Below are 57,541 nucleotides of genomic sequence, written 5' to 3' on the forward strand. Positions count from 1 at the left end.
ACGCAGATGCCGTGAGCCGGGCGGGGTCCAAGAGCCGATAGGATGAGCCTTTCCACCCAAGCATGCATTTGGAGGGCCTTGCCGATGTCCCGTGGCATGTCCGGCCTCGAAGACAGTTCCGACCTGGTCGGAAGCCCCTACGTGCGGGTTGGCGGTCTGGCCGGGGACTCGGTGCCGACCGGTGGTGACGACCCGCACAAGATCGCGATGCTCGGGCTGACCTTCGACGACGTCCTGCTGCTGCCGGCGGCCTCCGACGTGGTGCCCGGCACCGCCGACACCGCCAGCCAGCTCACCAAGAAGATCCGGCTCAAGGTGCCGCTGGTCAGTTCCGCGATGGACACCGTCACCGAGTCGCGTATGGCCATTGCGATGGCCCGCGCCGGTGGCATGGGCGTGCTGCACCGCAACCTGCCGGTCGCTGAACAGGCCGGTCAGGTCGAGATGGTCAAGCGGTCCGAGGCCGGCATGGTCACCGACCCCGTCACGTGCCGGCCCGACAACACGTTGGCGCAGGTCGACGCGCTGTGTGCCCGGTTCCGGATATCCGGCCTGCCCGTCGTCAACGACGACGGCGCCCTGGTCGGGATCATCACCAACCGGGACATGCGGTTCGAGGTGGATCAGAACAAACAGGTCGCTGAGGTGATGACCAAGTCCCCGCTGATCACCGCCCAGGAGGGCGTCAGCGCGTCCGCGGCGCTTGGCCTGTTGCGCCGCAACAAGATCGAGAAGCTGCCCATCGTCGACGGCCACGGCCGGCTGACCGGGCTGATCACCGTCAAGGACTTCGTCAAGACCGAACAACACCCGTTGGCCACCAAGGACAGCGACGGCCGACTGCTGGTGGGCGCGGCGGTGGGCGTCGGCGGGGACGCCTGGGTGCGGGCGATGATGCTGGTGGACGCCGGGGTCGACGTGCTGGTGGTCGACACCGCGCACGCGCACAACCGGCTGGTGCTGGACATGGTCAACAAGCTCAAGCTCGAGGTGGGCGACCGGGTGGAAGTGGTAGGCGGCAACGTCGCCACCCGATCGGCGGCCGCAGCGCTGGTCGATGCCGGTGCCGACGCGGTGAAGGTGGGCGTGGGGCCGGGCTCGATCTGCACCACCCGGGTGGTGGCCGGCGTCGGCGCGCCACAAATCACGGCGATTCTGGAGGCGGTCGCGGTGTGCTCACCCGCCGGCGTCCCGGTGATCGCCGACGGCGGGCTGCAGTACTCCGGCGATATCGCCAAGGCGCTGGCCGCCGGCGCGTCGACGGCGATGCTGGGCTCGCTGCTGGCCGGAACCGCCGAGGCTCCCGGTGACCTGATTTTCGTCAACGGCAAGCAGTACAAGAGTTACCGGGGCATGGGGTCGCTGGGCGCCATGCAGGGACGCGGGGGCGGCAAGTCCTACTCCAAGGACCGCTATTTCGCCGACGACGCACTGTCCGAGGACAAGTTGGTACCCGAAGGCATCGAGGGCCGGGTGCCGTTCCGCGGCCCGCTGGGCTCGGTCATCCATCAGCTCACCGGTGGCCTGCGGGCGGCGATGGGCTACACCGGCTCGCCCAGCATCGAGGTGCTGCAGCAGGCGCAGTTCGTCCGGATCACGCCGGCGGGACTGAAGGAAAGCCATCCGCACGACGTCGCCATGACGGTCGAAGCCCCCAACTACTACGCGCGGTGAGCAGCGAACAGGCCATGGTCGAGATCGGCATGGGCCGCAACGCCCGTCGTACCTATGAACTCAGTGAGATCAACATCGTGCCGTCGCGGCGCACGCGTTCGTCGCAGGACGTGTCCACGGCGTGGCAGCTGGACGCGTACCGGTTCGAGATCCCGGTCCTGGCGCACCCGACCGACGCGCTGGTGTCCCCGGAGTTCGCCATCGAGCTGGGCCGGCTCGGCGGTCTGGGAGTGCTCAACGGGGAAGGGCTGATCGGGCGGCACGCCGACGTGCCGGCCAAGATCGCGCAGCTGGTGGAGGCTGCCAGCAAGGAGCCCGAACCGGCCGCGGCGATCCGGCTGCTGCAGGAACTGCACGCCGCGCCGCTGGATCCGGACCTGCTCGGCGCGGCGGTGGCCCGCATCCGCGAAGCCGGAGTGACGACGGCGGTACGGGTCAGCCCGCAGAACGCCCAGGCGCTGACTCCGGTGCTGGTGCAGGCCGGCATCGACCTGCTGGTCATCCAGGGCACCATCGTCTCGGCCGAGCGCGTGGCCCGCGACGGCGAACCGTTGAACCTCAAGAGCTTCATCTCCGAACTCGACATCCCGGTGGTCGCCGGGGGCGTGCAGGACCACCGCACCGCATTGCACCTGATGCGTACCGGTGCGGCCGGCGTGATCGTCGGCTACGGCGCGACCAGGGGAGTGACCACCACCGATGAGGTGCTGGGCATCAGCGTGTCGATGGCAACCGCGATCGCCGATGCGGCTGCCGCGCGGCGCGAATATCTCGACGAGACCGGCGGGCGCTACGTGCACGTGCTGGCCGACGGCGACATCCACAATTCCGGTGAGCTGGCCAAGGCGATCGCGTGCGGCGCTGACGCCGTGGTGCTGGGCACTCCGCTGTCCGAGGCCGCCGAGGCGCTGGGTGAGGGCTGGTTCTGGCCGTCGGCCGCCGCGCATCCGTCGCTGCCGCGTGGGGCGTTGCTGCAGATCGCCCTGGGCGAACGCCCGCCGCTGGAACGGGTCCTCAACGGACCGTCGGACGACCCGTTCGGCACCCTGAATCTGGTTGGTGGGTTGCGCCGCGCGATGGCCAAAGCCGGCTACTGCGACCTCAAGGAGTTCCAGAAGGTCGGTCTGACGGTCGCCGGCTGACCGCCCCCACTTAGGGGTGGCTTACTGGCTACGTCTGTGTAAAGCCGGTCATACTGCAGCAATGAAGCCGGATTACGACGTCCTCATCATCGGTTCGGGTTTCGGCGGCAGCGTCAGCGCGTTACGCCTCACCGAGAAGGGGTACCGGGTGGGCGTGCTGGAGGCCGGCCGCCGCTACGAAGACGACCAGTTCGCCAAAACCTCCTGGGACCTGCGCAAGTTCCTGTGGGCGCCCCGGTTGGGGTGCTACGGCATTCAGCGCATCCACCCTCTGAAAAACGTGCTGATCCTGGCCGGCGCCGGGGTGGGCGGGGGTTCGCTGAACTACGCCAACACCCTGTACATCCCGCCGGACCCGTTCTTCAACGACCAGCAGTGGAAACACATCACCGACTGGCGCGACGAACTGATGCCGCACTACCAGCAGGCCCAACGGATGCTGGGCGTGGTCTACAACCCGACCTTCACCGACGCCGACCGGATTGTCAAAGAAGTCGCCGACGAGATGGGGTGCGGCGACACCTGGGTGCCCACCCCGGTCGGGGTGTTCTTCGGTCCGGACGGGGAGAAGGCGCCGGGCGTGACGGTGCCCGACCCGTTCTTCGGGGGTGCCGGGCCGGCCCGCACCGGATGCCTGGAGTGCGGATGCTGTATGACCGGTTGCCGGCACGGGGCCAAGAACACGTTGCTGAAGAACTATCTCGCGTTGGCCGAATCGGCTGGCACCGAAGTGATTCCGATGACGACGGTGAAAGGTTTCGAGCAACGCCCCGACGGGTTGTGGGAAGTCAAGACCGTCCGCACCGGAAGCTGGCTGCGCCGGGACCGCCGCACCTACACCGCGGAGCACCTGATCTTGGCGGCCGGCACCTGGGGCACCCAGCATCTGCTGTTCAACATGCGCGACAAGGGCAAACTGCCCAAGCTGTCCGACCGGCTGGGGGTGCTCACCCGGACCAACTCCGAGTCGATCGTCGGCGCGGCGACCTTGACGGTGAACCCGGACCTGGATCTGACGCACGGCGTGGCGATCACGTCGTCGATCCACCCGACGGCGGACACCCACGTCGAGCCGGTCCGCTACGGCAAGGGATCCAACGCGATGGGGTTGCTGCAGACGTTGATGACCGACGGCAGCGGACCCGAGGGCACCGATGTACCGCGCTGGCGCCAGCTGCTGGACCAGGCCCGCGAGGATCCGCGCAGGATGTTGCGGCTGCTCTATCCCAAGGAGTGGAGTGAGCGCACCATGATCGCCTTGGTGATGCAGCACTTGGACAACTCGATCACCACGTTCACCAAGCGCGGCAAGCTCGGTATTCGCTGGTTCTCCAGCAAGCAGGGCCACGGCGAGCCGAACCCCAGCTGGATTCCGGTGGGCAACGAGGTGACCCGGCGCATCGCCGAGAAGATCGACGGAGTGGCGGGCGGCACCTGGGGCGAGCTGTTCAACATCCCGCTCACCGCCCACTTCCTGGGCGGTGCGGCGATCGGCGACAGCCCCGCCAACGGTGTCATCGACCCCTATCACCGCGTCTACGGTTACCCGACGATGTACGTCGTCGACGGGGCGGCGATCTCGGCGAACCTGGGCGTCAACCCGTCGTTGTCGATCACCGCTCAGGCTGAGCGGGCGGCGTCGCTGTGGCCGAACAAGGGCCAGCAGGACCTGCGGCCACTGCAGGGCGACGACTACCGGCGCTTGGACCCGATCGAGCCGGAGCACCCGGTGGTGCCCGCCGATGCGCCCGGCGCGCTGCGCTGGTTGCCGATCGAGCCGGTCGGCAAGACGGGCTGACTAACCAGCCAAAGCCAACGGTGCACCGTTGAGCACCCGACTGCGTTGCCCGTGCACGTCGACGGGCACGTCGCCCATCAGGGTGACCCGGTGCATCAGCCGGTACTGGTCGTCGTAGTCGTCGACGGCTCGGTGCTGGGTGGCCCGGTTGTCCCAGATGGCTACGTCGCCGGGGGCCCAGTTCCACCGAATGGTGTTCTCGGGCATGGTGATTCGCCGCTGCAGCAGCTCGAACAGCGCGCTCGACTCCTGGCTGTCCAGGTCGACGAAGCGGCGCACGAAGTCGCCCGCGACCAGGGTGCGTTCACCGGTCTCGGGATGTACCCGCACCACCGGGTGCTCGGTCTGGAAATCGGGTGCTTCGAACACCTGCCGGAACGCTCGTTGGGCGTCGCTCAGTGCAGTCTGCACGTAGTCGTAGCGGTTGGTGTGCAGCGCCCACAGGTTGTCGACCAGACACTTCAGCGGTTGCGGCAACTCGGAGTACGCGGTGGCGGTATTGGCCCACAGTGTCGACCCGCCGTAGTCGGGCAGCGTGACCGCGCGCAGGATCGAGGCCGCCGGGTAGTTGGCCGCGAAGGTGACGTCGGTGTGCCAGCGGTTTGCCTTGCCGAACTCGGAGTTGATCGGCGTGATCACCGGCGCTTCGGCTGCGAAGGCGGCGGCCGCAGGGTGGCCGATCGGGGTGCCCAGCAGTGCCGCGAACTCCAGCTGCCCCTGATCGTCGAGGTGGTGCTGGTCGCGGAAGAAGATCACTTTGTGGGTCAGCAGCGCGGCGCGGATCTGTGCCACGGCGCCGGGGGTGAGGTCGCCGTCGAGGCGCACGTCGCTGATCTCGGCGCCGATGCGGCTGCCCAGCTTCTGCACGGTCATTTGGTTCGTCATGGTCGTCCTTTGATGGAAATGTTGTAGTCAACTGACTACGTAATGCTGAGTGTAGTCAAGTGACTACGGCCCTGCAAGGTTTAATGTAGACGGGTGACTACGCGGGCGGCCGGGCCGGAGCGCGGCGGCATTCCCACGGGCCGGGAAGAGGTCGCGGCGGCGGTGCTGCAAGCGGCGGCCGATCTGTTCGCCGAGCGCGGTCCGGCCGCGACCTCGATCCGTGACATCGCTGCCCGGTCAAAGGTCAACCACGGGTTGGTTTTTCGCCACTTCGGGGCCAAAGACCAATTGGTCAGTGCCGTGCTGGACTACCTGGGCGCAGACCTGACCAGGCTGCTGCAGGCTCAGGCGCCCCCGGCGGACATCGAACGCGCTCTCGACCGTCAGACCCGGGTGTGGGCGCGCACCCTGCTCGACGGGTATCAGGCCGAGCAGTTGCAGATGCGATTTCCCAACGTCGCACCACTGCTCGACCACGCGCTGAGTCGGCACGACGAGGAATCGGACGCACGGTTGGGTGTCGCCAATGCCCTTGCCCTGCAATTAGGTTGGCGGCTTTTCGAACCGATGCTGCGCTCGGCCACCGGACTCGAGGACCTCCCCGACGCCGATCTGCGGCAATCGGTGACCGCCGAGTCCGCGCGGTTGATCGAACCGCACTGACGTAGGGTAGGCGGGTGGCGATGGCTTCGGGGGGTGCCAGGCTGAGCGGCGACGTCCGGACGCTGATTCTGACCGACAACGTCCACGCCCACGCGGTGGCGGTGGAATTACAACGACGCCACCCCGGTATCGACGTGTTCCAGTCGCAGCATGGCCGGTTGCCCGGCGTTGAGCGACTGAATGTGGTGGACCGGGCCAACGACGTCGTCGACCGGTACGACCTGTTGCTTTCCCTGCACTGCAAACAGAAGTTCCCTGCCGACCTGATCGACCGGATCAGGTGTGTGAACGTGCACCCGGGTCTCAATCCCTACAACCGCGGTTGGTACCCGCAGGTGTTCTCGCTGATCAATGGGTTGCCAGTCGGCGTCACCATGCACGAGATCGACGAGGAATTGGACCACGGCCCGATCATTGCCCAACAGGAATGCAAGATCGAACCGTGGGATACCTCGGGCACGGTCTACGCCCGACTGATGGACATCGAGCGAGAGTTGGTGCTCGAGCACTTCGGCGCTGTCCGCGACGGTAGCTATCAGACCACGCCGCCGCCGGTCGAAGGCAACCTCAATTACAAGAAGGACTTCGAAAGCCTCCGGCAGTTGGACCTGGCCGAGGAGGGCACCTTCGGCGATCTTCTGAACCGCCTGCGTGCGTTGACCCACGATGAGTTCCGCAATGCGTGGTTTCTCGACGGGTCGGGTCGCAAGGTGTACGTTCGCGTCGTTCTCGAACCCGAGCATCTCTGACGCAGCGCTGCAGACCCGGCCGGCGCGGCAGCATTATGTTAGCCTTCCCTAATTTGCCGTGGCCGGTCGCTGTCAGGGATAGGGGTGGATTGCATGCCGCACACCGTCGACATGGTGTTCGTCGGCAGTGGGATCGCCTGCTCCATGACCCTGCTGGAAATGGCACAGGGCCTGCTGGACGGTCCGCCACCCCCCGCCAGGCTGCGCATAGCAGTGATCGAACGTGACCAACAGCTGTGGTGCGGAATCCCGTACGGGCGGCGCACCAGCGTTCGCTCGCTCGCCATCCAGAAGCTGGATGAGTTCATCGCCGAGCCGGAGCGTTCGGCGTACATCGCGTGGCTGCAATCCAACAAGTCGCGCTGGCTGAGCGCGTTTTGCGCCGACGGGGGCGATGCGGCGAAACGCTGGTTGCGCGACAACGGCGAAGCTGTGGAAGCCAACCGATGGGGCGAGCTCTATCTGCCCCGGCATGTCTTCGGCGTGTACATCGCCGAGCAGGTCGAACGTGCCATCGCCGCGCTGGATGAGCGCGGACTGGCCGTGGTGGAAACCGTCCGCGCCGAAGCGGTCGGTATCCGGTCGGTGGACGGCCGCTACCGGGTCGAGCTGAACCCCCTCGGGCACGGTCCGGCCCGGCTCGAGGCCGACCGAGTGGTGTTCGCGACCGGCAGCCCGTTGACCAGGACGATCGTTGGTTGCGACGCCAACCAGCCGTTCACTTACATCAACGACCTCTACCTTCCCGATGAGGACGCCACGCTGCTGCGGGTGCGAGAAGCTCTCGATGGCGTCGAAGCGCCCGCGCAGCGCAACGTGTTGATCGTGGGGTCGAATGCCACGTCGCTCGAGGCCCTCTACCTGATGCGCCACGATGCGTCCATCCGCGAACGGGTCAGCTCCATCACCGTGATCTCCCGCTCCGGCGTGCTGCCCTACCAAATCTGCGATGGGTCAACAGACTTCGACTTTGCGCAACTGAACGCACTGTTGTCGGAACAAGTCGTTACCGCGGCGGAGTTGATGGGTGCCATCAGCGCGGATCTGGCGACGGCGGCGGCAAGTTCAATGAACCTGGCCGATCTCTACCACGGCGTGGACGCCTTGCTGGTGCAGGCTTTGACGAAGATGGACGCGATGCAGCAGGAAGAATTCTTCTGCGTGCACGGGATGAACTACACCAAGCTGGTGCGACGGGCGGGGCGCGATTGTCGAATGGCCGCAACGGAATTGGCCGCTGCCGGACAGCTGGCCATGCTCGCCGGGGAAGTGTTGCGGGTCGAGGCGCGCGCCGCCGGCCGGGCCGTCGTGCGTTATCGGGACGCCGACGGCGAGCACACCCACCCTGTGGAGTTCGCCGTGGTGGTCAATTGCGGTGGCTTCGAGGAACTCGACAGCTGTTCCTCACCCTTGCTTGTCAGCGCGATGCAGAACGGGATCTGCCGGCCCAACCGCACCAACCGCGGCGTGCTCGTCAACGACGATTTCGAGGCCGCACAGAACTTCTACGTCATCGGCCCGTTGATCGGCGGCAACTTCAACCCCAGGCTCCGCTTCTGGCATGTGGAAAGTGCACCCCGGATCCGTTCGTTGGCGAAGTCGTTGGCCGCTGTGCTGCTCGCGTCGCTGCGCGCGGCTGCCGATCTGGCGGACTCACTGGTGTGAGCAGAGCACACGACGTTGGACGGGTCATCCGCGGACTGCTGTACCGGGGACCCGGCGAATGCAACCTGTGTGGGGCGCGGGTCCGGTTCACGAGCATCAGCCGCCAACTCGGCCGAACGCTGGCCGAATACGAATTCGGTTATGCCTTAGACGATTTCGAGACCCTTAATCACCGCGACTACCTCTGCCCGCTGTGTGGTGCGTCTGATCGCGACCGGCTCTACAAACTGTACGTCGACCGCTTCCTGCAGCCTGATGGACTGAGGCGGATCGTCGACTTCGCCCCTGCGCCTTCGTTGTCGGCCTACTTGCGCGGTCGCTCCGACCTGCAGTATCGCACCGCAGACCTGATGATGTCGGACGTGGATGATGTCGTTGACATCATGGACATGACGGCCTATGTGGAGGGCGAATTCGATTTTTTCATCTGTTCGCATGTCCTCGAACATGTTCCGGACGATGGCCGCGCCCTGGCTGAGCTCTACCGGATCCTTGCGCCCGGTGGCCGGGGCATCGTGATGACGCCGGTGCTGCCCGACGGCAGCTTTGACGAGGATCCCACGGTAAGCGACGAACGGGAGCGATGGCGCCGCTTCGCCCAGGGCGACCACCTGCGTCTCTACGACCGATCAACGCTGTGCGCCCGAATTCGCCGCTGCGGCTTCGAGCTATCGGAGCTCGACCGCAACACCTTCGGCGATGAGACCTTCGCTCGACACGGTTTGGCGCTCAGCTCCGTGCTCTACGTGGTGCGAAAGCCGGCGATCGCCACCCGCTGACGGCGGTGCGGGTCAGCGAACAGTACGCCGCCGCGGGTTGATGCGGGCAGAGTAGGTGCGCGCATTCTTCTGCAACAGGGCCAAATTGTTCTGCAGTCTGTGCTCGATTCGCCTCAACGGCGTGTGATTCCAACGGTGTTGAAAAGACAGCATGGCTAACCGCGGGTGGTTGGCGATGGATTCCAGGAGAACGGCGCGCCCCGCGTCGCCCGGCACTCTTGCCATTTCGGCAAAAATGATGTCGGCGACTCGGCCAATGATCTGTTCGTACTCGCGGTTGTCGGGAAACAGATCGAGCATTGCCTCCACCGTCGCCGCCATGCCCCGGCCACGCGTCTCCCAGAATTGCTGACGGTTGCGGTCGGCGTCGTACCAAATACCTTGGGAATGGCGCCGATACACCGCCATAGTCTCGGGCAGCATCGCGATCTCGCCGTCGAGCGCGTGCAGTACGTGCAGATACCAGTCGATCGGCATGATGTCACGCGGCAGGTGGTAGTCATCTCGGCGGCGGTACATCACCGAGTTGGTCTGGATGAAATTTCCCGCCAGCAGCGCGCCCATGCTCAGGTTGCGACGTCGAAGCAGTGGCGGAAAGACTGAATCCGGCGTTTCGTCGTCGTGGATGACCAGCACCGGATGGAAGCAGACAGATACTTCTGGATGCAGGTCGAGGAAGGAGGCCTGTTTGGTGACTTTCTGCGGGTCAGTCCAGAAGTCGTCACCCTCGCACAGTGCGAGGTATTCACCCCGCGCGGCTGACAGAGTTTGCGCGAAGTTCGCGTGGATCCCGATGTTCTCCGGTCGAAGGATCGGCCGAATAAGGTCAGGGTAGCGGTCGGCGTATTCCTGAATGATTGCCGGAGTCGCGTCCGTAGAGGCGTCGTCGGCAACAATGACTTCGATGGGGAAATCGGCCTTTTGAGCGACGAAGCCGTCGAGCGCCTCGCGAATGTACGCTTCGTGATTGTAGGTGACCGACACCACGCTGACTTTGGGGATCACCTCAGCCACCGTGCGTCAGTCCTTGCTGGGCGGCTGCGATCACCCGCGCAACATCGTTGTCGGCCATGTAGTCGTGGACCGGCAACGACACGATTCGCGAACAGACGTCCGCGGTGACCGGTAGCTCTGTCGAGGCGACCAGTTCGGCGTTCTGCACGAAATACGGATGCAGGTGTTGCGGCGGGTTGTAGTAGTCGCGCGCCCGAATCGCATACCTGCGCATGCTCGCCATGACGGCATGTTTCTGATCGGCGGACTCGCAGCAGGCGCTGGCGAAACAAAGGGCGGACGCCTCGGCGTTCTGCTGGAACTGCATGCCGAGGTCATCGAGTTCGGAGCGATAACTCTGCAGGACCTCGCGCCGACTCTGCAGCCGGTGGTCGAGCCCGACGAGTTGGCGCAATCCGATCGCAGCGCTGATCTCCTGCAGCTTGGCGTTGATCCCGAGCTGGCCGGACTTTCGCGCCTTGCCGAAACCGAAGTTCTGAAAGTTGTACGCCTGCTCGACGATTCGCGGGTCGCGGGATACCAGTGCACCGCCTTCACCGACCGCGAACGGTTTGGTGGCGTGCAGCGAAAAGATTTCGCAGGAGCCGCGTCCGCCGACAGACGTGCCGTCCGGGTAGGCGGATCCGAGTCCGGCGGCCGAGTCGATGACCATCGGGAGGTCCCACTCCCCGGCGAGCGCTTCCCACGCGCCGACGTGTGGGTTTCCGACGCCGAACACGTTGGCCAGCACGATTCCCGCGATTTTGTCGCGGTGGCGTTCGAGCACCGCGTGTGCCGAGCGCGTGCACGGTTGCCAGGTCTGGGGGTCGATGTCGATAAACCAGGGACGGTAGCCGGTCCACAGTGCGGACTGGGCCACCCCCACAAAAGTGAATGACGGCATCAGCACATAACGCTCTTGGGTGCCCGGCCCGAAAGTCAGGTGCATTGCGGCGATCAGTGCCATGGTGCCGTTCGCCAGCGTTGCGACGTGCAGGTCGGGGCCGAGGTAGTCGCCCAGGGCGCGGGCAAACTGCTGCTCCTTGGGGCCGAAATTGGTGTACCAGTTGGCGTGGGCGATCTGTTCGAAATCCTCGGCAAGTTCGGCCGGTCCCGGAAAGCTGGGACGGATGAAGGGGATTTCGGGCAACCCGGAGTCCGCCCGCGGAGTCGATCCGGAGCGGGGGCCCGCGGCGCGGGCAGCAGACAACCGGGTCAGCACCAAGCCGTGAAACGTGCGTATTCGTGAGTATGCAGATGTCAAGTCGTCTACCAGACAGGTTCGGGTCAGGCGCAAGAAATCGGTCGATTTGAGGCTAGCCTAACCTATTGCTGGCTGTCACATCGCAGTATCAAACAGAGGCCAAACGCATACGTTTGGAATGGAATATGGCTGGTTGAGACTACCGGCATGAGGTTACGTCGTTGCGGTCCTGGTCAGCGACCGCCGGTGCAGCGGCTCCCGGCCCGGCGGCTGCGGCGGCGGGGGCAGCAGCGCTTCACGTTCGCGCACCGGGAAGGTTTTGGTCTCTTCGGTACTCAGGGTGACGTCCTCGCCGGCGTGTTGGATCTTCAGCTCGGAGTGCGGCCCGTCGCGCAACGTGTAGGTGACATTCTCGTGGTCGGCATCCACGGTCACCCGAAAACCTTTCCAGCGCAACCGGAATCGCAGTCGGGAGATGCCGTCGGGTAGCTGGGGGTCCAGCGACATCACGCCCTCGTCGTCGCGCAACCCGCCGAAACCGATGACCAGCGCCATCCACGCGCCGGCCAACGACGCCATGTGCAGGCCGTCACGGGTGTTCTGGTGCAGGTCGCGCAGGTCGATCAGAGCGGCCTCGTAGGCATAGTCGTGCGCCAGTTCCAGGTGCCCGACCTCTGCGCACATCACCGCCTGCGTGCAGGCCGACAACGACGAATCGCGCACGGTGCGGCGCTCGTAGTAGTCGACGTTGCGGGCTTTCTGCTCTGCGGTGAAAGCGTGGCTCTGCCACTGCATGGCCAGCACCAGGTCGGCCTGTTTGATCACCTGAGCGGGGTAGATCTTGACGTAGGCCTCGTGCAGCAGCAACGGGTAGGTGGCGTTTTCCTCGAAGTCCCATTCGGCGAAAGTGGTGAAACCTTCGCACTGCTGGTGCACGCCCAGTTCCTCGTCGTACGGGATGTGCACGGAATCTGCGGCATCGCGCCAGGTCGCCATTTCTTCGGTGGTGACCCCCATTCCGGCCGACTTGTCCGGGTGGCGCTTGGCGGCGTCGGCGGCGATGCGCAGGTTGTTGGCCGCCATCAGGTTGGTGAACACGTTGTCGCGCACAATCGCGGTGTACTCATCGGGACCCGTGACCCCGTCCAGGTGCCAGACGCCGTTGCGATCGTGGTGTCCCAACGACATCCACAGCCGGGCGGTCTCGATCAGCACCGCCAGCCCGCATTCCTCTTCGAGCGCGTCATCGCCGGTGACCACGCGGTAGCGCTCGAACGCCATCGCGATGTCGGCGTTGATGTGCCAGGCGGCCGTGCCGGCCGGCCAATACGCCGAACACTCCTGACCGCGGATGGTCCGCCACGGGAAGGCGGCGCCGTTCAGGCCGAGTTCGGCCGCGCGCTCCTTGGCCAGGTCCAATGTGGAGGCCCGCCACCGCAGTGCGTCGGCGACGGCGTGCGGGACGGTATAGGTGAGCACCGGCAACACGAAAGCCTCTGTGTCCCAGAAGGCGTGGCCGTCGTAACCCGTGCCGGTGAGCCCCTTGCTGGGGATGGCGCGTCGCTCGGCGCGAGCAGCGGACTGCAGGATGTGGAACATCCCGAACCGCACCGCCTGCTGACTTTCCGGGTCGCCCTCGACCTCCACGTCGGCGGCGTCCCAGAACAGGTCCAGGTAGGCGCGCTGGCCGTCGGCCAGGCCCTCCCAGCCGCTGTAGCGGGCGCTGGTCAACGCCGCGGCGGCCTGATCGCGCAGCGCCGGCCGGGAGCGCAGGCTGGACCAGCCGTAGGCGAGGTACTTGATGATGCGCAGCTTCTGCCCGGGCCGCAGACCGCAGATGATGGTGACCCGGGCCAGGTCGGCGCGGGCGTCGGTGGTGATCTCGTACCGTCCCTCGACCTCGACTTCGTGGTCCATCGCCGCGGCCATCATTAGCGCGCTGCTGCGCGTCCGGTGCATGAGAATTGCTCTGCAGTCTTTACTTTCGTGATCGACCGCCTCCAACGGGTTTTCCAGGATGGCCGCCACCCGCGGGTCGTCGGAAGTCTGCGGCTGGTCCTCGTTGGTGACCAGTTCGGACTGCACCGTCACCCGGGAGAAGTCGTCGATCGCCTCGACCACGTATTCGATGGCGGCGACGCTGCGGTGCACCAGCGACACCAGCCGGGTGGAGGTCACCTTGACCTGTTTCCCGGTGGGGGAGCGCCAGTGCGCGTAGCGGACCATCGTGCCGGCGCGTAGGTCGAGAACCCTTTCGTGGTCCAGTAATTCGCCGTAGCGGACGTCGAAGGGCTCGTCGTCGACCATCAGCCGGATGATCTTGCCGTTGGTGACGTCGACGACGGTCTGGCCGCCCTCGGGGTATCCGTATCCCGCCTCGGCGTAGGGCAGCGGACGGATTTCGTAGAACGAGTTCAGGTACGTGCCCGGCAAACCGTAGGGCTCGCCTTCGTCGAGGTTGCCGCGTAATCCGATGTGCCCGTTGGACAATGCGAACACCGACTCCGACTGGGCAAGCAGGTTCAGATTGAGCTGGGTCTCGCGAATCTGCCACGGCTCGACGGGAAATGCTTCCTCGGAGATCATGACTGCGCCCCCTCGTCGTCGAGAAGTTCCGCGAGATCGGACACCACCACGTCCGCGCCGTTCTGGCGCAACTCCTCGGCCTGGCCCACCCGGTCCACGCCCACCACGATGCCGAAGTTACCGGCCCGGCCGGCCTGTACCCCGGAGATCGCATCCTCGAACACCGCCGCAGCCTCCGGCTCGACGTCGAGCAACTCGGCTCCGCGCAGATAGGGATCCGGGGCCGGCTTGCCGGTGATGTTCTCCTCACGCAGGGTCACGCCGTCCACCCGTTGCTGCACGAACTGATCCAGCCCGGTGATCTCCAGCACGTCGCGGGTGTTGGCGCTCGATGACACCACCGCGATGGCCAGCCCCGCCTCGCAGACAGCCTCCAGATAACGACGCGAGCCCTCGAACACCTTCACCCCGTCGTCGTGCAGCACCTTCTGGAACATGTCGTTCTTTCTGGTGCCCAGGCCGTACACCGTGTCGGCCTCGCCGGAATCGTCGGGATCACCGTCGGGCAGTTCGATGTCGCGACTCTCGAGAAATGACCGCACTCCGTCTTCGCGCTTCTTACCGTCCACGTACTCGCGGTAATCGGACTCCGGATCGAACGGCACGAACTCGCCCCCGTCGCGTTCGGCCCGTTCGGACAGGAAAGCGTCGAACATTTCCTTCCAGGCCTTGGTGTGCACGCCGGCGGTGTCGGTGAGCACCCCGTCGAGGTCGAACAGACACGCGCGCACCTTATCGGGCAGACCCAGCACGGGGGATCCTCACTTTCGCAGGAGTTCGGCGCTACCAGTTCACAGGTTGTCGCGCAATTCCGGTAGGTCTTTGCCGTTTTCGTTGCCTTTCGGTGCCTACCCAAGCGCCACCGAATTCATGCCTGCGGGTGCCGGCTATGGGCAGACACTAAACTCGGTGCCCGTGGAATCAGCCTCGCCGCGGCCCGTACTGGTAGTCGACTTCGGCGCACAATATGCCCAGTTGATCGCGCGCCGGATCCGGGAAGCGCGGGTGTTCTCCGAGGTGGTTCCGCACACCGCCGCGATCGAGGAGATCCGGGCGCGCGATCCGCTGGCGCTGGTGCTCTCCGGCGGGCCGTCCAGTGTCTACGTCGAGGGGGCTCCGCAACTGGATCCCGCGCTGTTCGACCTGGGCCTGCCGGTGTTCGGCATCTGTTACGGGTTCCAGGCGATGGCGGCCGCCCTGGGTGGCACGGTCGCTCAGACCGGCACCAGCGAGTTCGGCCGCACCGAGTTGAAAGTTCTTGGCGGCCAGCTACATTCGGATCTTCCTCCGGTACAGCCGGTCTGGATGAGCCATGGTGACGCAGTGACGGAGGCGCCGGCCGGATTCGACGTGGTGGCCAGCAGCGCGGGAGCGGCGGTGGCCGCGTTCGAGTCACCCGAACGGCGCCTGGCCGGGGTGCAGTACCACCCGGAAGTGATGCACACCCCGCACGGACAACAGGTGCTCAACCGGTTCCTGCACGAATTCGCCGGGATCGGCTCGGAGTGGACCCCGGCCAACATCGCCAACGCGTTGGTCCAACAGGTGCAAGCGCAGATCGGCGACGGCCATGCGATCTGCGGGTTGTCCGGCGGAGTGGATTCCGCGGTGGCCGCCGCACTGGTGCAACGCGCCATCGGCGACCGACTGACATGTGTGTTCGTCGACCACGGATTGCTGCGGTCCGGTGAGCGCGCGCAGGTGGAACGCGATTTCGTCGCCGCCACCGGGGCCAATCTGGTCACCGTCGACGCGGCGCAGACCTTCCTGGAGGCGTTATCGGGCGTGCACAACCCCGAAGGCAAACGCAAGATCATCGGTCGCCAGTTCATCCGGGCCTTCGAAGGCGCGGTACTCGACGTCGTCAAGGAAGAGGACGCCGAGGTCGAGTTCCTGGTGCAGGGGACGCTGTATCCCGACGTGGTGGAATCCGGCGGCGGCAGCGGCACCGCGAACATCAAAAGTCACCACAACGTCGGTGGGCTGCCCGACGATCTGAAGTTCACGCTCGTCGAACCGTTGCGACTGCTGTTCAAGGACGAAGTGCGCGCGGTCGGGCGGGAATTGGGGCTGCCGGAGGAAATCGTTGCACGCCAACCCTTTCCGGGTCCGGGGCTGGGGATCCGGATCGTCGGGGAGGTCACCGCCGGGCGATTGGAGACGCTGCGGCGGGCCGACCTCATCGTGCGCGAGGAGCTGACCGCGGCGGGCCTGGACAACCAGATCTGGCAGTGCCCGGTGGTGTTGCTGGCCGACGTCCGGTCGGTGGGCGTGCAGGGCGACGGACGCACCTATGGTCACCCGATCGTGCTGCGGCCGGTGTCCAGCGAGGACGCCATGACCGCCGACTGGACCCGGGTGCCCTACGAGGTGCTCGAGCGTATCTCGACCCGGATCACCAACGAGGTCCGCGAGGTCAATCGGGTGGTGCTGGACGTCACCAGCAAGCCGCCGGGCACCATCGAGTGGGAATAGTCAGCCTCATAACGCGCCAGCAGCCACACCAGCAACGCGCGCATAAAGCAGCCTCTTGCGTTGCTTGACGCTTGTCGGAGGGCCGGTGTTTACTCAGCATCATCGAACATATTTTCGAATGATCGAATGTCTGGAGGCTGGTCATGTCCGCGGCTTTGGCCTCTGCCCATCCTCCGGAAAACCGGGCTGAACAGCTACAACAGCTGCGTCAGAAGATAGCCGCGCTGTCCGGTAAGCACACCGCCCCGGCGGACGAAGTGGTGCCCACCGGGCCGGCGCTGGTACCGCGGGGAACGGTGGCGGTGTTGTCCGGAGCGCGATCTTTGTTGCTGCGCATGGTGGCCGCGGTGACGGCGGACGGGGGCAACGCGGTGATCGTCGGCCAGCCCGATATCGGGTTGCTGGCCGCGGTGGAGATGGGGGCGGACCTGAGCCGGCTGGCGGTGATACCGGATCCCGGCAGCGATCCGGTGGAGGTGGCCGCGGTGCTGATCGACGGCATGGATCTGGTGGTGCTGGGGCTGGGCGGGCGCCGGGTGACCCGGACCCGGGCCCGGGCGGTGGTGGCCCGCGCCCGGCACAAAGGATGCACGGTGCTGGTCACCGATGGCGACTGGGAAGGCGCGTCGACGCGGCTGGAGGCCCGGGTCTGCGGGTACGACATCACTACGCCTTCCGGGACGGGCAAGCCCACCCCCGGCTTCGGGCGCATCAGCGGTGTGCGGCTGCAGGTGTGCACCGGGGGGCGCACGATCGGCCGATCGCGAACCGGGTGAGTTCGTGGTTGCCTCTCGGGTGTTGGCGATCTGGTGCATGGACTGGCCCGCCGTCGCAGCGGCGGCCGCCGCGGGTCAGCCGGTGACGGCTCCGGTCGCGGTCACCTTGGCCAACCGGGTGATCGCCTGTTCGGCGACGGCCCGGGCCGTAGGTGTGCGGCGCGGGCTGCGGCGCCGGGAAGCGGCGGCCAGGTGTCCACAACTCCACCTCGCGGCCGCCGACGCCGATCGCGACGCCCGGTTCTTCGAAGGAGTGATCGCCGCGGTGGACGATCTGGTGCCGCGGGCCGAGGTGCTGCGGCCCGGGCTCCTGGTGTTGCCGGTGCGCGGGGCGGCCAGGTTCTTCGGGTCCGAGCAGCTGGCGGCCGAGAAGTTGGTCGACGCGGTGGCCGCGGCCGGGGCGGAGTGTCAGGTCGGGATCGCCGACGGGTTGTCCACCGCGGTCTTCGCCGCGCGGGCGGGCCGGGTGGTGCCGCCGGGAGACGATGCTCGGTTCTTGTCGGTGTTGTCGATCCGCCAGCTGGCCACTGAGCCCAGCTTGTCCGGTCCGGGCCGGGACGAACTCGCGGATCTGTTATGGCGGATGGGAATTCACACCATCGGTCAGTTCGCCGCGCTGTCCCGCACCGACGTGGCGTCCCGGTTCGGAGCCGACGCGGTGAGCGCGCACCGGTTCGCCCGTGGTGAACCGGAACGCGGCCCTTCCGGTCGCGAGCCGGCGGCAGAACTCGACGCCGAGCTGGACTGCGACCCGCCGATCGACCGCGTCGACGCCGCGGCCTTCGCCGGACGCTCGCTGGCCGCCACCCTGCATCAGGCACTGCTGGCCGCCGGAGTGGGGTGCACCCGGCTGGCCATTCACGCCGTCACCGCCTCCGGTGAGGAACTGACCCGGGTGTGGCGGTGCGCCGAGCCGTTGACCGAGGAGGCCACCGCCGACCGGGTGCGCTGGCAACTGGACGGGTGGTTGAGCCATCGGCGCGGTCGGCCGTTGGACGCGCCGGTGACAATGCTCCGACTGCAGGCGGTCGAGGTGGTCTCGGCCGAGGCGCTGCAACTGCCGCTGTGGGGTGGCCTGGGGGAGGAAGACCGGCTGCGGGCCCGCCGGGCGCTGGTGCGGGTTCAGGGTCTGCTCGGCCCGGAAGCGGTGCAGGTGCCGGTGTTGTCCGGTGGGCGGGGGCCGGCCGAACGGGTCACGCTGACCCCCTTGGGTGACGAGCCGGTGCCGCAGGCGGACCCCGACCGGCCCTGGCCCGGTCAACTGCCTGATCCGGCCCCGGCGGTACTGCTCGACGACCCGGTGGAACTACTCGACGAACACGGCACTCCGATCCGGGTGACCAGCCGGGGAATGTTCTCCGCCGATCCTTCGCAACTGAGCATCAAAGGCCGCGAGGACCGGCTGCGCTGGTGGGCCGGCCCCTGGTCGGTCGACGAGCGGTGGTGGGACGACCGGCCCGGGCAGGGGGGAGGCCGCATCGCACGCGCCCAGGTGCTGTTGGAGGGCGAACGTGCGCTGTTGCTGTGCTATCGGCAGCGCAAGTGGTACCTGGAGGGAATCTACGAGTGAACAATTTGACGGCGGTCCAATGAGAATCGGTTATCAACCCGATAGACCAGCGGAAATACCCTCGCTGTAACAAAAAAGTAATGATGGACCCGCGGAGCGAAGCCCGGGTGCTCAGCCGACCGAGCGCGTCCTGCGCTTGTTCAGGAAGGCCGACCACGACACCACGTCGGGGTTCTCCTTGAGCAGTGCCCGCCGCTGGCGCTCGGTCATGCCACCCCACACGCCGAACTCGACTTTGTTGTCCAGCGCGTCCGCCCCGCACTGCTGCAGCACCGGGCAGTGCCGGCAGATAGCCGCGGCCTGGCGTTGCGCCGCTCCGGTCACGAAGAGTTCGTCCGGATCCTTTGTCCTGCACAGACCCTTCGATACCCAGGCCCGGTCCCCGGCGTCCTCGGCACTGCTCACCGCGACAAGGTTCAGCCGCCGAGCGGCCGGACGTGTTCCTGACACGAATGGTCCCCTTAAACTCCCGGCCGCGATTCGCGACCGCCTCCCTTGGGTGCAGATCGGCACTGTGACCTGTGCGTCGATGCAAAATCCTGTCACGCGTGATCTGAATCTCACCGTGCTTATAAGGTAAGGGGCGCGTACCAATTGCGCAACAATTCAACAAGACTTTTTGGGACGCAGGTACCATACTGTTAGTATGAAACGTCCGCTGCCACTTGAACTATTGGTCTGTTTGAGCCGGAAGCTGCGCGAGCTCACGGACACCAGGGCGGGATCGGACAGAAGTTCAGGCCCGGCGGCCACGGCGGCGGCGCCGGCGGGTTCTCGCCGTCCCAAATGTTCTGCGCCACGTTCCCCTGACCGGAGTAGACGTAGTAGTAGGTGTGGCAGATGCTCTCGTCCCATATCACCGGGTTCACCCGGCGATTGCCGGTCTGGACCGGGGGGTCGCCGGGGCACCAGCGGCACGGACCCTCAGGATGGTCTTCCGGACAACCCGGCCAGGAATTCAGTGGCACCGGGACGGCGGGCGTGGCCCCGGCGCTGACGGGGTCTGCCACTGCCGAGACGTTGCCGGCCAGCAGCACTGTGGTGGCCAGTCCCACGATCAGTTTCTTCATGGTGCATCGCCGCCCTCTCGGTACGTCCCCGTGGCCGCGACGTTACGGAGCCGTCCTTGGAACATTCTTGAGACGGACCCGCCGCCTCAGGTCCCGGGCCGAAACGGTGCCACCCGCGCGATGAGCCGCTCGAAGAACACCGCCGGATTGACCCGAATGCCGATCCGCGCGTTGGGTTTACGAGCACCGGTCCAGTCTGCGGTGGGCACGTCCGCGAAGTCCACCGTGGCGGTCCGGGTTTCGATCAATGCCGGGTCCAGCGCCACCGCCGCAGCCAGCGGATCATGCATGTAGGCCAGGTAGCCCACCCCGCGGTCGCGGTGGACCTCGAAGTAGAACCGCATCGCATCCTGGAGGAAGCGATGGACCGCAGCAGGTCCCGATAAGGCGGCCAGGAGCTGCGGGGTCATTGCGACCTGGCGGGTCACGTTCAGGCCGCACACGATGGGCAGCCGCTGGTGGGCCCCGAAGGCCGCGAACACCTCGGCCGCCGCCGTCGGGTCCACCCGGGAGTTCCATTCCGGCTCCGGTTCCCGGCTGTCCGGCGGGTACGAGCCGCCCATGATCACCAGGCGCCGCAGCAGTGTCGGCAGCTCCGGTTCGGCGCGCAGCGCCAGCGCCAGGTTGGTCAACGGTGCGGTGGCCAGTCCGATCAGCTCCCCGCGGTGGGCGCGGGCAGCGCGCACCCACGCGGTGGCCGCGTCGTAATCGGTGACCCGGCCACCGGCGGGCGGCAGCTCGGCATGCCCTAAACCCTTGGGCCCGTGTCCCTCCCGGCGAACAGGCAACGGACCGCTCAGTGGCTGATCGGCACCCCGCGACACCGGTACCTCGGCGGCGCCGCACATTTCGAGTAGGCCGAGGTTGTTCGCGCACACCTGGTCCACCGCGACATTGCCTGCCGTCGAGGCGACGCCGACCAGCGTGGCGTCCGGACTGGCCAACAGATAGATCAGGGCGAGGGCGTCGTCGATACCGGTGTCCACGTCGGCGAACACGGTGTGCACCGGCGTCACGATACGCTGACCTGATGCCTGACGAATTAGCGCCGCACTTCGACGATGTGCAGGCCCACTACGACCTGTCCGACGACTTCTTCCGGTTGTTTTTAGACCCCACCCAGACCTACAGCTGCGCGTACTTCGAGCGCGCGGACATGACGCTGGAAGAGGCGCAGCTGGCCAAGATCGACCTCGCGTTGGGCAAACTGGGGTTGCAGCCCGGCATGACACTGCTCGACGTCGGCTGCGGGTGGGGAGCCACCATGATGCGTGCGGTGCAGCAGTACGACGTCAATGTCGTCGGCCTCACTCTGAGCAGGAACCAGGCCAATCACGTCGAGAACCTGTTCGCGGCATCGGACAGCCCGCGTTCCAAACGTGTTCTGTTGCAAGGCTGGGAGCAGTTCGACGAACCCGTCGACCGCATCGTCAGCATCGGTGCGTTCGAGCACTTCGGCCACGAACGCTACGACGCGTTCTTCACCCTGGCGCACCGCATTCTGCCCGACGACGGAATCATGTTGCTGCACACCATCACCGGGCTGCACCCGTTGGAGATGAAGGAACGCGGCATGCCGTTGACCTTCGAATTCGCCCGCTTCGTCAAATTCATCGTCACCGAGATCTTTCCGGGTGGGCGGCTGCCGTCGATACCGATGGTGCAGGAGCGGGCCACCGCCAACGGCTTCACCGTGACCCGCGTGCAATCGCTGCAACCGCACTACGCGAAAACTCTCGACATCTGGTCGGCCGCACTCGAAGCCCACAAGGATGAAGCCATCGCGCTGCAGTCCGAGGAAGTCTACGAGCGTTACATCAAATATCTGACCGGGTGTGCGGAGATGTTCCGCATCGGCTACATCGACGTCAATCAGTTCACGTGTCAGAAGTGACTACCAGTGCACTCCCGGCACTAGTCGCACCGCCCGCCTGACCGGCTTGGGCACGCCCACGGTCTTGAGGGCCCGCACCGGGCGAGTCGGCCGCCGGCGGGTCGAAGACCGTTGCGGCACCGGCTTTTCCGGAGGGTCGATGCCGCGGGCCGCGGCGGAATCCGGGTAGCCCAGGTACAGCTGGTGCAGGATGCGCCGTGCGGTGCGCGGGGCGAAGTAGTTGCCGGCTTCGGCCAGGGTGCCAATCGGGGTGTCGATCCGGCTCGGCTTCTCGACGAGACCGCGAACCACCATCGCCGCCGCGCGCTCGGGGCTGATCGCGCGCGTCGGGTTCAGCCGCTGCGACGGCGCGATCATCGGGGTCCTGACCAGCGGCATGTGGATGTTGGTGAACGTGATGTGGTCCGAGAGTGTCTCCGTCGCAACGACTTCGGAGAACGCGTCGAGCGCGGCCTTGCTGGGCAGGTAGGAGCTGTACTTGGGGCTGCGGGCCTGCACTCCGGCGCTGGACACGTTGACCACGTGACCGAATCGGCGTTCGCGCCAGTGCGGGAGCAGCGCCAGCACCATCCGGACCGCGCCGAAGTAGTTGACCGCCATCACCCGTTCGTAGTCGTGCAGCCGGTCGGTGGAATTGACCACCGAACGCCGGATCGACCGGCCGGCATTGTTGACCAGGTAGTCGACGTGGTCGAAGCGGCCCAGGATGTCCTTGACGGTGGCGTCGACCGACGCCGAATCGGTGACGTCGCAGGCGAAGGCGTACGCCTGGCCACCCTGGGCGCGGATTTCGGCGATCAGTTCATCGAGGGCTTCGCCGTTGCGGGCCAAGGCGAACACGGTCGCGCCCCGCTCGGCGACGGCGATGGCCGAGGCCCGGCCGATGCCGCTGGACGCTCCGGTGATGATGACGTGCCGGCCGGACAGCGGCGCGTGCGGATCGGTGCGACGCGCCCGGTCCGGATCGAGATTCGCTGCCCAGTACCGCCACAGGGCGGGGGCGTAGGCGGAAAACTCGGGCACTTGAATTCCGCTGCCCTGCAACGCCTTCTGGGTTTCGTCGCTGACGAAGGTGGGGGCCAGGTCGACCACGTCGAGGACTTCGCCGGGAATCCCCAGCTGGGTGGCGGCCATGTTGCGTAGCACCCTGGCACGCCCGGTCGCCCGGAGTACCGAGGTGCCCACCGAGCGGGGCAGTGATCCACGCAGCGGTGGCAGCCCGGCCGCGCGTGCGATCCCGCGATAGATGCCCCGCAGACCGATGGTGGTGGGTGCGGTCAGGTGGAAGGTCTGCTGATCCCGGTCGTCGGCGTGCAGGAGCGCGACGAGTGCGTCGACCACGTAATCGACGGGAACGATGTTGGTGCGGCCGGTGTCGGGCAGCATCAGCGGAGTGAACGACGGCAGCACGGCCAGCTTCGCCAGGACGCCGAAGAAGTAGTACGGCCCGTCGACCTTGTCCATCTCGCCGGTGCGGGAATCGCCGACCACCACCGCCGGTCGGTAGATCCGGTACCGCAGCCCGGGGGTCGCCCGTACCAGCGCCTCAGCCTCGAACTTGGTCTGGTGATATGGGGTCGGCAGCTGCTGGCCGACGTCGAAGTCGTCCTCGGTGTACTCGCCGCGGAACTCACCGGCCACCGCGATCGACGACACGTGGTGCAGGGTGGCGTCGAGTCGCTGAGCCAGCGCGATCACGGCGCGGGTGCCCTCGACGTTGGCGGCGCGCTGCGCGGCCTCGCCCGCGGTGATGTCGTAGACGGCCGCGCAGTGCACCAAGTGCTCGACCCGGCCCAGTTCGGCGACGACCTGATCGGCGAGATTTAGTTCAGGCAGCTCGCCCACCAGCGGTTTCACCCGTTCACCCCACTCCTGGGTGAGCCGCTCGAAGCGGCCGAGCGACTGACGCCGCACCAATACCCACACCTGCGCATCGGGGTGCTGGTCCAACAATCGGGAAACGACGCGGCGCCCGATAAACCCGGTACCGCCGGTAACGACATACCGCATGCAGCCCATCGTGGCGGCACCGGCCGCCCGCGTCAACCGTGCGGGTCAGGTGAAACTGCGCACACCGTCCCAGTCCACCAGCTTCCAGCCGGTGACCGGGTTACCGGTGATGACGACCCGCCCGAGGTTGGGCAGCGGATGGTTGTTGAACAGCGTGGTCTTGGGGTTCTTGACGTTCATCAACGTCCAGGCCATGATCGCGGTCCCCTGCGAGAACACGACGGGCTTGCTGTGACCGCTGTCGTAGATCTTGCGCACCGCGCCGGTGAACTCCGAATTGAACTTGGTGCCGCTGATCGAGCCGGGGATGCTGTTCTCCGCGTCGCCTTCGACCCAGCGCACCGGCGCCAACAGGTAGGTGGACGCGGCCATCGACTCGGGCTTGCCGTTGAACCAACCGGCGCTGATGGACTGCAGGCCGCGCAGGATCTCGGCCTGCTTGTTCAGCTCACTGGCCAGCGGCGCCGCGGTCTGCTGGTCCGCGGCCATCGGGGAGGTGTAGATCCAGTCGAAGTCGGTGCGCCCGACCTGATGGGCGAGCTGCTGGGCCTGCGCCTTGCCCTCGGCGGTGAGACTGGGACCGGGCTCTGTGGTGTCGATGATCCCGTCGGCGTTGGCCTGCGACTGGGCGTTGCGAATGAAAGTCACGGTGATGTTGCGGGCCTGCGGGCCGCCGCCACCGCATGCTCCGAGGAGTACCGCCGCCACGAGCACGGCTACGACTTTGGGGGCCTGCCCGATCAGGGTGCGCTTCGCCATGGCGATAGCCTGCCCTGCCGACACCGTCGGTGGGAAGGGTTTGCAAGGCTTAGGTCACAGAAATGACGTGATTTAGTGATTTCGGGATGGACAGGAGTCTGCATGGCGATCGACCCCAGCGCGGTCGGAGCGACGACCGAGCCCCAATTGTTCGAGTGGACCGACCGGGACACGCTGCTCTACGCACTCGGTGTCGGCGCCGGAATCGACGAACTGCCCTTCACGACCGAGAACAGCCACGACATTCCGCAGCAGGTGCTGCCGACCTATGCGGTGATCTGCTGCCCGGCCTTCGGGGCGGCCGGTAAAGTCGGCAGCTTCAACTGGGCGATGTTGCTGCACGGTTCCCAGTCGGTGCGGTTGCATGCGCAGCTGCCGCCGGCCGGGAAGCTGTCGGTGACCAGCGAGGTCGTCGACATTCAGGACAAAGGTGAAGGCAAGAACGCCGTTCTGATGTTGCGCGGCGTGGGCAAGGATCCCGACAGCGGGACGCTGGTCGCCGAGACGCTGACCAACCTGGTCATCCGCGGCGAAGGCGGCTTCGGCGGCGAGAAAGGGGAGCGACCGGCCGCCCCGCAGTTCCCCGACCGCGAGCCCGACGCTCGGGTCGACCTGCCCACCCGCGAGGACCAGGCGCTGATCTACCGGCTCTCCGGGGACCGTAACCCGCTGCACAGCGACCCGTGGTTCGCCACCAACCTGGCCGGCTTCCCCCGGCCGATCCTGCACGGGCTGTGCACCTACGGGGTGTCGGGCCGCGCGCTGGTCGCCGAACTGGGCGGCGGCGTCGCCGCCAACATCACCTCGATCGCCGCGCGGTTCACCAAGCCGGTGTTTCCCGGCGAGACGCTGTCCACCCTGATCTGGAAGACCGAACCGGGCAAGGCGTTGTTCCGCACCGAGGCTCTTGGGGCGGATTGGACCGATGGACCCGCCGCCCGGCTGGTGCTCGATGACGGTGAGGTCGAATACGCGTCTAACGCCTGACGCCGCGGTAGTAGTGGACATAGGCGGCGGCCGGCACCACCACGAACGTGAGCACGATCAACGCGATCGAGAAATAGTTGGCGCCGCCCTGCGCGGTGAGGAACAGGGTGCGGTAGTCGAAGGACACCGCCAACGCGACCGAGATCACCACCGCCGCCACCGGTAACACCCTGTCGGTGAACCGGTTTCGTTTCACCTTCGAGTGTCGTACGGTGTCTCGCGCCAGCGCGATCAGCGCGATCGGAACGACGATGAACTGGACGAAGCGGGCGATCACTGCCAGGCCGGTCAGGTTCTCGATGTCAAATCGCAGCGCGAGGGGAAACGCCAGCGCCAGGGCCGCGGTGATCCCGAACGCAAGCATCGGGACGCCGAAGCGGTTCTTTCTCGACAGGCGCGCCGGGAGCGTCCGGGTGGCCGACAGCGCGGTCCACAGCCGCGGCGCGCCGAACGAGGCGGCGACATTGATGCCGAACATCGACACCAGGGCGCCGAGGGTGACCACCGTCCGGAAGGCGTCGTTGCCGATGGCCGCGGCCAGTTTCACCGTGTCGGTGGAATGCACGACCCGGTCCGATCCCAACAGCATCGCCACCGTCACCGCCAGCACATAGACGGTGCCGACCGTGAGGATCGAAATCGGGATGGCGCGGGGGAGGTTGCGGTCCGGTTCGTGCATCTCCTCGGCGGCGTTGGCGATCGATTCGAAACCGGTGAATGCATACAGGGCGGCCATCACCGCCAGGATCAATCCTGACACCGTGCTCTGGCCGATCTCGATGAACCCGAACAACGCGTAGGGTGCTGGCGCGAAGACCTCCGGCTGGCCCGCGGTGGCGTAGTTGTTGACGCCACCCGCAACGACGATCCAGAGCCCGCCGAGGATGAAGATCGTCAGCGCAAACACCTTGCCGACCGTGGAGATCCCGTTGGCCCATTCGATGGCCCGGTTGCCGAACAGGTTGATGAGCAGCAACACCAGCATGAAAATGAGGAACGTCAACGTCTTGACGCTGAACAGTTGACTGTCGTTAGCCCAATTTTCATGGGGGAAAACCACTTTCAGCAGTGTCGCGACGAACAACGACGCCAGGACGCCCCAGGCTATGGATGCCACCACGGCATGGGTGACGCCGACGTAGATGCCGATCCGCTGCCCGAAGGCGGCTGTGGTGTAGGCGTAGGACGCGCCGTTGGTTTTGACGTAACGGGCAGCCGTGGCGAAGACGACCGCCATTACCCCGACGAACAGACCGGCCAGCAGGTAGGCCAGCGGCGCCAACGGTCCCGCGAGCCGGATCACCGCGCCCGGAGTCAGGAAGATGCCGGCTCCGATGATCGCGTTGATCCCGAGCATGACAATGCTCCAGAAGCCGAGCTTGCTGATGCCCACCCTCCCTGTTCCTACGACACTGACCCGTCAACAGCCGAGTCGGCGAGCCAGTTCGTCGGTGAACTCGGCAACCTGTGCGGGACTGTCCAGGGCATACCGGGCGGCGGTGGCGCGATCCCCGTCGTCGTTGTGCCGCACCACAATCGGGATGCCGTCATCGCGCACCGCGTCGAAGGCGTCCTCGTCGGTGATGTCGTCGCCGAGGTAGATCGGCACCAACGGTCCGGATCCTGCCTCGTGCAGATGATCGATCACCCACCGCAATGTCCGGCCCTTGTCCCAGTCCAGGTCCGGGCGCAACTCGATGACTTCACGTCCCGTTGTCACGCGCAGCGCGTCGCGTTGACCGGCGGTGCGGACCGCGGCCGCCACGTCGCCGATCCGGTCGCGTGCGGCGTTGCGGTAGTGCACGGCGACCCCGAAGCGCTTGTGCTCCACCGTGACTCCGGGGATGTCGCCGAGTTTGTCCCGCAGCTGGGCGGCGGCTTGCTCGAGCACCGGGATGGCCGCTGCCGCTTCCTCGTTCTGGTGGTGGGTGCCGTCGGGCGCCGTCAGTTCGAATCCGTGGCTGCCCGCGTACCAGATGCCGGGCAGGCCCACGCGCCGGGCGACATCGGCGAGGTCGCGGCCACTGAGCACCGCGACCGGACAACGGGCGGCCAGTTGTTGCAGTGCTTCGGATGCACCGGGGGCCGGCTCGGCCGTATCCGGGTCGTTCACGATCTCTGACAGCGTGCCGTCGAAGTCGAAGAACACCGCGGGTCGGCTGACGGTGATCTCGCCGATGGCCCGCAGTGCGTCCGCCAACTCGGACATGCGCCGGTCCCCCTTGCGCACGGCTATCTCGGCGAGGTCGGCGACAACGGCGTCGGCTCCGGGTATCGCGTCGCGGCCAAATCCGATCACGAGCGCGAACCCCGCGTCCCGCGCGACATTGACCCGGGAGGCGTCGGATGCGACAACAGCACATCTACCCCGCGGCACGGCCAGTCGCTCGGCCGACTCGATCACGGGGTTCGGCGTGTAGGTAGCGGTGCGAACGCCCGCCTCACGCATGTCGTTCAGTACCGATTCAGCGAACGGCAGGTCCGTGTCGAAGAGGACCGCGTCGATGCGTCGCGGGTCGATGGTGACCGGCATGTACCCACCCTCTCACGAGGGGGTTGCCGGTCGGGTCAGTGGCGGCGCACTCGCGCCGGTGGCGCGGACGGCCGCCACCGGACCGCGGCGCTGGGAACCGAAGGCCTTTTGCGTGGGCGTTCGAACGGCAGCACCGAGCTCCGGCCGAGCGCCAGCAGACGCGTCGTACCCTGTTCGATGCCGGCGGCAAGCTGCTCCAGCTGGGCGGCCGCCTGGTATTCGGCGGTGACACCGAAGATCAGATCGTCGGCGTAGGTCAGCACTGCGACCCCGGTGCTGAGTTGCGGCCCGGTCGGTGGGACCGGCAGCAGGCGCTGCAGTGGTTGACCCAGCAACTGCAACCGGTGCCGTGGTCCGGGCGCCCCAGTGCTCAACGTCACCGCATCGTGTTTGCGGAACCGAGACACCGATTGAATGATGTTGGTGTACAGCGCCCGTGGTGAACGTGCTGGGTGGGGTTGGACCTGCTGCCTCGACCCGGCGTGCACCGCCTGCAGCTGCCGGACGGGATCCTCGAGATCGACGGGGAGGTAGGTCAGCGTCGGGCCGACGGCCCGCAGCGAGTCCGCCCGGGGTTGCTCACCGCGGCTCACCAGCACGGTGCGGAAGCTTTCGGTGATCGCGGCGACGGCGACGTCGTTGGTGCTCACCCCGAACTTGCGGGCCAACCTGTCGACGGCGGCGCGGGGGACGCGCACCGTGCGATAGTGCCGCAGTGTGTTCGCCGGTCCGGCCGGCGCGGGCCAGGTGCTCGCGGCGGCGGCGACGTCGGCGGCAACCCGTGCCGCGATCTTGACCGCGCCGAACGGCAACTGCCACCAGGTGTCGCCGTCGGGTGGTGAAACCGGAGGCCGGGCAACGGCATCGGTGAAGGCAACGGGATCGCCGTCGTCGCAGAGCCGGGTGAGCAGATGCGCCGGCGGGAGGTCGCGCGCAAGGCCGTGGTGGATCTTCAGCAGGATCGCCCACTGGTTGCCCTCGAGGCGCTCGATGATCCAGCACTCCCACGGCGGGCGGCCGGGCTCCAGCGGCCGCTCCAGGGCGTGGGCGATGGCCCGGAACAGCTCGGCGTCGTCACCGGGGGGAGGCAGGGCGACCCGCTGCAGGTGCGGGGTGACGTCCGAACCCGGCTGAATGCGTTCGCTCAGCAAATTCTCGATGACGGTGTGATCGGGCTTGGTCCCGCGGATGACGGCCACCGCTCCCGTCGCCAGATCTGTGTGCCGGTCGTGTTCTGGGATCCGCAGCGGTCCCACGTTCACCATTGTCGTCGTCGTCATGCCAAGCCCCCACCGATGTCTGCAACAGTTGTACCAGTATCCGAGGGGGATGTGCACGCCGGTAGGTCAGCCAGGTTAAGAATGCGTTTATCAGATAAAGAGGGATTTAACTGGGGCGATATCACCGTAGCGCGTCATGTTCGCAAATTGTTTCGGCGGCGTTCCAAAGGTGTTCCGGTGCGGGTTTCGAACTGTTGGCGACGACGTGACACTCGAACAGATGTTCGATATACTGGTTCGATGGGATGGCACAACGGGCCGCCGAGTTGGTCGGAGATGGAGCGGGTTCTCGACGGCAAACCGCGCCATGCGGGCCGGCCGGCCGCGGCTGTGCCGGCTGGTGATGCTCCGTTGTCGCAGAAGCGCGGATCGTATTCAGCAAAATCGGACGGGCGCCGGCGCCGGTCGTCGGTCGCATATGCCGAATTGCATGCGCATTCGGCGTACAGCTTCCTCGACGGGGCCAGCACGCCGGAGGAGTTGGTGGAGGAGGCAGCCCGGCTGGACCTGTGGGCGCTGGCGCTGACCGACCACAACGGCCTGTACGGCGCGGTGCGATTCGCTGAAGCGGCCGTCGAACTCGACATGCGCACGGTGTTCGGCGCGGAATTGTCGCTGAGCTGCCAGGCGCGCACCGAGCAACCGGATCCGCCCGGGCCGCATCTGCTGGTGCTGGCCCGAGGTCCCGAAGGGTACCGGCGGCTGTCGCGGCAACTGGCCACCGCACACCTGGCCGGCGGGGAGAAGGGCAAGCTGCGTTACGACCTCGACGCATTGACCGAAGCCGCCGGCGGCCACTGGCACATTCTCACCGGATGCCGGAAAGGTTCTGTGCGACAAGCACTCTCCGACTCCGGACCCGATGCGGCGCGGCTGGCGTTGGCCGACCTGGTGGATCGGTTCGGGGCACATCGGGTGAGCATCGAACTGACCCATCATGGTCAACCCCTCGACGACGAACGCAATGCGCTGCTGGCCGGGCTGGCGCCGCACTTCGGGGTCGGTGTCGTCGCCACCACCGGAGCGCACTTCGCCGATCCGTCCCGGCGCCGGCTGGCCATGGCGATGGGTGCGATCCGGGCCCGGCAGTCCCTGGACGACGCCGAGGGATGGCTGGCACCACTGGGCGGCTCACACCTGCGCTCCGGTGAGGAAATGGCTCAGCTGTTCGCCGAACGGCCCGAGGTGGTGACCGCGGCCGCCGAACTCGGCGAGCAGTGCGCGTTCGGGCTGGCATTGATCGCGCCGCAGCTGCCACCCTTCGACGTACCCGAAGGGCACACCGAGGACAGTTGGCTGCGCGCCCTGACCATGGCGGGTGCGGCCGATCGCTACGGACCGGCCGATCGGGCGAAAAGAGCATACGACCAGATCGAGCACGAACTGAAAATCATTGCCCGACTGAGTTTTCCGGGTTACTTCCTGGTGGTGGACGACATCACCCGGTTCTGTCGAGAAAACGACATCCTGTGTCAGGGCAGGGGATCGGCGGCCAATTCCGCGGTCTGTTACGCCCTCGGGGTGACCGCTGTCGACCCGATAGCCAACGATTTGCTGTTCGAGCGCTTCCTCTCGCCCGCCCGCGACGGCCCGCCCGACATCGACATCGACATCGAGTCCGACCAGCGCGAAAAAGTCATCCAGTACGTCTACGACAAGTACGGCCGGGATTATGCCGCCCAGGTAGCCAACGTCATCACCTACCGGCCGCGCAGTGCGGTGCGCGACATGGCGCGCGCGCTGGGTTTCTCGCAGGGACAGCAGGACGCGTGGAGCAAGCAGATCAGTCACTGGTCGGGGCAGCCCGCCGATATCGAGGGCATTCCCGAGCAGGTGGTGGACCTGGCCAACCAGATCCGGAACCTGCCGCGGCACATGGGTATCCATTCCGGCGGCATGGTGATCTGCGACCGCCCGATCGCCGACGTGTGCCCGGTGGAATGGGCGCGCATGGCGAACCGCAGTGTGTTGCAGTGGGACAAAGACGACTGTGCGGCAATCGGTTTGGTGAAATTCGATCTGCTGGGTCTGGGCATGCTCTCGGCGCTGCACTACGCGCGGGATCTGGTGGCCGAGCACAAAGGCATCAATGTGGACTTCGCCCGGCTCGATCTCTCCGAACCGGCGGTGTACGAGATGCTGTCGCGGGCCGATTCGGTGGGCGTGTTCCAGGTAGAGTCGCGCGCGCAGATGGCTACGCTGCCGCGGCTGCGGCCGCGGGTCTTCTACGACCTGGTGGTAGAAGTCGCGCTGATCCGGCCCGGGCCCATCCAGGGCGGGTCGGTGCATCCCTACATCAAACGTCGCAACGGTATCGACCCGGTCGTCTACGATCACCCGTCGATGGAACCGGCATTGCGTAAAACGTTGGGAGTACCGCTTTTCCAGGAACAGCTGATGCAGCTGGCGGTCGATTGCGCCGGCTTCTCGGCTGCCGAAGCCGACCAGTTGCGGCGCGCCATGGGCTCCAAGCGCTCCACCGAACGCATGCGACGGCTGCGCGACCGGTTTTACGACGGCATGCGCACCTTGCACGGGGCGCCGGACGAGGTGATCGAGCGGACCTACGAAAAGCTGGAGGCGTTCGCCAACTTCGGTTTCCCGGAAAGTCACGCGCTGTCCTTCGCGTCGCTGGTGTTCTACTCGTCGTGGTTCAAGCTGCACCACCCGGCGGCGTTCTGTGCGGCGTTGCTGCGCGCCCAGCCGATGGGTTTCTATTCGTCGCAGTCGCTGGTGGCTGACGCGCGCCGGCACGGCGTGCTGGTGCACGGTCCAGACGTGAATGCCAGCCTGGCTTTCGCGACGCTGGAGAACGCCGGGCTGGAGGTCCGGTTGGGGCTGGGGGCGGTCCGCCACATCGGCGACGACCTGGCTGAGAAACTGGTCGACGAGCGAAAAACCAACGGCCCGTTCATCTCCCTGCTGGACCTGACCACTCGACTGCAATTGAGCGTCCCGCAGACCGAAGCGCTGGCGACGGCCGGCGCGCTGGGCTGTTTCGGGATGTCCCGGCGTGAAGGGTTGTGGGCGGCCGGGGCCGCGGCCACCCAACGGCCGGACCGGTTGCCCGGCGTCGGCTCGTCCTCACACATCCCCGCGCTGCCCGGAATGAGCGAACTGGAGCTGGCGGCTGCCGACGTGTGGGCCACCGGCGTCTCTCCCGACAGCTATCCGACGCAGTTCCTACGGGCCGACCTCGACGCACTGGGGGTGGTGCCCGCCGCCGCATTGGGGGAGGTGCCCGACGGGGACCGGGTGCTGGTCGCCGGCGCGGTGACCCATCGGCAGCGGCCCGGCACCGCCCGGGGGGTGACGTTCGTCAACCTCGAGGACGAGACGGGCATGATCAACGTGCTGTGCACACCGGGGGTGTGGGAACGCCACCGCAAGCTGGCCCACACCGCGCCGGCGCTGCTGATCCGCGGTCAGGTCCAAAATGCCAGCGGCGCAATCACTGTCGTGGCCGATCGGATCGGCCGCATCACTTTGGCGGTGGGCTCGAAGTCCCGGGATTTCCGGTGAGTTTGTGCTGGTGCGCGAGCACCACCGCGTGGATACGGTCGCGCACACCGAGTTTGGCCAGGATGCGCGACACATGCGTCTTGACCGTCTCCTCGCTGACCACCAACTCCGCGGCGATCTCGGCGTTGCTGTGGGCCTCGGCGACCAGCAACAGCACCTCGTACTCCCGGGCGGTGAGGGAGGCCACTGCGGCGGGAGTGGGCACCGGTGCCAGCGAGTCCGCGACCCGGGCAGCCAGTCGGCGGGTCATCGCGGGATCGATGACGGAGTCGCCGCGCGCCACGATCCGGATGGCGCCCACAAGTTCCTCCGGCGGAAGGGATTTCAGCAGGAAGCCACTGGCCCCGGCCTGCAGTGCCTGCGCCAGCACCGTCTCGCTGTCGTAGGTGGTCAACATCAGCACCCGGGTGTCGCCGGCCGAGACGATCGGGGCGATGGCCGCGATCCCGTCGAGTTTGGGCATCCGCACATCGAGCACGCACACGTCGGGACGAAGTCGCAACGTCTGCTCGATCGCGGTGCGCCCGTCGCCGACATCGGCGACGCACGAGGTGTCGGGATGCGCGTCGATGATGGCGCGTAGTCCGGCGCGGAACACCGCATGATCGTCGGCGATCAGCACGCGGATGGTCATGGCGTCGCGATCGGCAGCGACACCATGACGCGCCATTCGTTCTGGCCACCGCATTCCAGCCTGCCGCCGAACAACTCGGCGCGGCGCCGGATCCCGTCCAGGCCATGATGCAGCGAATCACCGGAATAAGGTTGCACAGCAATGGGATTGGTTTGCGCAATCTCGAGCCGTGCACCGGCCCGGCGCACCTCCAGACGGGCGGTGCCGTCGCCGTGGCGCAGCGCGTTGGTGAGGAGTTCCTGCACGATCCGATACACCGTCACGTCCAGTGACGGCGGCAAGACCAGCGGGTCGGTGGGCAGCACGAGTTCGACCGAAAGGCCCGCCCTGCCCACCGACTCGACGAGTTCGTCGATACCGCCCAGGCCGGGCTGGCGGTCGCCGGCGTCGTGTCGGCCGTGCAGCAGGTCGAGCTGGCGGCGCAGATCCACCATCGCGGCCCGGCTGGAGGATTCCACCGCCGACAGGGATTCGGTGACCGCGGGCTGGCCGCCCGCCAAGGCGATCCGGGCCGCACCGGCGTGCACGCCGATGGCGCTGACGTGATGGGAGATCACGTCATGCAGGTCGCGCGCGATGGCTTCGCGCTCGTCGGTCAGTGCCCGTTCCAGCGCGAGGCGCTGCTCCCGAGCACGCAACCGGTCGCGCTGTTCGAGTTCGGTGACGTAGATGCCCCCGGTCGCGGTGTACCGGCCCACCAGCCAGGGCACGAACCCGTTGGACCCGGCGATGATCACCAGCAGCCGCCAGTCGTCTCGGCCGGCTGCATTGAGGATCGCCGCCCATCCCACCGCCCCCACCAACAGCGGAACGATCACCAGCGAAACCCGAGTGGACAACCAGGCGCCGGCGCGGAACCCGGCCACCAGGATGCCGATATCGCTGACACCGGTGGCCCGGCCGTGGTGGTAGAGCAACAGGCACGCCAGCAACCTGGTCACGACCTGCGTCACGGCGACCAGGGCCACCGAGGCGGGCGGACCGGCCAGGGCCAGGTCTGCCGCCGCCAGCAGCCCCGCCACTGCCGTCGCGGCAACCGGCGCTTCGCCGTAGATCCCCGAGACCAGAAAATAGGTGACGTCGACCGCGGCGGCGATCACCCCCACCAGCAGCGATTGACGCGTCAACGACCGGCGCACCTGTTCCAGCGGCAGGTCGGCGGTGCGGGCCATGGGAGGCCACACTACCGCTGCGCATCCCCCACGAGAGGGATGCGCAATCGCTCCGGTGCGCGATGTCTGGCCGATCGATTGTTCATAGCGTGGCGGCATGCAAGCCACCACCACGCTGATCCTCGCGACGGTTCCCGCCTTCGTGCTGTTGTCGTTCCTGGAATGGGTCGACGTGCGCCGCGACCCCGCCGAGTCGGCGTTCTCGGCGCGCGACACCGCCGGCAACTGGGCGACCTATCTGCTCAACGCCACCTTCAGAATCCTTGGGCACTACGTGCTGCCGTTCTCCACGATCGTCGCGGCCGGCGCGCTGACCCCGCTGCACCTGTCGCCGCGGCACTGGTGGGTGTGGGTGGCGTGCCTGGTGGTCACCGACTGCTGCTACTACTGGGCCCACCGCGGCGATCACCGCATCCGGCTGCTGTGGGCCGCGCACAGCGTGCATCACTCGAGTACGCATTTCAACATCTCGACCAACCTGCGGCTGCCGTGGTTCCACCCGGTGTCCTACGCCGTGCGCAGCATGGCCTGGCTGCCGGCCGCGCTGCTGGGATTTCCGGCATGGATGATCTTCCTGGTCAACACCGCCGGTTTGGTCTTCCAGATCCCGTGCCACACCGAACGGATCGGAAAGCTCTGGCGGCCATACGAATTCCTGTTCAACACCCCGTCACACCACCGGGTGCACCACGGCTCCAACCCGGCCTACCTCGACAAGAACTACGGCGGTGTGTTCATCATCTGGGACCGGTGCTTCGGTAGCTATGCCGAGGAGGTCGAGCCGGTGCGTTACGGGCTGACGCACCGCATCGACACCGACAATCCGGTGAAATACAACTACCTGGAGACGGTGTCGCTGATGCGCGACGTATCGCACGCCGAGTCGTGGCGGGGCCGGTTCGGCTACATGTTCGGGCCGCCGGGTTGGACCGAATCGCGGGTGCCCGCGCGACTTCTGGAGAATTACGCTCGGAGTCCCGGAACCCGTTGTGGCAGTTCGACGGTCGTGGCCGACGATCAGCGCGGGTAGGGTGCCCCACATGACCCTCGACCTGACCGTGGACGAAGTCCTGCGCACCACCCGCTCGGTCCGTAAGCGCCTCGATTTCGACAAGCCGGTGTCGCGCGACGTGCTGATGGAGTGCCTGGAGCTGGCGCTGCAGGCACCGACCGGTTCCAATTCGCAGGGCTGGCAATGGGTTTTCGTCGAGGACGCGGACAAGAAGAAGGCGATCGGCGACGTCTATCTGGCCAATGCCCGCGGCTACCTCAGCTCGCCGGCCCGCGAATATGCCGAGGGCGACACCCGCGGCGAACGGATGGGTCGGGTGCGTGAGTCAGCGATGTACCTCGCCCAACACATGCACGAGGCGCCGGTGCTGCTGATCCCGTGCATCGAGGGTCGCGAGAACAAGTCGCCGCTGGGCGGTGTGTCCTTCTGGGCGTCGCTGTTCCCGGCGGTGTGGAGCTTCTGCCTGGCGCTGCGGTCGCGCGGGCTGGGCTCGTGCTGGACCACGCTGCACCTGCTCGGTGACGGCGAACGCCAGGTCGCCGACGTGGTCGGCATCCCTTACGAGGACTACAGCCAGGGCGGCCTGTTCCCGATCGCCTACACCAAGGGCACCGACTTCCGGCCCGCCAAGCGACTGCCGGCCGAAAGCTTGACGCACTGGAACAGCTGGTAACCGTCGGGGGACGCGTCTGTCCCCTATTTGGTGGACACCGGATTCGTCTCCCGGTATCTCCCATCGGAGGACACCGCCGGGGACCCGAGTCGGGCAGTCTCAATGACAACGAGTTACACCGAAGTCGGCATCACCGCCGACACCCCTCAAAGCTGTGGCATGTTTCTCTGCCCCCAGAAACATGGCCACTTGGAAGCAGGCCCGTGTTCGCACGGGCCTGCTTCTGCTTGTGGCCGGCAGATTCGAGAGCTACACGGCACCGGAGTAGCCGTGCTGGCGCCACGCCTCGTAGACGGCGACGGCCGCGGCGTTGGACAGGTTCAGGGACCGCCGCCCGGCCAGCATCGGAATCCGCACCTGCTGGGTGATGTGCGGGTCGGCCAGGGTTGCCGCGTCCAGCCCGGTGGGTTCGGGCCCGAACATCAGCACATCACCCGGCAGGTAGTCGACCCCGGCGAACGGCGTGCCGGCCGCAGCGGTAAAGGCGAACACCCGCGTCGGCGACAGCGCCGCCCACGCCGATTCGAGCGATGTGTGCACAGTGACGGACGCCAGGTCGTGATAGTCCAGCCCGGCCCGCCGCAGTTTCGGCTCGGACAGGTCGAAGCCCAGCGGCTCGACCAGATGCAGTTCGCATCCGGTCGCCGCCACCGTCCGAATGGCATTGCCCGTGTTCGGCGCAATCCGGGGAGAAAAGAACAGCAGCCGGAACATGCGTCGATCATGGCAAATTTCGTCGGCTGTCTTTTCGCAGAAGTGGGTAAACAACGCGTTAGCTCGTTGTCAGATCTGCATCGGTATCTAGTCGAAAGGGCGTCAAATGGCTCGTCACGAGGGCGGCAGGTGGGACGTAGGTGTCAAGAAGGGCGACGTTTATGTTGCGCGTATCTCCGAGGACGACGAAGGCCTATTCGAGGATCTGATCTCACCCGACGAAGCGCGGCATTTGATCGATCTGCTGACGAAGTACGCCGACAAGGCCGACGAATACGACCCTGACAAAGACGACGACAAAGACGACGACGACGACAAAGACGACGACGATGACGACGATGACGACGATGACGACGACGATGACGATGACGATGATGACGACGACGACGATGAAGACGAAGACGATGATGACGACAAGAAATCGAAGAAGAAGAAGTCGGATTAGGGTCAGCTGCTGCGCCGGGTGACACCGGCGCAGCTTCTGCTCACCAAGAACTCTTTTAGAACTCTCCAAGGCCCCTGCAGAAATCTCGGTGTCAAGCAAGCCGACACCGAACCAGGGGGCACCGAGAATGACCGTCGAATCAGTGCAGGTGAACAGCGTCTACCCGCACACCGACAGCCGTTACGAGAACGTAGAGGCCACGGTTACCTTCGCCGTGGACCCCGCCCACCTGGCCAACGCGCGCATCGCCGACCTCGAGCTGGCCGCCCGCGACGCCGACGGCCTGGTCCGCTACGACGCGGACCTGCGCCTGATCCGCCCGGTCGACGGCGGCAACGGCAAGCTGCTGTTCGTCGTCCCCAACCGCGGCGTGCCGACCAACGCCCCCTGGCTCAAGGGCGGCTTCCTGCTCGACCGGGGCTGGACGATCGCCTCGTGCGGCTGGCAGTGGGACGTCCAGCGCGGGCCGGCCACCCTGGGCCTGACCGCGCCGCAAGCCGATGTCGAGCCCGGCTTCCTGCGCCTGGAGTGGCGCTCGGACAGCGTCAAGGACGACCACGTGCTCAGTTTCACCGCGCCCGAGATCGAGTCCATCCCCGGCGCCGACGTGCTGTTCAGGTTCACCGACTACCCGACCGTCGACGTCGACGACCCCCACGCCGTGCTGACCGTGCGCACCGCACCTGACGCCGAGCCGACCGTCATCGACCGGGACACCTGGCGCTTCACCGACGAGACCCATGTCGCGCTGGACGGCGGATTCCAGCCTTTCCGCTGGTACGAGCTGACCTACCGCACCGCGCTGGCCCCGGTCGCCGGCACCGGCCTGCTGGCCATCCGCGACATCGTCAGCCACCTGCGGGCCGACGGCATCGAGCACACCTTCGCCTACGGCGTCTCCCAGGCCGGACGGCTGCTGCGCCAGTTCGTCTCCGACGGTCTGAACGTCGACGAGGCCGGACTGCAGGTCTTCGACGGCGTCTTCAGCGACTTCGCCAGCGCCGCCCGCGGCCAGTTCAACCAGCGCTACGCCCAGCCGTCGGCCCCGGGTGGCAGCGGCCGCGGCAGCAACGACCCGCTCGGCAACGCCGACCTGCTGGCCGTGCAGCGCGCCCTCGGCGGGGTGCCGAAGACCATCTTCACCAACAGCGCCACCGAGTACTGGCAGGGCGACGGCGCGCTGGTCCACGTCGACCCGCACACCGGCCAGGACCTGCCCGAGGACGCCGACGTGCGCACCTACCTGCTGGCCGGCACCGACCACTTCGGCAGCAGCAAGATCAAGGACGCGCTGCCCGCCGCCAACCCGGTGCACCACCTCGACGTCACACCGGTCACCCGTGCCCTGCTGATCGCCCTGGAGAACTGGGTCGTCGACGGCATCGAGCCCCCGGTCAGCGCAGTGCCCCGCACCGCCGACGGCACCGCCGTCGCCCGTAAGGACGTGCTGTCACACTTCGGCTACACCAACACCCCGTCGCCGGCCTGGCTCCCGGCGGCGCGCCGCGGCCAGTCGCACGTGGACCTGGTGTCGGCGGTCGACCAGGACGGCAACGAAGTCGCCGGCATCCGGCTGCCCGCCGTCGCTGCCCCGCTCGCGGTGTACACCGGCTGGAACGCCCGCCAGTACACCCAGGACCTGCCCGACGTGCTCTACGAGCGCATCGGCAGCAAGCTGGCCTTCGCGCCGGGCCGGCCGTCGGTCACCGACCGCTACGCGACCGGCGACGACTACGCTGCGGCGGTCCGTGCCGCCGCCGAAGATCTGGTGGCACAACGGTTCCTGCTGGCCGACGAGGTCGAGTCGGTGATCCGCAAGACCGTCGCGCAGTACCCCGCTTAGCGATGTCCTGCCCAGCCCTGACTTTTTAGCCTTCATTCTGATTGGCGGGTGCTGCGACGATGTCGCCGCTACGCTCACTGCTCGTGGCGGAAACGTTGTATGCGCCCTGCGGTGACCTCAGTCTGGCCTATCAGGTGGTCGGCGACGGGCCCGTTGACCTGGTCTGGGCCGGGTCGTTCGCCAGTCACGTCGAGTTGTATTGGACAATGCCCGAATTCGGTTCGCTGATGGAGAAGCTGGGCACGTTCGCTCGAGTCTTGTTGTTCGACAAGGCCGGCGTGGGGTTGTCAGATCCAGTGCCCAAAGTACGTACGCTCGACGACCGTGCGACCGAGATCCAGGCCGTGATGGACGCCGCCGGATTCGAAACGGCCGCCCTCCTCGGGGTGAGCGAAGGCGGTCCGGCGGCCATCCTCTTTGCCGCAACGCGTCCGGAACGAACCCGGGCGTCGATCCTGACCGGTACGACGTCGTACTCCGTTACAGACGGGTGGGGCGACCTGGAATGTGATCCGGCAGAACTGCGGGCACGTATCTTGAGTGAGTTGGGCGAAAACTACACGCCATCGGTGGCATGGATTGCCCACAGCCAGGAATTCGGCCGCGCCGTCCGATATGCATGGGGGAGCGGGGCGGCACTCAAATGCATCATTTCGTCGGTCCGATCGACACGCCAGCTCGGAATGTTGGAGCGCATGTGCGCCAGCCCGGGGATGGCGCGGGCAACAGCGGAAGCGGGATTCCGGATCGACGTGCGGCCGATCCTGCCGACGATCACGGCACCGACACTCGTTTTCCACGCCCGCGACGATCCCGCGCTGCCCGTGCAATCGGGCAGATACCTAGCCGATCACATTCCCGGCGCACGCATGCTCGAGCTCGATGGAGCAGACCACGCGCCATGGTTCACTGAGCCGGACAGGATCGCGACCGAAATCGAAGAGTTGCTCACCGGCAGCCACGGCCAGACGGCACCGTCACGTCGTGCCCTGCGCACCGTGCTGTTCACCGACATCGTCGCCTCGACCGAACGTGTCGCGGCCACCGGCGACGAACGGTGGCGCGCGGTGCTGCAGCGCTTTGGAGCAGTCACTGCCGAACTCACCAGCCGATTCGCCGGCACAGTTGTCAAGAGCACCGGTGACGGCCACCTCATCACATTCGACGGTCCGACGCAGGCCATCCGCTGCGCGGAGATGTTGCGCCGCGATGCCGAGACGCTGGGAATCGAGGTCCGGATAGGTATTCACACCGGTGAGTGTGAACTGCTGGACCGCGATATCGGGGGGATCGCGGTTCACATCGCTGCACGCATTCTCAGCCAGGCTGGTCCCGGCGAAATCCTTGTCTCGCGCACCGTGCGTGACCTGGTCGTGGGTTCGGGAATTGGCTTTGAAGACCGTGGCAACGTCGAGTTGCGCGGAGTGCCCGGCAGCTGGCAGCTGCTGGAGGTCGCTCGCGGCGGCGCGCGCCCGGGATCGGTCGAGGCGGCACTGGTGTCAACACCCACCCCGGGACCCGGGGCGGCGATGCGCCGCTCGGACCGCGTCGCGGCCCTGATGGCCAAGCGCACGCCATGGATATTGCGTGGGATAGCCCGTTTCGGCGCTACCCGATAGAACGGTTTTTCCTGCTGACCGGCCCGTCGTCGAATCCGCTGCGCCGAACTTTATCTACTCAGTAACAATTATGGAGACCTCAGCTGCGGGCTGTCATACTCGTCGGATCGTCAGGCATTCCATTCGCGGCCAGCTGCCGGCGAATACAGCAGCAGGAAGTTCGATGAGCCTCTCGTTTCACTCGATGCCCCGGGAAAGCGCGCCCACGTGACCATGTTCGCCCGCCCGACCAACCAGGTCGCGGCGGTCCCGCCCGAGTTCGCACCCGCCCCGGCCGCCGCGAACGTGTCGGCCAAACGACCGCGGTCCTGGTCGCTGCGCAACTGGCCGGTGCGCTGGAAGGTCTTCGCGATCGCGGTGGTTCCGCTGGTGCTGGCGACCGTCTTCGGGGCGATGCGGGTCGAGGGCGCGCTGGCCAATTCGAACGGCTTGCGGCTGGCCGCGGCCCGGGCCGAGGTGATACCGGCGATCACCAAGTACATGTCGGCGCTCGACGTGGCGCTGCTGGCCAGCTCCACCGGGCGCGACGTGGAGGGTGCGAAGAAGAACTTCGCCGCCCGCAAGAACGAACTGCAGACCCGGTTGGCGGACACCGACGTCATACCCGATGTCCGGACCGGCGGGGACACCTTGCTCAACGGCGGGCAGGCCCTGCTGGACAAGGCGCTGAGCAACAGCATCGGTTTGCGCGACCGCATCACCACCTACGCCCCCCTGCTGCTGACCGCCGAGGACGCGATCACCGCTTCGGTGCAGGTGGACAGCGAGCGGATCCGGTCCCAGGTGCAGGGCCTGAGCCGAGCCGTCGGCGCGCGCGGACAGATGACGTTGCAGCAGATTCTGGTCATTCGTGGCGCCGACCTGCCCGAGCCGCAACTGCGCAACTCGATGATCACCCTGGCCGGCACCGAACCGTCCACGCTGTTCGGGATGAGCGAAGTGCTCGGGGCCGGTTCACCGGATGCCAAGAACCTGCAGCAGCAGCTGGTCACCCGGATGTCGATCATGTCCGACCCGGCCAGCGACCTGGTCGAGAACCCCGACCTGCTGCGATCGATACAGACCACCCAGGGAATCGCCGAACAGGTCATCGGCAGCGCCACCGCGGAGGTGACCAGATCCGTGCAGGGGCAGGCCACCGAACGCCGCGACGCAGCCGTCCGCGACGCGGTGTTGATGCTGCTCGCCATCGGGATCGCGCTGCTGATCGTGCTGTTGGTGGCGCGTGCGCTGGTCAAGCCGTTGCGGATGCTGCGCGACGGCGCGTTGAAGGTGGCCCACACCGATCTCGAGGGTGAGATCGAACGGGTCCGCGCCGGCGCCGAACCCGTTCCCGAACCGTTGGCGGTGTACACCACCGAGGAGATCGGGCAGGTCGCCCACGCCGTCGACGAACTGCACACCCAGGCCCTGCTGCTGGCCGGTGACGAGGCGCGACTGCGGCTGCTGGTCAACGACATGTTCGAGACGATGTCGCGGCGCAGCCGTTCCCTGGTGGATCAGCAGCTGGCGCTGATCGACCGACTGGAACGCAACGAGGAGGATCCCGAGCGGCTCGACCACCTCTTCCGGTTGGATCACCTGGCCGCCCGGTTGCGCCGCAACAGCGCCAATCTCTTGGTGCTGGCCGACGCGCAGATCACCCGTGACCAGCGCGATCCGGTGCCCCTGTCGACCGTGATCAACGCCGCGGTCTCCGAGGTCGAGGACTACCGCCGGGTCGAAACCGGCGCGGTGCCCGACTGCACGGTGCTGGGCGCCACCGCCGGCGGAATCATCCATCTGCTCGCCGAGTTGATCGACAACGCGCTGCGCTATTCGCCGCCCACCTCCCCGGTGAAGGTGTCCGCCGTCCGCGGCAGTGAGGGCGGCGTCCTGCTGCGCATTGCAGATTCCGGGCTGGGCATGACCGACTCCGACCGGCGGATGGCGAACATGCGGCTGCAACCCGGCGGCACGCCGGAGCCGACCCCGGAAAACGCCCGGCACATGGGCCTTTTTGTGGTCGGCCGGCTGGCCGCCCGGCACGGGGTCCGGGTGGGGTTGCGGGGACCGGCCGGCGGCGAAGCGGGCGGTGGCACCACCGCCGAGGTGTATCTGCCGGTGACGGTGCTGGTCGGCGCCACACCGCCGGAGCCCGCCCCGCCGCCGCAGCGGCAGTTCTTCAAGGTGACGCCGCCGGCCGAGCAGGGCGCGGCCCCCGTGTCGCCGGCCGCCACCGGGGGGCAGCCGGTCACGGCGTTACCCCGCCGCAGTCCGGGGTCCAGCGGCATCACCTCCGACGCCGTGGCCGGGGCCGAGCAGCCGCCACCCAAGCAGAAGCGTCCGTTGCCGACACCGTGGTGGGAGAAGGGGCCGCAGCAACCGGTGACGCCGGCCCAACCGGCCGCGCCGCAACCCGCCACGGCCGCGTCGGACACCTCGGCGTTCTTCGCCCGGCGCCCGTCCCCGCCGGCCCCGCCTGCCCCGAAACCGCCGCCGCCGGACCTCACGCCCTCGGGCCCGGATGACGACGACGTGATCTATCAACGGATGCTCTCGGAGATTATGGGCGACCCGCACGACCTGGTTCAGAGCCCCGACCTGGATTGGCAGACGGTGTGGGACCGCGGCTGGACCGCGGCCGCCGAGGCTGAGGACAAGCCGGTCGAGACCTGCACCGATGCCGGCCTGCCGATGCGCACCCCGGGCGCCCAGCTGGTACCCGGCGCGGCCGAGGCCGACGACCGCGAAGTGTCCAACGGCGGCTTGCACCGCAATCCCGAAGCGGTCCGTGCGTCGATCGGCAGCCACTTCAGCGGCGTGCGTTCCGGCCGGTCGCACACCTCCGGCGCCGAGGGGGGCGAGCAGCAGTGACGGTCCAATCGTCCTACAGTCCGCTGGACTGGCTGGTGTCGAAGTTCGTGCGTGAGGTTCCCGGGGTGGCGCACGCGCTGCTGGTGTCGGTGGACGGGCTGCCGGTCGCGGCCAGCGAGCACCTGCCCCGGGAACGGGCCGACCAGCTGGCCGCGGTGGCATCCGGGCTGGCCAGCCTGGCCACCGGCGCCGCGCAGCTGTTCGAAGGCGGGCAGGTGCTGCAGTCGGTGGTCGAGATGCAGAACGGGTTTCTGCTGTTGATGCGCGTCGGCGACGGGTCGCATCTGGCCACCCTGGCCATGCCGTCGTGCGATATCGGGCAGATCGGCTACGAGATGGCCATCCTTGTCGAACAGGTGGGCAATGTGGTGCAGTCCGCCCGCCGCGCCGAACCCGAGCCGCGATGGACGAACGCGACCCACCGCTAGCGCCGCCCAGCCTGGTCCGCCCTTACACTTTGACGGCCGGGCGCACCGGCACCGACGTCGACCTTCCGCTGGAGGCGCCGGTGCAGACGCTGCCGTCCGGGCACGCCCATGGGTGGCCCGCCGACGACGTGCGCGGCCGGATTGTCGGGCTGTGCGTGAGCAGCCCGTCCGTCGCCGAAGTGTCGGCCCGGCTGGATTTGCCGGTCGGTGTTGCGCGCGTCCTGATCGGGGATCTGGTCACCGACGGTTACCTTCGGGTGCACAGGACCTTGACCGACCGCTCGACCCGCGACGAGCGGCAGGAACTCATAGGGAGGACGTTGCGTGGTCTCAGAGCACTCTGAACACGGAACCGCGTCGACGAAGATCGTCATCGCGGGCGGGTTCGGGGCCGGCAAGACCACCTTCGTCGGCTCGGTCTCGGAGATCATGCCGCTGCGGACCGAGGCGATGGTGACCGACGCCTCGGCCGGCGTGGACATGGTCGAAGCCACCCCCGACAAACGCACCACCACCGTCGCCATGGATTTCGGTCGGCTGACCCTGGCCGAAGATCTGGTGCTCTACCTGTTCGGCACCCCGGGACAGCGGCGGTTCTGGTTCATGTGGGACGACCTGGTGCGCGGCGCGATCGGCGCGATCGTGCTGGTCGACCTGCGACGACTGCAGGACAGCTTCGCCGCCGTCGACTTCTTCGAGCACCGCCGGCTGCCGTTCCTGGTCGCGGTCAACGAGTTCGACGGTGCCCCGCGATATCCCGTCGGGGAGGTGCGCAAAGCGCTGACGCTGGCCGAGCACATTCCGGTGATCAGCGTCGACGCCCGCGACCGCCGGTCGGCCACCGACGCGCTGATCGCGGTGAGCGAGTACGCGCTGGCCCGACTGGCCAGCTGAGCGCGTTGCCTCCGCAGTGGACTGACCGCGAATTCACCGGCGCGGACTTCCGCGACGTTGACGACGGAGACCTCAGCCGGCTGCTCACCGAACGCGTGGTGTTCACCGAATGCGACTTCAGCGGCGTCAACCTGGCCGAGTCGCAGCACCGCGGATCAGCGTTTCGTAACTGCACATTCACGCGAACTACGTTGTGGCACAGTACTTTTGCGCAGTGCAGCATGCTCGGATCGGTGTTCGTGCAGTGCCGGCTGCGGCCGGTGACCTTCGACGAGGTGGACTTCACGCTCGCGGTGCTCGGCGGCAACGACCTGCGCGCCGTCGACCTCAGCGGGTGCCGGCTACGCGAGACCAGCCTGGTGGAAACCGACCTGCGCAAGGCCGTGCTGCGCGGCGCGGACCTGCGCGGTGCGCGGACGGTGGGCACCCGGCTCGACGAGGCCGACCTGCGCGGCGCTGCCGTCGACCCGTCGTTATGGACGACAGCGTCGCTGGCCGGCGCACGGGTCGACGTGCCGCAGGCGATGGCCTTCGCGCTGGCGCATGGGCTGCGGCTGGACGGCTGAGTCAGCGCTTGAGCCGGATCCGCCACCACACGATGCCCGAATAGACCACCGACAGCACGGCCAGCATCGCCATGTCGAACAGCCAGGCATCTTTGGTGTGCGCCCAGTGGCTGTCTTCGGGGCTGAGTGAACCGGGCACCAGCTCGCGCAGGTTCACCGTGGCGGCGGAGGCCGCATAACCCCAGCGCGCCGGGATCGCCCAGGACAGCTGGTCGAGGAAGATCCGGTTCGTCACCGGGATCATCCCGCCGGCCAGCACCAACTGGAGCATCAGCGACACCACCAGCAGCGGCATGATCTGCTCGTTGGAGCGGGCCACCGACGAGAGCACCAGGCCGAGGATCGCCGAGGCCACGCAGGTCGCGGCGATGGTGGTGAACAACTCGAAGCTGGGGTTACCCAGCACGAGGGCCTTCTGGGTGGGAGCCCCTTTGCCGACGATCACGATGAGGGTGGCGATGGCCGCCTGCAGCACCGCGAACACGGTGAAGACGGTCAGCTTGGCGCCCAGGTACGCCCAGGTGGACAAGCCGACCGCCTGTTCGCGTTTGAAGATCGCCCGTTCACCGATCAGGTCGCGGATGGTCAGCGCGGTGCCCATGAAGACGGCGGCGATGGAAAGCAACGTCAGGATCTGGGCAGCTTCGTCCGGGGTGTCACTGGTCGGTGCGGCCCGGCCGAACCCGGTGTTGCCCGGCACAGTCAGCGACAACCCGCCCAGGATGAACGGCAACACCGCAAGGAAGATGAAGTACGCCCGGTCGGCGACCACCAGCCGAACCTGCCGGCGGGTGATCGTGGAGAACTGACGACGCGCGCTGGTGTGCGCCGGGGCACCGAGTTCGGCCGGTGCGGTCGCCTCCGCAGCCGGCAGCGGCTGATTCTGGGCCAGGAAGCGCCGATTGGCTTCGTCCGGGTCGGCGCCCACCTTGGCGAAAATGTGGGCCCAGTTCGTCGTCCCCATCACGTCGCCGATCTGGGCGGGCGGGCCCAGGTACGCCGTTTTGCCGCCCGGGGCCATCAGCAGCACCTGATCGCAGACGTCGAGGTAGGTCAACGAGTGCGTCACCACCAGCACCACCCGACCGGCGTCGGCGAGTTGCCGCAGCATCGTCATCACCTGCAGGTCCAGGGCGGGGTCCAGACCCGAGGTCGGCTCGTCCAGGATCAGCAGCGACGGTCCGGTGAGCAGCTCGAGCGCCACCGAGGCGCGCTTGCGCTGTCCACCGGACAGGTTGTCCACGCGGGTGTCGGCGTGCTTGGTGAGCCCGAGCTCGTCGAGCACCTGCGCCACCACCTGGGCGCGGTCCTCTTTGCTGGTATCGGGCGGCAGGCGCAACTCCGCGGCGTAGCTGAGGGCCTGGTTGACCGTCAGCTGCCGGTGCACCACATCGTCCTGCGGGACCATGCCGATCCTGCTGCGCAACGACGCGTACTGAGTGTGAATGTTGTGACCTTCGAAGGTCACGGTGCCCGAGCTGGGCGTGGTGTAACCGGCGATCAACCGCGACAGGGTGCTCTTGCCGGCCCCCGAGCCGCCGATGATCGCGGTCAACGTCCCCGGCCGCGCGGTCATCGCGACGTTCTCCAGCAGCCGCTTGCCGTCGATCGCGAACACGATGTCCCGGACTTCCAGACCACCGGTGCGGGTCGCGGCTTCGGTGCGGCGCACCAGGACACCGCCGGTCAGCACCAGGTCGACGTTGCCGATGGTGACGACGTCACCTTCGCTGAGGATCGCCGACCCGATCCTGATTCCGTTGACGAATGTCCCGTTGACGCTGCTGTCGCGGATTTCAGTGCCCAGCGGCGTCTGGGACATGACTGCGTGATAGCGCGATGCCAGCACATCGGCGATGACGATGTCGTTGTCGGCCGCGCGGCCGATCCGGGCGGTTCCGCCGCCGGCTGCGGGGCGGCTGACCGGGGGACCCTGCGACACCGTGAGGGCCTCGGTCGGGTGGGCGGCCGGCGACTGCAGGACGGGTTGAGCCTGCTGGGTGGGTGGCTGCAGGGTGGGCTGAGCTTGCTGGGTGGGAGGCTGGGTGGCCGGCCCGCGCCGTTCGGGGGAGATGAGCGGAATGGCCGAGGTGCGTTGTGCGGCATCCCGCGGCGGCGCCTGACCGCCGGGTTGACGCATCGGCGGGGCTCCCGCGCCCACCGCGGCGGGATTGATCACGGCAAACCGCTCCGTCGGCGGCAGAACGCCGACGTTGCCGTGGTGGTGGCCGACCGCGAAGGTGACGCGGGGTCCATCCGGCCTGCCGAGGTTGAGCGCCTGGCCGTCCTGGATGTCGAGCGTCTGCATCCGGCGGCCGTTGGCGAAGAGCCCATTCTGGGAGTTGTTGTCGATCGCGATCCAGCGGCCCTGGTCGAAACGCAGCACCAGGTGGGCGCGCGAGACGAGAGGGTGCGCCACCCGCAGATCGGCGCGCAGGTCACTGCCGACGATGACGTCCGATCCGGGCGCGAAGTCCCGGTGTGAACGCTCCGTGCGCACGGTCAGGACCGGTGATGAGGATGGCTGCATCAGCCTAGATTAGGGGTGCAATCCGCGTCAGCGGCGCTTTAGGCGAATTCTCCACCAGATGATGCTGCTGTAGATGATGCACAACACCGCGAGCATGCCCATGTCGAACAGCCACGCGCTGGGCGTGTGGTTCCAGTGCTGGTCCTTGGGGTCGGTCGGACCCGGGGTGAGCCGGTGGGTGTCGATGGTCGACGACGCCGCAGCGTACCCCCACCGGGCCGGGGTGGCCCAGGACAACTGGTCCAGGCCGGTGCGGTTGGTCACCCAGATCATCCCGCCGGAGAACACCAGCTGCGACATGATCGCGGTGACCAGCAGCGGCATGATCTGGTCCTGGGACTTCGCGATCGCCGACAGCGCCATACCGAGAATCGCCGAGGCCACACACGTGGCTGCGACGGTGACGAACAGTTCCAGCCGGACGTCGCCCAGCAACACCGCGTCCGATATCGGCTTCCCCCAGCCGATCACCGCGATCGTGGTGGCTATCGCCGCCTGCATGGTGGCGAAGGCGCAGAACACCACGATCTTGGCGGCCATGTAGGCGCCGGTGGACAGCCCGACGGCCTGTTCGCGTTTGAAGATGGGACGTTCCCCGACCAGGTCGCGGATGGTGAGCGCGGTCCCCATGAACACCGCCCCCACGTTGAGCATCACCAGGATCTGCCCGGGCTGATTCGGTGCGCTGCTGTAGGGGTCGGCCATGTCGAATCCGGTCTTGCCGCGGACCGTCAGGGTCAGCACGCCGATCAGGAACGGCAGCAATGCCAGGAACACGGTGTAACCACGGTCGGAGATGACCAGCCGAACCTGGCGACGCGCGATCGTGGAGAACTGACGGAAGCCGCTGTTATGCACCGGCTCGCCCAGGTCGGCGGCCGGGCTGGCCGGCGCCGGACCCGGTGGCTGTTGTCTGGCCTCCAGGAAACGGCGGTTGGCCTCGTCCGGGTCGGCGCCCACCTTGGTGAAGATGTCGGCCCAGTTGGTGGTGCCCATGGCCGCGCCGATCTGATCGGGCGTGCCCAGAAACGCGGTCTTGCCGCCCGGCGCCAGCAACAGGATCTGGTCGCAGACGTCGAGGTAGGACACCGAGTGGGTGACCACCAGCACTACGCGGCCCGCGTCGGCGAGCTGGCGCAGCATCATCATCACCTGCCGGTCGAGCGCCGGGTCCAGACCCGAGGTCGGTTCGTCGAGAATCAGCAGGGACGGCCCGGTGAGCAACTCCAACGCCACCGAAGCACGCTTGCGCTGGCCGCCCGAGAGCTTGTCCACCCGGGTGTCGCCGTGCTTGGTCAACTCGAGTTCCTCGAGAACCTGGGCGACCACCTGGGCGCGGTCTGCTTTGCTGGTGTCGGGCGGCAACCGCAGCTCGGCGGCGTAGCCGAGCGCCTGGTTCACCGTCAGCTGGCGGTGCACCACGTCGTCCTGGGGGACCATGCCGACGCGGCTGCGCAGCGAGGCGTATTCGGCGTGGATGTCGTGGCCCTCGAAGGTGACATTGCCGGTGGTCGGGCTGGTGTAGCCGGCGATCAGCCGCGACAGCGTGGACTTGCCGGCACCGGAACCACCGATGATGGCGGTCAGCGTGCCCGGCCGCGCGGTCAGCGAGATGTGGTCGAGCAGCTGCTTGCCGCCCTCGACGGTGAACGTGACGGAGTTGACCTCCAGGCCGCCGGTACGCGTGGCCGCGGCGGTGCGGCGCACCAGGGTGCCGCCGGCGAACACCAGGTCGACGTTGCCGATGGTGACCACGTCGCCGTCGGTCAGGATGGCCGAACCGACCCGCACGCCGTTGACGAAGGTGCCGTTGACGCTGCTGTTGTCGCGGATCTCCGCGCCCAGCGGCGTCAGGGTCAGGAACGCGTGCTGACGGGAGGCCAGGACGTCCTGGATGACGATGTCGTTGTCGGTGGAACGTCCGATCGTGACGGACCCGGCCGGTTTCTCGTGCGAGCCGGTCCGGGTCATCAGGGCCTGGAACATCTTGGTCGCGATGTTGCCGCCCTCCGGCGGCTTGGCGCCGGCCGACGGGCCCGGGCGCAATGGCGGCCGCGACGGTCCCGGCGGTCCCGGCGGTCCCGGCGGGGCGAAGTTGGGCGACGACGACGGCGGGGCACTCACCGGATAGCCGGGCGGGGCCCACGGCTGGCCGCTGCTGGGGTACATCGGTTGCCCCGGCGGCGGCCCACCCGGATGCGGCCGCAGCGGCGGTGGTCCGCCCCGGCTCGGTTGGCGCCCGCTGGGCGGCGCCGCGGGCGGGGGACCCGGTGGGGGCGGGGCCGGCCACGCCCCGGACGGGCCGGCGACGGCCGGGATACGCATCGATTCGGTCTGCGGGGGACGCCCGGCCGGCCCGTGGTGCCGCCCGACCTCGAAGACCAGCAGCGGTCCGTCCGGGTTGCCGATGTTGACGGCCTGACCGTCGTGGATGTCGACCATCGGCACCCGCCGGCCGTTGGCGTAGGTGCCGTTGAGCGAGTTGTTGTCGATCGCCAGCCAGCGGCCCTGGTCGAAGCGCAGCAACAGGTGCGCGCGCGAGATCAGCGGGTGGGTGATGCGCATGTCGGCGCGCAGATCGCGGCCGACCACCACGTCATGGCCTGCGGCGAACGTACGCTCCGAGCCGTCGTGGCGGACGGTCAGCGCTGGCGGGACGGGCGGAGACATTCAGACAACTTTAGCCGGTAGCCCCTCACTCAACGCCTGTCAGGCGCGCCGGTCACCACGCAGTGCGTCCGGGTGTAGATGGTCGGCATGCACTTGTTGCAGTGCGTGCACGCCGAATGCACCGCGGCGCCGTCGGCCGCGATGCGGTTGATCAGGTCCGGCTCGGCCAACAGCGCGCGTCCCATCGCGACGAAATCGAAACCCTCGGCCATCGCCAGATCCATGGTCTCGCGGTTGGTGATACCGCCCAGCAGGATCAGCGGCAACGTCAACTCGGCGCGGAACAGCTGGGCCTCGCGCAGCAGGTACGCCTCCCGGTACGGATATTCGCGCAGGAACTTCTTGCCCGTCAGCCGCATACCCCAGCGCAGCGGCGGCTTGAAGGCGCCGGCGAATTCCCGCAACGGCGCGTCGCCGCGGAACAGGTACATCGGGTTGACCAGCGAACTGCCGGCGGTGAGTTCGATCGCGTCCAGGCCGCCGTCTTCCTCCAGCCACTTGGCGGTGGTCAGCGCCTCTTCGTTGGAAATGCCGCCGCGCACCCCGTCGGACATGTTCAGCTTCGCGGTGACCGCTATCGGCCGCGGCCCCTGGTCGACGGCGCGACGCACGGCCAGCACCAGGCCGCGGGCCACCTTGGCCCGGTTGGCCAGCGAGCCGCCGAATTCATCAGTGCGACGGTTGATCAGCGGCGACAGGAACGAACTGGCCAAGTAGTTGTGGCCGAGGTGTATCTCGACGGCGTCGAAGCCGGCTTCCACCGCGAACCGGGCGGCCCTGGCGTGGTCGGCCAGCACGTCGTCGATGTCGTCGGCGCTGGCCTTCTTCGCGAAGCGCATGCCGATCGGGTTGAAGAACCGCACCGGGGCCAGCGCGGGGGCCTTGTTCGAGCGGGCGTTGGCGACCGGGCCGGCGTGGCCGATCTGCGCGCTGACCGCCGCGCCTTCGGCGTGGATCGCGTCGGTGAGCCGCCGGAAGCCGGGCACCGCCTCCGGGCGCAGCCAGATCCCGTTGCCTTCGGTGCGTCCGCCCTGGGAGACCGCGCAGTAGGCGACGGTGGTCATGCCGACACCGCCGGCGGCCGGCAGGCGGTGGTACTCGATCAGGTCGTCGGTCACCAACGCGTCCGGGGTGCGCGCTTCGAAAGTCGCGGACTTGATGATGCGGTTGCGCAATGTGATCGGACCGAGCGTGGCCGGGCTGAGCACGTCTGGGGCAGCAGACGACATGAGAGGGACCATGCCAGACTGTCTGGCGTGGGCGCAATCACGCTGGACGGCAAGGCCACCCGGGACGAGATCTTCGTCGATCTGACCAAACGGGTGGCGGCTTTGAACGCTGCGGGCCGCACCCCCGGATTGGGCACCATCCTGGTCGGCGACGACCCCGGCTCCCAGGCCTACGTGCGCGGCAAGCACGCCGACTGCGCCAAGGTGGGCATCACCTCGTTGCGCCGCGACCTGCCCGCCGACATCTCTGCCGAGACGCTCAACGACACCATCGACGAACTCAACGCCAACCCCGAGTGCACCGGCTACATCGTGCAGTTGCCGCTGCCCAAACACCTGAATGAAAACGCCGCACTCCAGCGCGTCGACCCGGACAAGGACGCCGACGGGCTGCACCCGACCAACCTGGGCCGGCTGGTGCTGAACGACCCCGCGCCGCTGCCGTGCACGCCGCGCGGCATCGTGCACCTGCTGCGCCGCTTCGACGTCGAGATCGCCGGCGCGCACGTGGTGGTGATCGGCCGCGGCGTGACGGTGGGCCGGCCGCTCGGACTGCTACTCACCCGTCGCTCGGAGAACGCCACAGTGACGTTGTGCCACACCGGAACTCGTGACCTGCCCGCGATCACGCGGCAGGCTGACATCATCGTCGCCGGCGTCGGGGTGCCGCACCTGCTGACCGCCGACATGGTGCGCCCCGGGGCCGCAGTCGTCGACGTGGGCGTCAGCCGGGTGGACGGCAAACTCACCGGTGACGTGCATCCCGACGTGTGGGAGGTGGCCGGTCACGTGTCGCCCAACCCGGGCGGGGTCGGTCCGCTGACCCGGGCCTTCCTGCTGACCAACGTCGTCGAGCTGGCCGAAGGGCTGGCCGGATAACGATGACGATCCGGACCATTCTGGGACGCGCGGTCCGCGCCCAGTGGCCGATTCTGCTCGTCGGACTGATCTTCCTGGTGGCGTTCGTACTGGCCGGGGCGAACTTCTGGCGCCGCGGCGCGTTGCTGATCGGCATCGGTGTCGGGGTGGCCGCGGCGCTGCGGCTGGCCCTGCCCGAGGAGCGGGCCGGCCTGCTGGTGGTGCGCAGCCGGGGGACCGATCTGCTGACCACGGCGTCGGTGGCTGCCGCGATGGTCTACGTCGCGTGGACCATCGATCCGCTGGGCACCGGCTAGCTACATCCCGGGCAGGCCCGCGGGCAGCCCCGGGATGCCCGCCATGCCCGGGATCTGCTGCAGTGCGCCCGGCATCCGGCCGCTGGCGATGTCGGCCATCGCCGAGGGGCAGTACATCTGGATCGCGATCGTGGTGAACATGCTGGCCATCTCGGGCGACATACCGTTGCTGCCCCGGACCCGCGTCGCGGCCGCGGCGAAGTTCCCGCCCGGCTGGGCCAGCATCGGGCAGACGGACTGCCCCAGCGCTTCGGTGTCCATCGGATCGCCGATGTTGACGCCGGCGTTGGACAGGGCGGAGATGAACGCGTCGTCGACGGGACTCGCCTCGGCGGGGGCGGCGAACGCCGCGGCCGCGGTGAGCAGCCCGGCGGTTCCGGCCAGTAGCCGGACGGTCAGTGGTTGGTGGCGCCATGGCATCATGTCGGCTCCCGATAGTTGGAGAGCACCCAGGCGGCACTCAGTGACTCTACGAACCTTCGTCTACGGCGGTCTCATTCAGGACACGAAGGTGTAAAGGTTTGGCCCGCCCGGCGTTTCGGGTGCGCTACGACACGATCGCGTCACGCTGTGCCGCGACACGTTGGCAGGCAATGGGTTTGGCCGGGTCGGCGATCGACAATGCGACTCATGATCTCGCGGCAGGCCTTTCTACGCGGCGCAGTCGGAGCATTGGCCAGCTCGGCGTTGTTCCCGGCGGTGCGGGCCTGGGCTGAGCCGACCGGTGCGTGGAGCAGCCTGGCGTCCGCCATTAGCGGCAAGGTGTTGCTGCCCTCCGACGCCGGTTTCGCGGGTGGCAAGCAAATATTCAACTCGCTGTACAACGGTTCCAGTCCGGCGGCGGTGGTGCTGGTCACCTCGCCGGCGGACGTCCAGAAAGCGGTCGCGTTCGCGGCGGCCAACAGACTCAAGATCGCTCCCCGCGGCGGTGGCCATTCCTATACCGGCGCGTCCAGCGCGACCGGGGCCATGGTCCTCGACCTGCGCGGCCTGACCGGCGGGGTCAACGTCGACAACGGTGCTGGCACCGTGACCGTGCCGGCCGCAACCCAGCTCTACGCGATCAACCAGGCCCTGGCCGGTGGGGGCCGTGCGATACCGACCGGAAGTTGCCCCACCGTCGGGGTGGCTGGTCTGACGCTCGGCGGCGGCATGGGGGCGGACTCCCGGCATGCGGGCCTGGCCTGCGATGCCTTGCGGTCGGCGACGGTGGTGTTGCCCAGCGGTCAAACGGTCGCCGCGTCCGAGCAGGAGAACCCGGAGCTGTTCTGGGCGCTGCGCGGCGGTGGCGGCGGCAACTTCGGGGTGACCACCTCGCTGACCTTCACCACATTCCCCACCGCCGACTCCGACGTGGTGCGGGTCGATTTCGCGCCGTCGGCCGGCGCGCAGGTGCTCACCGGATGGCAGACCTGGCTCGGGTCGGCGGACCGGAACACCTGGGGTCTGGTCGACCTCTCGGTCAACGGCACCCAGGGCGCCTGCCACGTGCTGGCCACCTGCCCGGCCGGTACCGGACCGGCAGTGGCCGAGGCGATCAAAGCCGCGGTCGGAGTGGCGCCCACCGCCACCGAACACAAGACGCTCGGGCGCATGGAACTGGTGACCTACCTGGCCGGTGGCAGCGCGACGAGTTCGCCACGCGGATTCGTGGCCGGCTCCGACGTGATCGGCACCCTCGATTCGGCGGCGGCGCAGGCGATCGTGGGTGCACTCGGGAAGTGGCCGCCCGAGGGTGGCCGGGCCTCGGTGATCGTCGACACGCTGTCCGGCGCGGTCGGTGACGTGGACACGGCGGCAACGGCTTTCCCGTGGCGACGCGCCGCTGCCGTCGCGCAGTGGTATGTCGAAACCGGCAGTGGGTCGACGTCGACAGCCAGTACCTGGGTGGCGACCGCGCATCAGACGGTGAAGCAGTATTCGGTCGGCGGCTACGTCAACTATCTGGAAGCCAACACCCAGGCGGCGCGATATTTCGGGACGAACCTGGCGCGGCTGAGTGCCGTTCGGCAACAGTACGACCCCGGCCAGCTGATGTACTCCGGGCTCAGTTTCTGAATTCGCCTGCTACGCTTCTGAACTCACCAGCTGCCGAGTGTGCCGTCTGCGACGCGACACGCCGCGGGTGAGTCGTGGAATGCACAGTCGACGGGGGCGGGGCTAGGGCGGTCAGCCCAGCGTCGCCCGTACGCAGACGGTGACGTAGGGCAGCGCTAAGCCCGCCGACCCGGCCAGTGCCGGGTGGGTGGCCAGCAGCTGACGGACCCGGTCCAACGTCTTGGACCGCACCTCGGTCGGCGAGGTGATGCAGTAGGTGCGGGATGCCACCAGATCGATAAGTGCCTGGGGCGTAAGGTAACTGGTCCACTCCACCTGGTGACGTTGCACGTCGGTGAACGGCTCGGGCAGGGTCACCAGGTCGTTCACCGGGTCGGCGTCGCGCCCGATGATGTCGCCCAGTTCACGCACCCAGCCCATCCGGTCGTCGCGGGTGTTCCACACCAAGCCCAGCCGGCCGCCCGGCTTCAACACCCGCGCCACCTCCGGGACGGCCCGGGCCGGGTCGACCCAGTGCCACGCCTGCGCTACCAGCACGGCGTCAACGCTGTTGTCCTCCAACGGGATCTCTTCGGCGGTACCCAACAGCGCCACCGTCTCCGGCAGCGATGCGGTGAGCACTTCCAGCATCTCGGGAACCGGGTCGACCGCCACCACATCCAAGCCTCGTTCGACCAGCCGGGTGGTCAGCTTCCCCGTCCCCGCACCGAGGTCGAGAACTTTGCGTGCCCCGGCCGGCAGCAGCCAGTCGATCGCCTCCGGCGGATAGGTGGGGCGGCCCCGCTCGTAGGCGGCCGCTGCTGAGCCGAACGACAGGGAGCGGTTGCGTCTGGATCGGGTCACCGCGAACACGCGCCTTGCGCCAAAGCCAATGTCTCCCGGATCAATTCGCCAACAGCTTCGGTCTCGACCAGGAACCCGTCGTGTCCGCAGACGGAGCTGACCACCCGGACGTCGGTGCAACCCGGCAACAGCTCGGCGAGCTCGTCCTGTAACCGCAACGGGTAGAGCCGGTCGGTGGTGATGCCGCCCACCACCACCGGGACCGGGCAACTGGTCAACGCCGCATGCACCCCGCCGCGACCGCGTCCGACGTCGTGGCTGTTCAGCGACTCGGTCAGGATCACATAGCTGCCGGCGTCGAACCGGGCCAGCAGCTTTTCGCCCTGATACTCCAGGTAACTCTGGACCGCGAACCGGCCGCCGGCCGCCGGATCCTCCCCGGGCTGGGGGTCGTTGCGGAACCTGGTGTCGAGTTCGATCTCGCCCCGGTAGGTCAGGTGGGCGATCCGGCGCGCGATGTTCAGACCGTCCTCGGGTGCGCGCCCGGTCTCGTAGTAGTCGCCACCCTGCCAGTTGGGGTCGGCCTTGATGGCTGCGATCTGGGTGGACTGGGTGCCGATCTGGTCGCCCGTCGCCCGGGCCCCCACCGCGAGCAGCAGTCCCGCCCGCACCCGGTCGGGGTGGCCGACGATCCATTCCAGCGCACGGGCACCGCCCATGGACCCGCCAACGACGGCGGCCACCTGAGTTATTCCCAGCGCGGCCAGCGCGGCGATGTCTGCTTCCACCTGGTCGCGCACCGTGATGAGCGGAAACCTGGAGCCGTAGGGCTTGCCGTCGCGGGCCAGCGAACTCGGGCCGGTCGAGCCCCGGCACCCGCCCAGCACGTTGGTCGAAACCGCGCACCAGCGATCGGTGTCGATCGGAGCACCCGGCCCGGCGACGCCGTCCCACCAGCCGGGGGTCGGGTGGCCGGGGCCGGCGGGGCCGGTGATGTGCGAATCGCCGGTGAGCGCGTGCAGCACCATCACCACGTTGTCCCGCTCCGGCGACAACTCGCCCCAGCGCTGTAACGCGATGTGCACGTCGTCCAGCACGCCGCCACGTTCCAGCGGCAGCGAACCGATGCCGACGACGCCGATTTCACCTTCGGTGGGCAGCGTCTGGGTGGGCACGTCGGAGATCGTCATGTACAAGTCCCTCAGAATGCCGCCACGGTCTGCGGG

General features: G+C 67.5%; 49 protein-coding genes (1 of these 49 cut by a window edge). 26 read left to right on the forward strand and 23 right to left on the reverse strand.

Features of this window, described 5'->3' with window-relative positions:
- Window positions 1-84: 84 nt before the first annotated feature.
- The 3 genes from guaB to ACZYZ9_RS09110 all read left to right on the forward strand — a co-directional run bounded on the left by guaB (window position 85) and on the right by ACZYZ9_RS09110 (window position 4,614).
- Window positions 85-1,674: an IMP dehydrogenase gene (gene guaB / locus ACZYZ9_RS09100; protein WP_463825911.1), complete on the forward strand. Its 1,590-nt coding sequence runs from the start codon at window positions 85-87 to the stop codon at window positions 1,672-1,674.
- Between the two features lie 14 nt (window positions 1,675-1,688).
- Entirely contained in the window at window positions 1,689-2,816 is a 1,128-nt protein-coding gene (locus tag ACZYZ9_RS09105; RefSeq protein ID WP_463825993.1) for a GuaB3 family IMP dehydrogenase-related protein, read from the forward strand.
- 61 nt (window positions 2,817-2,877) lie between these two features.
- Complete coding sequence (locus ACZYZ9_RS09110) at window positions 2,878-4,614, forward strand: GMC oxidoreductase (protein WP_463825912.1); 1,737 nt, start codon at window positions 2,878-2,880, stop codon at window positions 4,612-4,614.
- On the opposite strand, the gene ACZYZ9_RS09115 is transcribed toward ACZYZ9_RS09110, so the two are convergent.
- Window positions 4,615-5,499 carry a TauD/TfdA dioxygenase family protein gene (locus ACZYZ9_RS09115; protein WP_463825913.1) on the reverse strand — a complete coding sequence of 295 codons (885 nt, stop codon included), beginning with the start codon at window positions 5,497-5,499 and terminating at the stop codon, window positions 4,615-4,617.
- Window positions 5,500-5,592: 93 nt separating this feature from the next.
- Here ACZYZ9_RS09115 and ACZYZ9_RS09120 point away from each other — a divergent pair, with 93 nt between their 5' ends.
- From ACZYZ9_RS09120 to ACZYZ9_RS09135, 4 genes are all read left to right on the forward strand, one after another.
- Complete coding sequence (locus ACZYZ9_RS09120; protein WP_463825914.1) at window positions 5,593-6,162, forward strand: TetR/AcrR family transcriptional regulator; 570 nt, start codon at window positions 5,593-5,595, stop codon at window positions 6,160-6,162.
- Window positions 6,163-6,182: 20 nt separating this feature from the next.
- Entirely contained in the window at window positions 6,183-6,911 is a 729-nt protein-coding gene (locus ACZYZ9_RS09125) for a dTDP-4-amino-4,6-dideoxyglucose formyltransferase (protein ID WP_463825994.1), read from the forward strand.
- 93 nt (window positions 6,912-7,004) lie between these two features.
- Window positions 7,005-8,576 (forward strand): FAD/NAD(P)-binding protein, encoded by a 1,572-nt coding sequence (locus ACZYZ9_RS09130; protein WP_463825915.1) that lies wholly within the window; start codon window positions 7,005-7,007, stop codon window positions 8,574-8,576.
- On the forward strand, window positions 8,573-9,355 hold the full coding sequence (locus ACZYZ9_RS09135; RefSeq protein ID WP_463825916.1) for a class I SAM-dependent methyltransferase: 783 nt from the start codon (window positions 8,573-8,575) through the stop codon (window positions 9,353-9,355). Before ACZYZ9_RS09130 ends, ACZYZ9_RS09135 begins: the two co-directional genes overlap by 4 nt.
- Window positions 9,356-9,367: 12 nt before the next feature.
- On the opposite strand, the gene ACZYZ9_RS09140 is transcribed toward ACZYZ9_RS09135, so the two are convergent.
- The 4 genes from ACZYZ9_RS09140 to ACZYZ9_RS09155 form a co-directional block, all read right to left on the reverse strand.
- Complete coding sequence (locus ACZYZ9_RS09140) at window positions 9,368-10,369, reverse strand: glycosyltransferase (RefSeq protein WP_463825917.1); 1,002 nt, start codon at window positions 10,367-10,369, stop codon at window positions 9,368-9,370.
- Window positions 10,362-11,558 (reverse strand): DegT/DnrJ/EryC1/StrS family aminotransferase, encoded by a 1,197-nt coding sequence (locus ACZYZ9_RS09145; protein WP_463825995.1) that lies wholly within the window; start codon window positions 11,556-11,558, stop codon window positions 10,362-10,364. The genes ACZYZ9_RS09140 and ACZYZ9_RS09145 overlap by 8 nt, the downstream gene beginning before the upstream one ends.
- A gap of 207 nt (window positions 11,559-11,765) precedes the next feature.
- Window positions 11,766-14,138, reverse strand: coding sequence for a glycoside hydrolase family 65 protein (locus tag ACZYZ9_RS09150; protein ID WP_463825918.1), 2,373 nt, complete (start codon window positions 14,136-14,138; stop codon window positions 11,766-11,768).
- The gene (locus ACZYZ9_RS09155) at window positions 14,135-14,890 is read right to left on the reverse strand and encodes a beta-phosphoglucomutase family hydrolase (protein ID WP_463825919.1); all 756 of its coding nucleotides are present in this window, start codon (window positions 14,888-14,890) and stop codon (window positions 14,135-14,137) included. Before ACZYZ9_RS09155 ends, ACZYZ9_RS09150 begins: the two co-directional genes overlap by 4 nt.
- Before the next feature lie 118 nt (window positions 14,891-15,008).
- On the opposite strand from ACZYZ9_RS09155, the gene guaA reads away from it, so the two are divergent.
- The 3 genes from guaA to ACZYZ9_RS09170 all read left to right on the forward strand — a co-directional run bounded on the left by guaA (window position 15,009) and on the right by ACZYZ9_RS09170 (window position 18,959).
- Window positions 15,009-16,613, forward strand: a complete 1,605-nt coding sequence (gene guaA, locus ACZYZ9_RS09160; RefSeq protein ID WP_463825996.1) for a glutamine-hydrolyzing GMP synthase — start codon at window positions 15,009-15,011, stop codon at window positions 16,611-16,613.
- A 143-nt stretch (window positions 16,614-16,756) separates the two neighbouring features.
- The gene (locus ACZYZ9_RS09165; RefSeq protein ID WP_463825920.1) at window positions 16,757-17,389 is read left to right on the forward strand and encodes a hypothetical protein; all 633 of its coding nucleotides are present in this window, start codon (window positions 16,757-16,759) and stop codon (window positions 17,387-17,389) included.
- 37 nt (window positions 17,390-17,426) lie between these two features.
- Complete coding sequence (locus tag ACZYZ9_RS09170; protein WP_463825997.1) at window positions 17,427-18,959, forward strand: DNA polymerase Y family protein; 1,533 nt, start codon at window positions 17,427-17,429, stop codon at window positions 18,957-18,959.
- 111 nt (window positions 18,960-19,070) lie between these two features.
- On the opposite strand, the gene ACZYZ9_RS09175 is transcribed toward ACZYZ9_RS09170, so the two are convergent.
- From ACZYZ9_RS09175 to ACZYZ9_RS09185, 3 genes are all read right to left on the reverse strand, one after another.
- Window positions 19,071-19,409 (reverse strand): WhiB family transcriptional regulator, encoded by a 339-nt coding sequence (locus ACZYZ9_RS09175; RefSeq protein WP_463825921.1) that lies wholly within the window; start codon window positions 19,407-19,409, stop codon window positions 19,071-19,073.
- 254 nt (window positions 19,410-19,663) lie between these two features.
- The gene (locus tag ACZYZ9_RS09180; RefSeq protein WP_463825922.1) at window positions 19,664-20,029 is read right to left on the reverse strand and encodes a hypothetical protein; all 366 of its coding nucleotides are present in this window, start codon (window positions 20,027-20,029) and stop codon (window positions 19,664-19,666) included.
- A gap of 86 nt (window positions 20,030-20,115) precedes the next feature.
- Window positions 20,116-21,045, reverse strand: a complete 930-nt coding sequence (locus ACZYZ9_RS09185) for a nucleoside hydrolase (RefSeq protein ID WP_463825923.1) — start codon at window positions 21,043-21,045, stop codon at window positions 20,116-20,118.
- 14 nt (window positions 21,046-21,059) lie between these two features.
- Between ACZYZ9_RS09185 and cmaA1 the strand changes: the two genes are divergently transcribed.
- A complete protein-coding gene (cmaA1, locus tag ACZYZ9_RS09190) occupies window positions 21,060-21,923 on the forward strand; it encodes a cyclopropane mycolic acid synthase CmaA1 (protein WP_463825924.1) in 864 nt (287 codons plus the stop codon).
- Here the strand turns inward: cmaA1 and ACZYZ9_RS09195 are convergent, their stop codons facing one another.
- Window positions 21,924-23,933 carry an SDR family oxidoreductase gene (locus tag ACZYZ9_RS09195; RefSeq protein WP_463825925.1) on the reverse strand — a complete coding sequence of 670 codons (2,010 nt, stop codon included), beginning with the start codon at window positions 23,931-23,933 and terminating at the stop codon, window positions 21,924-21,926.
- Window positions 23,934-23,978: 45 nt separating this feature from the next.
- Window positions 23,979-24,692, reverse strand: coding sequence for a histidine phosphatase family protein (locus ACZYZ9_RS09200; protein WP_463825926.1), 714 nt, complete (start codon window positions 24,690-24,692; stop codon window positions 23,979-23,981).
- Window positions 24,693-24,794: 102 nt separating this feature from the next.
- Here ACZYZ9_RS09200 and ACZYZ9_RS09205 point away from each other — a divergent pair, with 102 nt between their 5' ends.
- Window positions 24,795-25,679, forward strand: a complete 885-nt coding sequence (locus tag ACZYZ9_RS09205; protein ID WP_463825927.1) for a MaoC family dehydratase — start codon at window positions 24,795-24,797, stop codon at window positions 25,677-25,679.
- Here the strand turns inward: ACZYZ9_RS09205 and ACZYZ9_RS09210 are convergent.
- Genes ACZYZ9_RS09210 through ACZYZ9_RS09220 form a run of 3 tightly spaced genes read right to left on the reverse strand, consistent with a single transcriptional unit; the run spans window position 25,669 to window position 29,492 of the window.
- A complete protein-coding gene (locus tag ACZYZ9_RS09210) occupies window positions 25,669-27,072 on the reverse strand; it encodes an APC family permease (protein ID WP_463825928.1) in 1,404 nt (467 codons plus the stop codon). The two genes, ACZYZ9_RS09205 and ACZYZ9_RS09210, sit on opposite strands and share 11 nt — an antisense overlap.
- A 27-nt stretch (window positions 27,073-27,099) precedes the next feature.
- Window positions 27,100-28,212: a trehalose-phosphatase gene (gene otsB / locus ACZYZ9_RS09215; protein ID WP_463825929.1), complete on the reverse strand. Its 1,113-nt coding sequence runs from the start codon at window positions 28,210-28,212 to the stop codon at window positions 27,100-27,102.
- 35 nt (window positions 28,213-28,247) lie between these two features.
- Window positions 28,248-29,492: a wax ester/triacylglycerol synthase domain-containing protein gene (locus ACZYZ9_RS09220; protein WP_463825930.1), complete on the reverse strand. Its 1,245-nt coding sequence runs from the start codon at window positions 29,490-29,492 to the stop codon at window positions 28,248-28,250.
- A gap of 240 nt (window positions 29,493-29,732) precedes the next feature.
- Here ACZYZ9_RS09220 and ACZYZ9_RS09225 point away from each other — a divergent pair, with 240 nt between their 5' ends.
- Window positions 29,733-33,014: an error-prone DNA polymerase gene (locus ACZYZ9_RS09225; RefSeq protein WP_463825931.1), complete on the forward strand. Its 3,282-nt coding sequence runs from the start codon at window positions 29,733-29,735 to the stop codon at window positions 33,012-33,014.
- Here the strand turns inward: ACZYZ9_RS09225 and ACZYZ9_RS09230 are convergent.
- A complete protein-coding gene (locus ACZYZ9_RS09230; RefSeq protein WP_463825932.1) occupies window positions 32,974-33,648 on the reverse strand; it encodes a response regulator in 675 nt (224 codons plus the stop codon). The two genes, ACZYZ9_RS09225 and ACZYZ9_RS09230, sit on opposite strands and share 41 nt — an antisense overlap.
- The gene (locus tag ACZYZ9_RS09235) at window positions 33,645-34,820 is read right to left on the reverse strand and encodes a sensor histidine kinase (RefSeq protein ID WP_463825933.1); all 1,176 of its coding nucleotides are present in this window, start codon (window positions 34,818-34,820) and stop codon (window positions 33,645-33,647) included. Before ACZYZ9_RS09235 ends, ACZYZ9_RS09230 begins: the two co-directional genes overlap by 4 nt.
- Before the next feature lie 97 nt (window positions 34,821-34,917).
- Between ACZYZ9_RS09235 and ACZYZ9_RS09240 the strand changes: the two genes are divergently transcribed.
- Together ACZYZ9_RS09240 and ACZYZ9_RS09245 are read left to right on the forward strand one after the other, a co-directional pair.
- Entirely contained in the window at window positions 34,918-35,850 is a 933-nt protein-coding gene (locus ACZYZ9_RS09240; RefSeq protein ID WP_463825934.1) for a sterol desaturase family protein, read from the forward strand.
- Window positions 35,851-35,860: 10 nt separating this feature from the next.
- On the forward strand, window positions 35,861-36,505 hold the full coding sequence (locus ACZYZ9_RS09245; RefSeq protein ID WP_463825935.1) for a nitroreductase family protein: 645 nt from the start codon (window positions 35,861-35,863) through the stop codon (window positions 36,503-36,505).
- A gap of 249 nt (window positions 36,506-36,754) precedes the next feature.
- Here the strand turns inward: ACZYZ9_RS09245 and ACZYZ9_RS09250 are convergent, their stop codons facing one another.
- Window positions 36,755-37,219 (reverse strand): tRNA (cytidine(34)-2'-O)-methyltransferase, encoded by a 465-nt coding sequence (locus ACZYZ9_RS09250; protein WP_463825936.1) that lies wholly within the window; start codon window positions 37,217-37,219, stop codon window positions 36,755-36,757.
- Window positions 37,220-37,325: 106 nt separating this feature from the next.
- Here ACZYZ9_RS09250 and ACZYZ9_RS09255 point away from each other — a divergent pair, with 106 nt between their 5' ends.
- From ACZYZ9_RS09255 to ACZYZ9_RS09290, 8 genes are all read left to right on the forward strand, one after another.
- Window positions 37,326-37,664 (forward strand): hypothetical protein, encoded by a 339-nt coding sequence (locus tag ACZYZ9_RS09255; RefSeq protein ID WP_463825937.1) that lies wholly within the window; start codon window positions 37,326-37,328, stop codon window positions 37,662-37,664.
- A gap of 127 nt (window positions 37,665-37,791) precedes the next feature.
- Window positions 37,792-39,507 carry an alpha/beta hydrolase domain-containing protein gene (locus ACZYZ9_RS09260; RefSeq protein WP_463825938.1) on the forward strand — a complete coding sequence of 572 codons (1,716 nt, stop codon included), beginning with the start codon at window positions 37,792-37,794 and terminating at the stop codon, window positions 39,505-39,507.
- Window positions 39,508-39,590: 83 nt separating this feature from the next.
- Window positions 39,591-41,126 (forward strand): adenylate/guanylate cyclase domain-containing protein, encoded by a 1,536-nt coding sequence (locus ACZYZ9_RS09265; RefSeq protein ID WP_463825939.1) that lies wholly within the window; start codon window positions 39,591-39,593, stop codon window positions 41,124-41,126.
- 207 nt (window positions 41,127-41,333) lie between these two features.
- Entirely contained in the window at window positions 41,334-43,982 is a 2,649-nt protein-coding gene (locus ACZYZ9_RS09270) for an ATP-binding protein (protein WP_463825940.1), read from the forward strand.
- Window positions 43,979-44,410 (forward strand): roadblock/LC7 domain-containing protein, encoded by a 432-nt coding sequence (locus ACZYZ9_RS09275; protein ID WP_463825941.1) that lies wholly within the window; start codon window positions 43,979-43,981, stop codon window positions 44,408-44,410. Before ACZYZ9_RS09270 ends, ACZYZ9_RS09275 begins: the two co-directional genes overlap by 4 nt.
- Window positions 44,386-44,754 (forward strand): DUF742 domain-containing protein, encoded by a 369-nt coding sequence (locus ACZYZ9_RS09280; protein ID WP_463825942.1) that lies wholly within the window; start codon window positions 44,386-44,388, stop codon window positions 44,752-44,754. Before ACZYZ9_RS09275 ends, ACZYZ9_RS09280 begins: the two co-directional genes overlap by 25 nt.
- Window positions 44,735-45,304: a GTP-binding protein gene (locus tag ACZYZ9_RS09285; protein WP_463825943.1), complete on the forward strand. Its 570-nt coding sequence runs from the start codon at window positions 44,735-44,737 to the stop codon at window positions 45,302-45,304. Before ACZYZ9_RS09280 ends, ACZYZ9_RS09285 begins: the two co-directional genes overlap by 20 nt.
- 5 nt (window positions 45,305-45,309) lie before the next feature.
- Window positions 45,310-45,870 carry a pentapeptide repeat-containing protein gene (locus ACZYZ9_RS09290; protein WP_463825944.1) on the forward strand — a complete coding sequence of 187 codons (561 nt, stop codon included), beginning with the start codon at window positions 45,310-45,312 and terminating at the stop codon, window positions 45,868-45,870.
- Window position 45,871: 1 nt separating this feature from the next.
- On the opposite strand, the gene ACZYZ9_RS09295 is transcribed toward ACZYZ9_RS09290, so the two are convergent.
- From ACZYZ9_RS09295 to ACZYZ9_RS09305, 3 genes are read right to left on the reverse strand one after another with little or no spacing between them, the layout of a single operon-like run.
- Window positions 45,872-48,400, reverse strand: coding sequence for an ATP-binding cassette domain-containing protein (locus ACZYZ9_RS09295; RefSeq protein ID WP_463825945.1), 2,529 nt, complete (start codon window positions 48,398-48,400; stop codon window positions 45,872-45,874).
- 27 nt (window positions 48,401-48,427) lie between these two features.
- Entirely contained in the window at window positions 48,428-51,070 is a 2,643-nt protein-coding gene (locus ACZYZ9_RS09300) for an FHA domain-containing protein (protein ID WP_463825946.1), read from the reverse strand.
- Between the two features lie 29 nt (window positions 51,071-51,099).
- Window positions 51,100-52,299 carry an NADH:flavin oxidoreductase gene (locus tag ACZYZ9_RS09305; RefSeq protein WP_463825947.1) on the reverse strand — a complete coding sequence of 400 codons (1,200 nt, stop codon included), beginning with the start codon at window positions 52,297-52,299 and terminating at the stop codon, window positions 51,100-51,102.
- Window positions 52,300-52,326: 27 nt separating this feature from the next.
- Between ACZYZ9_RS09305 and ACZYZ9_RS09310 the strand changes: the two genes are divergently transcribed.
- Window positions 52,327-53,178 (forward strand): bifunctional methylenetetrahydrofolate dehydrogenase/methenyltetrahydrofolate cyclohydrolase, encoded by an 852-nt coding sequence (locus tag ACZYZ9_RS09310; RefSeq protein WP_463825948.1) that lies wholly within the window; start codon window positions 52,327-52,329, stop codon window positions 53,176-53,178.
- A gap of 2 nt (window positions 53,179-53,180) precedes the next feature.
- Complete coding sequence (locus tag ACZYZ9_RS09315; RefSeq protein WP_463825949.1) at window positions 53,181-53,474, forward strand: DUF3017 domain-containing protein; 294 nt, start codon at window positions 53,181-53,183, stop codon at window positions 53,472-53,474.
- On the opposite strand, the gene ACZYZ9_RS09320 is transcribed toward ACZYZ9_RS09315, so the two are convergent.
- Window positions 53,475-53,897, reverse strand: a complete 423-nt coding sequence (locus tag ACZYZ9_RS09320) for a DUF732 domain-containing protein (protein ID WP_463825950.1) — start codon at window positions 53,895-53,897, stop codon at window positions 53,475-53,477. It lies immediately after the preceding gene.
- A 198-nt stretch (window positions 53,898-54,095) separates the two neighbouring features.
- Here ACZYZ9_RS09320 and ACZYZ9_RS09325 point away from each other — a divergent pair, with 198 nt between their 5' ends.
- Window positions 54,096-55,532 carry an FAD-dependent oxidoreductase gene (locus ACZYZ9_RS09325; RefSeq protein ID WP_463825951.1) on the forward strand — a complete coding sequence of 479 codons (1,437 nt, stop codon included), beginning with the start codon at window positions 54,096-54,098 and terminating at the stop codon, window positions 55,530-55,532.
- A gap of 111 nt (window positions 55,533-55,643) precedes the next feature.
- Here ACZYZ9_RS09325 and ACZYZ9_RS09330 read toward each other — a convergent pair whose 3' ends face one another.
- The 3 genes in view from ACZYZ9_RS09330 to ACZYZ9_RS09340 are tightly spaced (at most 11 nt apart) and all read right to left on the reverse strand, a layout consistent with a single transcriptional unit that may run on beyond the window.
- Complete coding sequence (locus ACZYZ9_RS09330; RefSeq protein ID WP_463825952.1) at window positions 55,644-56,375, reverse strand: class I SAM-dependent methyltransferase; 732 nt, start codon at window positions 56,373-56,375, stop codon at window positions 55,644-55,646.
- Window positions 56,372-57,505 carry a homoserine O-acetyltransferase MetX gene (gene metX, locus ACZYZ9_RS09335; protein ID WP_463825953.1) on the reverse strand — a complete coding sequence of 378 codons (1,134 nt, stop codon included), beginning with the start codon at window positions 57,503-57,505 and terminating at the stop codon, window positions 56,372-56,374. Before metX ends, ACZYZ9_RS09330 begins: the two co-directional genes overlap by 4 nt.
- Window positions 57,506-57,516: 11 nt before the next feature.
- On the reverse strand, window positions 57,517-57,541 hold the 3' end of the coding sequence (locus tag ACZYZ9_RS09340; RefSeq protein WP_463825954.1) for a bifunctional o-acetylhomoserine/o-acetylserine sulfhydrylase. Its footprint extends 1,325 nt past the window's final position; only the last 25 of its 1,350 coding nucleotides appear in the window; the start codon falls outside the window, past its right edge — the gene reads right to left on this strand; it ends in the stop codon at window positions 57,517-57,519.

Source organism: Mycobacterium sp. IDUB_28, assembly GCF_055419285.1.

Bases quoted from the DNA above. Each gene is read 5' to 3' on its own strand.
- ACZYZ9_RS09195 (WP_463825925.1), bottom strand. From the start codon at position 23,933: ATGCGGTATGTCGTTACCGGCGGTACCGGGTTTATCGGGCGCCGCGTC.
- ACZYZ9_RS09150 (WP_463825918.1), bottom strand. From the start codon at position 14,138: ATGATCTCCGAGGAAGCATTTCCCGTCGAGCCGTGGCAGATTCGCGAG.
- ACZYZ9_RS09240 (WP_463825934.1), top strand. From the start codon at position 34,918: ATGCAAGCCACCACCACGCTGATCCTCGCGACGGTTCCCGCCTTCGTG.
- ACZYZ9_RS09315 (WP_463825949.1), top strand. From the start codon at position 53,181: ATGACGATCCGGACCATTCTGGGACGCGCGGTCCGCGCCCAGTGGCCG.
- ACZYZ9_RS09320 (WP_463825950.1), bottom strand. From the start codon at position 53,897: ATGATGCCATGGCGCCACCAACCACTGACCGTCCGGCTACTGGCCGGA.
- ACZYZ9_RS09300 (WP_463825946.1), bottom strand. From the start codon at position 51,070: ATGTCTCCGCCCGTCCCGCCAGCGCTGACCGTCCGCCACGACGGCTCG.
- ACZYZ9_RS09245 (WP_463825935.1), top strand. From the start codon at position 35,861: ATGACCCTCGACCTGACCGTGGACGAAGTCCTGCGCACCACCCGCTCG.
- ACZYZ9_RS09220 (WP_463825930.1), bottom strand. From the start codon at position 29,492: ATGACGACGACGACAATGGTGAACGTGGGACCGCTGCGGATCCCAGAA.
- ACZYZ9_RS09180 (WP_463825922.1), bottom strand. From the start codon at position 20,029: ATGAAGAAACTGATCGTGGGACTGGCCACCACAGTGCTGCTGGCCGGC.
- ACZYZ9_RS09235 (WP_463825933.1), bottom strand. From the start codon at position 34,820: ATGGCCCGCACCGCCGACCTGCCGCTGGAACAGGTGCGCCGGTCGTTG.
- ACZYZ9_RS09110 (WP_463825912.1), top strand. From the start codon at position 2,878: ATGAAGCCGGATTACGACGTCCTCATCATCGGTTCGGGTTTCGGCGGC.
- ACZYZ9_RS09305 (WP_463825947.1), bottom strand. From the start codon at position 52,299: ATGTCGTCTGCTGCCCCAGACGTGCTCAGCCCGGCCACGCTCGGTCCG.
- ACZYZ9_RS09250 (WP_463825936.1), bottom strand. From the start codon at position 37,219: ATGTTCCGGCTGCTGTTCTTTTCTCCCCGGATTGCGCCGAACACGGGC.
- ACZYZ9_RS09260 (WP_463825938.1), top strand. From the start codon at position 37,792: ATGACCGTCGAATCAGTGCAGGTGAACAGCGTCTACCCGCACACCGAC.
- guaA (WP_463825996.1), top strand. From the start codon at position 15,009: ATGCCTGCGGGTGCCGGCTATGGGCAGACACTAAACTCGGTGCCCGTG.
- ACZYZ9_RS09230 (WP_463825932.1), bottom strand. From the start codon at position 33,648: ATGACCATCCGCGTGCTGATCGCCGACGATCATGCGGTGTTCCGCGCC.
- ACZYZ9_RS09280 (WP_463825942.1), top strand. From the start codon at position 44,386: ATGGACGAACGCGACCCACCGCTAGCGCCGCCCAGCCTGGTCCGCCCT.
- ACZYZ9_RS09205 (WP_463825927.1), top strand. From the start codon at position 24,795: ATGGCGATCGACCCCAGCGCGGTCGGAGCGACGACCGAGCCCCAATTG.
- ACZYZ9_RS09105 (WP_463825993.1), top strand. From the start codon at position 1,689: ATGGTCGAGATCGGCATGGGCCGCAACGCCCGTCGTACCTATGAACTC.
- ACZYZ9_RS09125 (WP_463825994.1), top strand. From the start codon at position 6,183: ATGGCTTCGGGGGGTGCCAGGCTGAGCGGCGACGTCCGGACGCTGATT.
- ACZYZ9_RS09130 (WP_463825915.1), top strand. From the start codon at position 7,005: ATGCCGCACACCGTCGACATGGTGTTCGTCGGCAGTGGGATCGCCTGC.
- ACZYZ9_RS09165 (WP_463825920.1), top strand. From the start codon at position 16,757: ATGTCCGCGGCTTTGGCCTCTGCCCATCCTCCGGAAAACCGGGCTGAA.
- ACZYZ9_RS09115 (WP_463825913.1), bottom strand. From the start codon at position 5,499: ATGACGAACCAAATGACCGTGCAGAAGCTGGGCAGCCGCATCGGCGCC.
- ACZYZ9_RS09255 (WP_463825937.1), top strand. From the start codon at position 37,326: ATGGCTCGTCACGAGGGCGGCAGGTGGGACGTAGGTGTCAAGAAGGGC.
- ACZYZ9_RS09200 (WP_463825926.1), bottom strand. From the start codon at position 24,692: ATGGCGAAGCGCACCCTGATCGGGCAGGCCCCCAAAGTCGTAGCCGTG.
- guaB (WP_463825911.1), top strand. From the start codon at position 85: ATGTCCCGTGGCATGTCCGGCCTCGAAGACAGTTCCGACCTGGTCGGA.
- otsB (WP_463825929.1), bottom strand. From the start codon at position 28,212: ATGCCGGTCACCATCGACCCGCGACGCATCGACGCGGTCCTCTTCGAC.
- ACZYZ9_RS09295 (WP_463825945.1), bottom strand. From the start codon at position 48,400: ATGCAGCCATCCTCATCACCGGTCCTGACCGTGCGCACGGAGCGTTCA.
- ACZYZ9_RS09325 (WP_463825951.1), top strand. From the start codon at position 54,096: ATGCGACTCATGATCTCGCGGCAGGCCTTTCTACGCGGCGCAGTCGGA.
- cmaA1 (WP_463825924.1), top strand. From the start codon at position 21,060: ATGCCTGACGAATTAGCGCCGCACTTCGACGATGTGCAGGCCCACTAC.
- ACZYZ9_RS09225 (WP_463825931.1), top strand. From the start codon at position 29,733: ATGGGATGGCACAACGGGCCGCCGAGTTGGTCGGAGATGGAGCGGGTT.
- metX (WP_463825953.1), bottom strand. From the start codon at position 57,505: ATGACGATCTCCGACGTGCCCACCCAGACGCTGCCCACCGAAGGTGAA.
- ACZYZ9_RS09170 (WP_463825997.1), top strand. From the start codon at position 17,427: ATGGACTGGCCCGCCGTCGCAGCGGCGGCCGCCGCGGGTCAGCCGGTG.